This is a genomic window from Enterobacter cloacae complex sp. 6730903 (genome assembly GCF_048283985.1).
Taxonomy (GTDB): domain Bacteria; phylum Pseudomonadota; class Gammaproteobacteria; order Enterobacterales; family Enterobacteriaceae; genus Enterobacter; species Enterobacter hormaechei_C.
Window position 1 is genome coordinate 1 of record NZ_JBLVXX010000029.1, and the last position, 56,250, is coordinate 56,250.

The 56,250-nt window shown below is 56.3% G+C and carries 55 protein-coding genes, 1 tRNA gene and 1 pseudogene (1 of these 57 only partly in view); 25 read left to right on the forward strand and 32 right to left on the reverse strand.

Annotated elements, in window-relative coordinates; genetic code table 11:
- Positions 1–157: 157 nt before the first annotated feature.
- The gene (locus ACNQ0W_RS15480; protein ID WP_000140246.1) at positions 158–487 is read left to right on the forward strand and encodes a hypothetical protein; all 330 of its coding nucleotides are present in this window, start codon (positions 158–160) and stop codon (positions 485–487) included.
- A 114-nt stretch (positions 488–601) separates the two neighbouring features.
- Positions 602–1,612 (forward strand): annotated as a pseudogene (locus ACNQ0W_RS15485) (radical SAM protein); the annotation flags it as partial.
- A gap of 86 nt (positions 1,613–1,698) precedes the next feature.
- Here the strand turns inward: ACNQ0W_RS15485 and dkgA are convergent.
- On the reverse strand, positions 1,699–2,526 hold the full coding sequence (gene dkgA / locus ACNQ0W_RS15490) for a 2,5-didehydrogluconate reductase DkgA (RefSeq protein WP_003862493.1): 828 nt from the start codon (positions 2,524–2,526) through the stop codon (positions 1,699–1,701).
- Positions 2,527–2,631: 105 nt separating this feature from the next.
- Entirely contained in the window at positions 2,632–3,795 is a 1,164-nt protein-coding gene (gene yqhD / locus ACNQ0W_RS15495; protein WP_003862492.1) for an alcohol dehydrogenase, read from the reverse strand.
- Between the two features lie 195 nt (positions 3,796–3,990).
- On the opposite strand from yqhD, the gene ACNQ0W_RS15500 reads away from it, so the two are divergent.
- Positions 3,991–4,890, forward strand: a complete 900-nt coding sequence (locus tag ACNQ0W_RS15500; protein WP_062933243.1) for an AraC family transcriptional regulator — start codon at positions 3,991–3,993, stop codon at positions 4,888–4,890.
- 45 nt (positions 4,891–4,935) lie between these two features.
- Here the strand turns inward: ACNQ0W_RS15500 and yghB are convergent, their stop codons facing one another.
- Together yghB and metC are read right to left on the reverse strand one after the other, a co-directional pair.
- Entirely contained in the window at positions 4,936–5,595 is a 660-nt protein-coding gene (gene yghB, locus ACNQ0W_RS15505; RefSeq protein ID WP_006811961.1) for a DedA family general envelope maintenance protein YghB, read from the reverse strand.
- Between the two features lie 142 nt (positions 5,596–5,737).
- Positions 5,738–6,925, reverse strand: a complete 1,188-nt coding sequence (metC, locus tag ACNQ0W_RS15510; RefSeq protein ID WP_003862484.1) for a cystathionine beta-lyase — start codon at positions 6,923–6,925, stop codon at positions 5,738–5,740.
- Positions 6,926–7,176: 251 nt separating this feature from the next.
- Here metC and exbB point away from each other — a divergent pair, with 251 nt between their 5' ends.
- Positions 7,177–7,908 carry a tol-pal system-associated acyl-CoA thioesterase gene (gene exbB, locus ACNQ0W_RS15515; RefSeq protein ID WP_003862482.1) on the forward strand — a complete coding sequence of 244 codons (732 nt, stop codon included), beginning with the start codon at positions 7,177–7,179 and terminating at the stop codon, positions 7,906–7,908.
- A gap of 4 nt (positions 7,909–7,912) precedes the next feature.
- Positions 7,913–8,338, forward strand: a complete 426-nt coding sequence (gene exbD / locus ACNQ0W_RS15520) for a TonB system transport protein ExbD (RefSeq protein ID WP_001251472.1) — start codon at positions 7,913–7,915, stop codon at positions 8,336–8,338.
- An 80-nt stretch (positions 8,339–8,418) separates the two neighbouring features.
- On the opposite strand, the gene ACNQ0W_RS15525 is transcribed toward exbD, so the two are convergent.
- Both ACNQ0W_RS15525 and ACNQ0W_RS15530 read right to left on the reverse strand, forming a co-directional pair.
- Positions 8,419–8,844, reverse strand: coding sequence for a hypothetical protein (locus ACNQ0W_RS15525; RefSeq protein ID WP_017382748.1), 426 nt, complete (start codon positions 8,842–8,844; stop codon positions 8,419–8,421).
- 1 nt (position 8,845) lies between these two features.
- Positions 8,846–9,250 (reverse strand): hypothetical protein, encoded by a 405-nt coding sequence (locus tag ACNQ0W_RS15530; protein WP_045340560.1) that lies wholly within the window; start codon positions 9,248–9,250, stop codon positions 8,846–8,848.
- Between the two features lie 102 nt (positions 9,251–9,352).
- Here ACNQ0W_RS15530 and ACNQ0W_RS15535 point away from each other — a divergent pair, with 102 nt between their 5' ends.
- Both ACNQ0W_RS15535 and ACNQ0W_RS15540 read left to right on the forward strand, forming a co-directional pair.
- Positions 9,353–9,856 (forward strand): ESA_00282 family adhesion-associated protein, encoded by a 504-nt coding sequence (locus ACNQ0W_RS15535; protein ID WP_001084353.1) that lies wholly within the window; start codon positions 9,353–9,355, stop codon positions 9,854–9,856.
- A 43-nt stretch (positions 9,857–9,899) separates the two neighbouring features.
- Positions 9,900–10,388, forward strand: coding sequence for a TIGR00645 family protein (locus tag ACNQ0W_RS15540; RefSeq protein WP_040118109.1), 489 nt, complete (start codon positions 9,900–9,902; stop codon positions 10,386–10,388).
- A 72-nt stretch (positions 10,389–10,460) separates the two neighbouring features.
- Here the strand turns inward: ACNQ0W_RS15540 and ACNQ0W_RS15545 are convergent, their stop codons facing one another.
- A complete protein-coding gene (locus ACNQ0W_RS15545) occupies positions 10,461–11,501 on the reverse strand; it encodes an aldo/keto reductase (RefSeq protein ID WP_017382745.1) in 1,041 nt (346 codons plus the stop codon).
- A gap of 151 nt (positions 11,502–11,652) precedes the next feature.
- Here ACNQ0W_RS15545 and ACNQ0W_RS15550 point away from each other — a divergent pair, with 151 nt between their 5' ends.
- On the forward strand, positions 11,653–13,200 hold the full coding sequence (locus ACNQ0W_RS15550; RefSeq protein ID WP_062933242.1) for a methyl-accepting chemotaxis protein: 1,548 nt from the start codon (positions 11,653–11,655) through the stop codon (positions 13,198–13,200).
- 2 nt (positions 13,201–13,202) lie between these two features.
- Here the strand turns inward: ACNQ0W_RS15550 and fucR are convergent, their stop codons facing one another.
- Complete coding sequence (gene fucR, locus ACNQ0W_RS15555; RefSeq protein ID WP_047726765.1) at positions 13,203–13,952, reverse strand: L-fucose operon activator; 750 nt, start codon at positions 13,950–13,952, stop codon at positions 13,203–13,205.
- Positions 13,953–14,028: 76 nt separating this feature from the next.
- The gene (gene yghU, locus ACNQ0W_RS15560) at positions 14,029–14,895 is read right to left on the reverse strand and encodes a glutathione-dependent disulfide-bond oxidoreductase (RefSeq protein WP_062933241.1); all 867 of its coding nucleotides are present in this window, start codon (positions 14,893–14,895) and stop codon (positions 14,029–14,031) included.
- Between the two features lie 183 nt (positions 14,896–15,078).
- Between yghU and gss the strand changes: the two genes are divergently transcribed.
- Complete coding sequence (gene gss / locus ACNQ0W_RS15565; RefSeq protein ID WP_023295427.1) at positions 15,079–16,941, forward strand: bifunctional glutathionylspermidine amidase/synthase; 1,863 nt, start codon at positions 15,079–15,081, stop codon at positions 16,939–16,941.
- A 52-nt stretch (positions 16,942–16,993) separates the two neighbouring features.
- Here the strand turns inward: gss and pgaD are convergent, their stop codons facing one another.
- Genes pgaD through pgaA form a run of 4 tightly spaced genes read right to left on the reverse strand, consistent with a single transcriptional unit; the run spans position 16,994 to position 23,133 of the window.
- Positions 16,994–17,428: a poly-beta-1,6-N-acetyl-D-glucosamine biosynthesis protein PgaD gene (gene pgaD / locus ACNQ0W_RS15570; protein ID WP_015571861.1), complete on the reverse strand. Its 435-nt coding sequence runs from the start codon at positions 17,426–17,428 to the stop codon at positions 16,994–16,996.
- Positions 17,425–18,756: a poly-beta-1,6-N-acetyl-D-glucosamine synthase gene (gene pgaC, locus ACNQ0W_RS15575; RefSeq protein WP_023314840.1), complete on the reverse strand. Its 1,332-nt coding sequence runs from the start codon at positions 18,754–18,756 to the stop codon at positions 17,425–17,427. The genes pgaD and pgaC overlap by 4 nt, the downstream gene beginning before the upstream one ends.
- Positions 18,749–20,686: a poly-beta-1,6-N-acetyl-D-glucosamine N-deacetylase PgaB gene (gene pgaB, locus ACNQ0W_RS15580; RefSeq protein WP_062933240.1), complete on the reverse strand. Its 1,938-nt coding sequence runs from the start codon at positions 20,684–20,686 to the stop codon at positions 18,749–18,751. The genes pgaC and pgaB overlap by 8 nt, the downstream gene beginning before the upstream one ends.
- Before the next feature lie 8 nt (positions 20,687–20,694).
- Complete coding sequence (gene pgaA / locus ACNQ0W_RS15585) at positions 20,695–23,133, reverse strand: poly-beta-1,6 N-acetyl-D-glucosamine export porin PgaA (protein WP_062933239.1); 2,439 nt, start codon at positions 23,131–23,133, stop codon at positions 20,695–20,697.
- Positions 23,134–23,801: 668 nt separating this feature from the next.
- Here pgaA and ACNQ0W_RS15590 point away from each other — a divergent pair.
- Positions 23,802–24,329, forward strand: coding sequence for a helix-turn-helix transcriptional regulator (locus ACNQ0W_RS15590; protein ID WP_003862459.1), 528 nt, complete (start codon positions 23,802–23,804; stop codon positions 24,327–24,329).
- 61 nt (positions 24,330–24,390) lie between these two features.
- On the opposite strand, the gene ACNQ0W_RS15595 is transcribed toward ACNQ0W_RS15590, so the two are convergent.
- Positions 24,391–27,453 carry an autotransporter outer membrane beta-barrel domain-containing protein gene (locus ACNQ0W_RS15595; RefSeq protein ID WP_062933238.1) on the reverse strand — a complete coding sequence of 1,021 codons (3,063 nt, stop codon included), beginning with the start codon at positions 27,451–27,453 and terminating at the stop codon, positions 24,391–24,393.
- A gap of 116 nt (positions 27,454–27,569) precedes the next feature.
- Positions 27,570–27,884 (reverse strand): lipoprotein, encoded by a 315-nt coding sequence (locus tag ACNQ0W_RS15600; RefSeq protein ID WP_017382737.1) that lies wholly within the window; start codon positions 27,882–27,884, stop codon positions 27,570–27,572.
- Positions 27,885–28,059: 175 nt separating this feature from the next.
- On the opposite strand from ACNQ0W_RS15600, the gene ACNQ0W_RS15605 reads away from it, so the two are divergent.
- Together ACNQ0W_RS15605 and ACNQ0W_RS15610 are read left to right on the forward strand one after the other, a co-directional pair.
- Positions 28,060–28,692: a LuxR C-terminal-related transcriptional regulator gene (locus tag ACNQ0W_RS15605; protein WP_062933237.1), complete on the forward strand. Its 633-nt coding sequence runs from the start codon at positions 28,060–28,062 to the stop codon at positions 28,690–28,692.
- Entirely contained in the window at positions 28,689–30,473 is a 1,785-nt protein-coding gene (locus ACNQ0W_RS15610) for a hybrid sensor histidine kinase/response regulator (RefSeq protein WP_062933236.1), read from the forward strand. Before ACNQ0W_RS15605 ends, ACNQ0W_RS15610 begins: the two co-directional genes overlap by 4 nt.
- 74 nt (positions 30,474–30,547) lie before the next feature.
- On the opposite strand, the gene ACNQ0W_RS15615 is transcribed toward ACNQ0W_RS15610, so the two are convergent.
- Positions 30,548–30,623: transfer RNA gene (locus tag ACNQ0W_RS15615), tRNA-Phe, on the reverse strand.
- A gap of 95 nt (positions 30,624–30,718) precedes the next feature.
- Positions 30,719–31,432, reverse strand: coding sequence for a DUF554 domain-containing protein (locus ACNQ0W_RS15620; RefSeq protein ID WP_003862452.1), 714 nt, complete (start codon positions 31,430–31,432; stop codon positions 30,719–30,721).
- A 181-nt stretch (positions 31,433–31,613) separates the two neighbouring features.
- Here ACNQ0W_RS15620 and ACNQ0W_RS15625 point away from each other — a divergent pair, with 181 nt between their 5' ends.
- On the forward strand, positions 31,614–33,752 hold the full coding sequence (locus ACNQ0W_RS15625) for an ornithine decarboxylase (protein WP_062933247.1): 2,139 nt from the start codon (positions 31,614–31,616) through the stop codon (positions 33,750–33,752).
- A gap of 76 nt (positions 33,753–33,828) precedes the next feature.
- Here ACNQ0W_RS15625 and ACNQ0W_RS15630 read toward each other — a convergent pair whose 3' ends face one another.
- Together ACNQ0W_RS15630 and ACNQ0W_RS15635 are read right to left on the reverse strand one after the other, a co-directional pair.
- Positions 33,829–34,521, reverse strand: a complete 693-nt coding sequence (locus ACNQ0W_RS15630) for a response regulator (protein WP_062933235.1) — start codon at positions 34,519–34,521, stop codon at positions 33,829–33,831.
- Complete coding sequence (locus tag ACNQ0W_RS15635) at positions 34,511–36,148, reverse strand: ATP-binding protein (RefSeq protein ID WP_062933234.1); 1,638 nt, start codon at positions 36,146–36,148, stop codon at positions 34,511–34,513. The genes ACNQ0W_RS15630 and ACNQ0W_RS15635 overlap by 11 nt, the downstream gene beginning before the upstream one ends.
- Positions 36,149–36,493: 345 nt before the next feature.
- Between ACNQ0W_RS15635 and ACNQ0W_RS15640 the strand changes: the two genes are divergently transcribed.
- From ACNQ0W_RS15640 to citG, 8 genes are read left to right on the forward strand one after another with little or no spacing between them, the layout of a single operon-like run.
- Positions 36,494–37,855, forward strand: a complete 1,362-nt coding sequence (locus ACNQ0W_RS15640; protein ID WP_015571852.1) for a 2-hydroxycarboxylate transporter family protein — start codon at positions 36,494–36,496, stop codon at positions 37,853–37,855.
- 17 nt (positions 37,856–37,872) lie between these two features.
- A complete protein-coding gene (locus tag ACNQ0W_RS15645) occupies positions 37,873–38,736 on the forward strand; it encodes a fumarylacetoacetate hydrolase family protein (protein ID WP_417933213.1) in 864 nt (287 codons plus the stop codon).
- 13 nt (positions 38,737–38,749) lie between these two features.
- Positions 38,750–39,772, forward strand: coding sequence for a [citrate (pro-3S)-lyase] ligase (citC, locus tag ACNQ0W_RS15650; RefSeq protein WP_062933233.1), 1,023 nt, complete (start codon positions 38,750–38,752; stop codon positions 39,770–39,772).
- A 16-nt stretch (positions 39,773–39,788) separates the two neighbouring features.
- Entirely contained in the window at positions 39,789–40,082 is a 294-nt protein-coding gene (gene citD, locus ACNQ0W_RS15655; RefSeq protein WP_017382935.1) for a citrate lyase acyl carrier protein, read from the forward strand.
- Positions 40,079–40,954 (forward strand): citrate (pro-3S)-lyase subunit beta, encoded by an 876-nt coding sequence (citE, locus tag ACNQ0W_RS15660; RefSeq protein ID WP_062933232.1) that lies wholly within the window; start codon positions 40,079–40,081, stop codon positions 40,952–40,954. Before citD ends, citE begins: the two co-directional genes overlap by 4 nt.
- 10 nt (positions 40,955–40,964) lie before the next feature.
- Complete coding sequence (citF, locus tag ACNQ0W_RS15665; RefSeq protein ID WP_062933231.1) at positions 40,965–42,488, forward strand: citrate lyase subunit alpha; 1,524 nt, start codon at positions 40,965–40,967, stop codon at positions 42,486–42,488.
- The gene (gene citX, locus ACNQ0W_RS15670; protein WP_062933230.1) at positions 42,485–43,024 is read left to right on the forward strand and encodes a citrate lyase holo-[acyl-carrier protein] synthase; all 540 of its coding nucleotides are present in this window, start codon (positions 42,485–42,487) and stop codon (positions 43,022–43,024) included. Before citF ends, citX begins: the two co-directional genes overlap by 4 nt.
- On the forward strand, positions 43,002–43,805 hold the full coding sequence (gene citG, locus ACNQ0W_RS15675) for a triphosphoribosyl-dephospho-CoA synthase CitG (RefSeq protein WP_062933229.1): 804 nt from the start codon (positions 43,002–43,004) through the stop codon (positions 43,803–43,805). Before citX ends, citG begins: the two co-directional genes overlap by 23 nt.
- Positions 43,806–43,884: 79 nt before the next feature.
- Here the strand turns inward: citG and ACNQ0W_RS15680 are convergent, their stop codons facing one another.
- The 4 genes from ACNQ0W_RS15680 to mutY all read right to left on the reverse strand — a co-directional run bounded on the left by ACNQ0W_RS15680 (position 43,885) and on the right by mutY (position 47,951).
- A complete protein-coding gene (locus tag ACNQ0W_RS15680; RefSeq protein WP_015571846.1) occupies positions 43,885–45,141 on the reverse strand; it encodes a nucleoside permease in 1,257 nt (418 codons plus the stop codon).
- A 257-nt stretch (positions 45,142–45,398) separates the two neighbouring features.
- Positions 45,399–46,475 (reverse strand): membrane-bound lytic murein transglycosylase MltC, encoded by a 1,077-nt coding sequence (gene mltC, locus ACNQ0W_RS15685; protein ID WP_003862427.1) that lies wholly within the window; start codon positions 46,473–46,475, stop codon positions 45,399–45,401.
- Positions 46,476–46,599: 124 nt separating this feature from the next.
- Positions 46,600–46,872 (reverse strand): oxidative damage protection protein, encoded by a 273-nt coding sequence (locus ACNQ0W_RS15690; protein ID WP_003862425.1) that lies wholly within the window; start codon positions 46,870–46,872, stop codon positions 46,600–46,602.
- A 26-nt stretch (positions 46,873–46,898) separates the two neighbouring features.
- Positions 46,899–47,951, reverse strand: a complete 1,053-nt coding sequence (mutY, locus tag ACNQ0W_RS15695) for an A/G-specific adenine glycosylase (RefSeq protein ID WP_169802593.1) — start codon at positions 47,949–47,951, stop codon at positions 46,899–46,901.
- Between the two features lie 144 nt (positions 47,952–48,095).
- On the opposite strand from mutY, the gene trmB reads away from it, so the two are divergent.
- Genes trmB through ACNQ0W_RS15710 form a run of 3 tightly spaced genes read left to right on the forward strand, consistent with a single transcriptional unit; the run spans position 48,096 to position 49,915 of the window.
- Entirely contained in the window at positions 48,096–48,815 is a 720-nt protein-coding gene (trmB, locus tag ACNQ0W_RS15700) for a tRNA (guanosine(46)-N7)-methyltransferase TrmB (protein ID WP_015571843.1), read from the forward strand.
- Complete coding sequence (locus ACNQ0W_RS15705; RefSeq protein ID WP_003862421.1) at positions 48,815–49,141, forward strand: YggL family protein; 327 nt, start codon at positions 48,815–48,817, stop codon at positions 49,139–49,141. The genes trmB and ACNQ0W_RS15705 overlap by 1 nt, the downstream gene beginning before the upstream one ends.
- Before the next feature lie 57 nt (positions 49,142–49,198).
- Positions 49,199–49,915, forward strand: a complete 717-nt coding sequence (locus tag ACNQ0W_RS15710; protein WP_003862419.1) for a DUF2884 domain-containing protein — start codon at positions 49,199–49,201, stop codon at positions 49,913–49,915.
- A 205-nt stretch (positions 49,916–50,120) separates the two neighbouring features.
- Here ACNQ0W_RS15710 and ACNQ0W_RS15715 read toward each other — a convergent pair whose 3' ends face one another.
- The 6 genes from ACNQ0W_RS15715 to ACNQ0W_RS15740 are packed head-to-tail and all read right to left on the reverse strand — an operon-like array spanning position 50,121 to position 53,860.
- Positions 50,121–50,483, reverse strand: coding sequence for an endonuclease domain-containing protein (locus ACNQ0W_RS15715; RefSeq protein ID WP_074135713.1), 363 nt, complete (start codon positions 50,481–50,483; stop codon positions 50,121–50,123).
- 56 nt (positions 50,484–50,539) lie between these two features.
- On the reverse strand, positions 50,540–51,688 hold the full coding sequence (hemW, locus tag ACNQ0W_RS15720; RefSeq protein WP_062933227.1) for a radical SAM family heme chaperone HemW: 1,149 nt from the start codon (positions 51,686–51,688) through the stop codon (positions 50,540–50,542).
- Positions 51,681–52,274, reverse strand: coding sequence for an XTP/dITP diphosphatase (locus tag ACNQ0W_RS15725; RefSeq protein ID WP_015571839.1), 594 nt, complete (start codon positions 52,272–52,274; stop codon positions 51,681–51,683). The genes hemW and ACNQ0W_RS15725 overlap by 8 nt, the downstream gene beginning before the upstream one ends.
- Positions 52,275–52,277: 3 nt before the next feature.
- Entirely contained in the window at positions 52,278–52,574 is a 297-nt protein-coding gene (yggU, locus tag ACNQ0W_RS15730; RefSeq protein WP_062933226.1) for a DUF167 family protein YggU, read from the reverse strand.
- Entirely contained in the window at positions 52,571–53,137 is a 567-nt protein-coding gene (locus ACNQ0W_RS15735) for a YggT family protein (RefSeq protein ID WP_015571838.1), read from the reverse strand. The genes yggU and ACNQ0W_RS15735 overlap by 4 nt, the downstream gene beginning before the upstream one ends.
- Positions 53,138–53,158: 21 nt before the next feature.
- A complete protein-coding gene (locus ACNQ0W_RS15740; RefSeq protein WP_062933225.1) occupies positions 53,159–53,860 on the reverse strand; it encodes a YggS family pyridoxal phosphate-dependent enzyme in 702 nt (233 codons plus the stop codon).
- Positions 53,861–53,877: 17 nt separating this feature from the next.
- Here ACNQ0W_RS15740 and ACNQ0W_RS15745 point away from each other — a divergent pair, with 17 nt between their 5' ends.
- Entirely contained in the window at positions 53,878–54,858 is a 981-nt protein-coding gene (locus tag ACNQ0W_RS15745; protein WP_017382924.1) for a type IV pilus twitching motility protein PilT, read from the forward strand.
- A gap of 10 nt (positions 54,859–54,868) precedes the next feature.
- On the opposite strand, the gene ruvX is transcribed toward ACNQ0W_RS15745, so the two are convergent.
- From ruvX to gshB, 3 genes are all read right to left on the reverse strand, one after another.
- A complete protein-coding gene (ruvX, locus tag ACNQ0W_RS15750) occupies positions 54,869–55,285 on the reverse strand; it encodes a Holliday junction resolvase RuvX (RefSeq protein WP_006811925.1) in 417 nt (138 codons plus the stop codon).
- Positions 55,285–55,845 (reverse strand): YqgE/AlgH family protein, encoded by a 561-nt coding sequence (locus tag ACNQ0W_RS15755; RefSeq protein ID WP_006811924.1) that lies wholly within the window; start codon positions 55,843–55,845, stop codon positions 55,285–55,287. Before ACNQ0W_RS15755 ends, ruvX begins: the two co-directional genes overlap by 1 nt.
- Positions 55,846–55,919: 74 nt before the next feature.
- Positions 55,920–56,250 carry the end of a glutathione synthase gene (gene gshB, locus ACNQ0W_RS15760; protein ID WP_023295410.1) on the reverse strand. Its footprint extends 617 nt past the window's final position, so only the last 331 of its 948 coding nucleotides appear in the window; the start codon falls outside the window, past its right edge — the gene reads right to left on this strand; it ends in the stop codon at positions 55,920–55,922.

The window sequence follows — 56,250 nt, forward strand, 5'->3', positions numbered from 1 at the left end:
TGACGAAAGCAGGTATGCCTGAAAGCGTGCGTATTGCCTGAAAACACAACCCGCTACGGGGGAGACTTACCCGAAATCTGATTTATTCAACAAAGCCTCTTTTCTTTTAAAAATAAATTATTCAGATTTATTTTCTATTGATTTAATGAGGTAGGGAATGACAGAAAGTGCTTTGCTTTTGCGAGAGGCATTTAATGAATCGGTTAACTATATGACATGGTCTTTTTATTCACTGATAACTGCTTACGTTTCGATGGCTTTTTATGATAGAGTTGAGGTTAAGACCCGAATAAATAATTATCTGAATAAGTTACTTTTCGTGATTGCTATGTCCGTTTTTATCCCAAATATGTACTTTGTTTCAATGGTGTTCAGTCAGAAGTTAGGCACCGCAGCTGGCGTTGCGTCATTCATTATTGGGCTACTTTTCATGATGTTAAACTCGGCGCCTGTAATTACTGGTATCGTACAGCAGCGCAAAGATTGAGTTTTATGAGTATAGTCAGTTGGGTTTTCATCTGTTTTATCAGACTTAGAAAAATGAAATCTTTCAATTCATTGATTTTAAACGCAAAAAAATTTCTAAATGATCAGAATTATAGGGTGCTCGCTCTGTTCGATCACCGAACACGAAGGCCGTATTATTCAGAGCCGTTCCGAAGAGTCGATTGTTAACGAGATCGAAGCGATTCGCGACACGGTGCCGGGCTTTACCGGCGTGATCTCCGATCTGGGTGGTCCAACGGCCAACATGTATATGCTGCGCTGTAAATCGCCGCGCGCCGAGCAGACCTGCCGTCGTCTCTCCTGCGTCTATCCGAGCATTTGCGAGCATATGGACACCAACCACGAGCCGACGATCAACCTTTACCGTCGCGCCCGTGATCTGAAAGGCATCAAGAAGATCCTGATCGCCTCCGGCGTGCGTTACGACATTGCGGTGGAAGATCCGCGCTACATCAAAGAGCTGGCGACGCACCACGTTGGCGGTTATCTGAAGATCGCCCCGGAGCACACCGAAGAAGGCCCGCTGTCCAAAATGATGAAGCCGGGCATGGGCAGCTATGACCGCTTTAAACAGCTGTTTGATACCTATTCAAAACAGGCGGGGAAAGAGCAGTATCTGATCCCATACTTCATCTCCGCACACCCCGGCACCCGTGATGAAGACATGGTGAACCTGGCGCTGTGGCTGAAGCAGCGTCGATTCCGTCTGGATCAGGTGCAGAACTTCTACCCGTCGCCGCTCGCCAACTCGACGACCATGTATTACACCGGCAAAAACCCGCTGAGTAAGATTGGTTATAAGAGCGAAGACGTGGTGGTGCCGAAAGGGGATAAACAGCGCCGTCTGCATAAAGCGCTGCTGCGCTATCACGATCCGAAAAACTGGCCGCTGATCCGTCAGGCGCTGGAAGAGATGGGGAAAAAGCACCTGATCGGCTCGCGTCGTGATTGCCTGGTGCCTGCGCCAACGCTGGAAGAGATGCGCGAAGCGCGCCGCCAGAACCGCAACACGCGCCCGGCACTGACCAAGCACACGCCGATTGCGCATCAGCGTTCGAACGGTGGTACGGGAACGAAGAAGAACGTAAAACGTAAGACCGGTTAAACCTGTAACAATGCCCGGTGGCGCTGCGCTTACCGGGCCTACAGGTCTAACCCTCTCCCCTCCGGGGAGAGGGCAGGGTGAGGGGATCACCCGCCAAACTGATCCGGGTCCGGCCCAAGCCGTTTGCCCTGATCCAGCTTCGCAATTTCACCCAGCTCGTCTTTATCCAGGCGGAAATCCCAGACGTCGAAGTTCTCGGCGATACGCGATGGCGTGACCGATTTCGGGATCACCACCAGACCGCTATCCAGATGCCAGCGAATGACGATCTGCGCCGGGGTTTTACCGTACTTATCCGCCAGTTCACGGATGATTTTCTGGTCAAACACCCCTTCGCCGCCCTGGGCCAACGGGCTCCAGGATTCGGTCTGGATCTTGTGCGTGGCGTTCCATGAATGAAGCTGGCGCTGCTGCATCAGCGGATGCAGCTCAATCTGGTTAATCACCGGCGCGACGCCCGTTTCATCAATCAGGCGTTGCAGATGATGAACCTGGAAATTACAGACGCCGATGCTTTTTATCAGCCCCTCTTTTTGCAGTTCAATCATCCCTTTCCAGGCATCAACGTAATGGTCGATAGCCGGTACCGGCCAGTGCATGAGATAAAGATCGACGAAATCGAGCTGGAGTTTCTCCAGACTCTCCTGCAACGCTTCGCGGGGACGCTTTTGATCGTCGTTCCACAGCTTGGTGGTGATGAACAGCTCATCCCGGGGAACGCCAGCGCTGGCAAGCGCTTTTCCCACGCCGTCCTCGTTTTTATAGGCGGCGGCGGTATCGATGGACCGATAGCCGACTTCCAGGGCTTTATGAATGGCGGAGACGACCTCGTCGTTACCGGCTTTCCATACACCTAGCCCCAGCTGGGGCATCACGTTGCCGTCCTGTAGCTTGATTACGGTTTGGTTTGCCATTTTTCCTCCTTCAGGTGCTCATCGCCGGAGGGAACCTCCGACGATGTGATGTGCATTAAGTCTGGACGAAATGTCAAAAAACGAAAGTCAGGAACCTAAAAACGCTTAACGTGCCGCTTCGTAAATACGACGGCTGACGTCCAGGGTGATGTCGCCATGCTCGCCGATCTGCGTCATGCCGTGTGCTTCCAGTTTCGCCAGCAGGGCAGGGATGGAGCTGCCGTCCAGGCCGTAGCCAGAGAGACGCGTTGGCACGCCCAGGCTTTCAAAGAAGTGACGGGTGGCTTCAATCGCGGCATCGATACGCGCATCGTCGGAACCGTCGGTGATGTTCCACACGCGTTCGGCGTACTGGAGCAGTTTGGCGCGTTTAGCGTCACGTTTTTCGTTCCACAGCGCAGGCAGAACCACCGCCAGCGTCTGGGCGTGATCCAGTCCGTGCATCGCCGTCAGCTCATGGCCGAGCATGTGGGTAGCCCAGTCCTGCGGCACGCCTGCGCCGATCAGGCCGTTCAGCGCCTGGGTGGCAGCCCACATCACGTTGGCACGCACGTCGTAGTTTTCAGGCTCTTTCAGCGCTTTCGGACCTTCTTCAATCAGCGTCAGCAGAATGCCTTCCGCGAAACGATCCTGAATTTTGGCGTTCACCGGGTAAGTGACGTACTGCTCAACGGTGTGAACAAAGGCGTCGACCACGCCGTTCGCCACCTGACGCGCAGGCAGGGTATAGGTGTAAACCGGATCGAGGATCGCGAACACGGGCTGAACGTGTTCGTTCATAAAGGCCTGCTTGTCACCGGTGGTTTTACGGGAGATGACCGCGCCTTTGTTGGACTCAGAACCGGTGGCCGGCAGCGTCAGCACGGAGCCCATCGGGATCGCACTGCTGATGTCGCTGCCGCCCGTTTCCAGAATATGCCACGGGTCGATGCCGTCAGCGTAATGCGCCGCCGCCGCGATGAATTTGGTGCCGTCCAGCACGGAACCGCCGCCCACCGCCAGCAGGAAGGTGATTTGCTCCTCACGGGCGATTTTTACCGCGTTCATCAGCGTTTCATAAGACGGGTTAGGCTCGATACCGCCGAACTCGCGCACGTCCAGGCCTTCCAGAGCGCTGTACACCTGATCCAGTACGCCGGTTTTTTTCACGCTGCCGCCGCCGTAGGTAATCAGGACGCGTGCGTCCGTCGGGATTTGCGCGCGCAGGTCAGCGATAGCGTTTTTACCAAATAGAATGCGGGTTGGGGTGTGAAGATTAAAGTTGTTCATGGCTTGTTCCCTGTAGTGGGTAAAAAATCGTGGTGGCGCAGAAGGCAACCTGATGCTGCTCATTGTGGCGGGCAGGCGCTATCCTCTCAATGCACATTCCTGCCGATGTCTTGCCCATTTCTACAGCGCGCTGGAGAAACGGTAAGAAAATGCGCACACTGTCAGCGTCGGAAACCGTACCCGGAGTAACTGAAAATGAACCGTGAAGCCATCTGCCGCCAGCTAACGTCGCAGATTAAAAGACTGATAGATAACGGAAATGATTCGGCTGAGCTGCTGCCGGATATCCGATTGCTCTACGGTACTCAGCCCGGAACGCGCACCCCGGTGATGTATCAGCCCGGCATCGTGTTTCTCTTTTCTGGCCATAAGATTGGCTATATCAATGAGCGCGTGTTCCGTTACGACACCAATGAATATCTGCTTCTGACAGTACCTTTACCCTTCGAATGTGAAACTTTCGCGACAGAGGAGGTACCGCTGGCCGGGATCCGCGTCAACGTCGACATCCTCCAGTTGCAGGAGCTGCTGATGGAGATTGGGGAGGACGAGCTTTTCCGGCCGTCGATGGCGGCAAGCGGTATCAACTCCGCGACCCTGTCGGAGGAAATTCTCTGCGCGATTGAACGCCTGTTAGACGTGATGGAAAGGCCGCTGGATGCACGTATTCTCGGAAAACAGATTATCCGCGAAATTCTTTACCATGTGCTGCTGGGACCGGGCGGCGGGGCGCTGCTGGCGCTGGTAAGCCGACAAACGCACTTCAGCCTGATTAGCCGCGTGCTGAAGCGCATCGAGAGCCAGTACACGGAAAACCTCAGCGTTGACCAGCTGGCAGCGGAAGCCAATATGAGCGTCTCGGCGTTTCACCATAACTTTAAATCCGTCACCAGCACGTCGCCGTTGCAGTACCTCAAAACCTACCGTCTGCATAAGGCACGGATGCTGATGATCCACGATGGCATGAAGGCCAGCGCCGCGGCGATGCGGGTCGGGTATGAAAGCGCGTCGCAGTTTAGTCGGGAGTTTAAGCGTTACTTCGGCGTCACGCCGGGGGAAGATGCGTCACGTATAAGAACCATGCAGGGAGCCTGAGGGGAAACGGAGGCCGGGTAAGCGGTAGCGCCACCCGGCTTTTGTTTATGCGCTGCAATACTTTTTCTTAATCACCACCGCAATGGTACCCACCAGCCCTGCAACCAGCAGGAAAATCGGCAGGATCATCAGGAAAGTCATCACCTGGTCTTCATGGTGCTTAACAAAGGGGATCATATTCAGCGCGTAGCCGAGCGTGGTGACCACGCCCACCCAGAGCAGGGCGCTCAACCAGTTGAAGAACTGGAAGCGGCGGTTAGAGAGGCCTGAAATACCCGCCATGGTAGGCAACAGGGTGCGAACAAACGCCAGAAAACGCCCGGCAAGTAACGCCAGCAGGCCGTGGCGGTCAAACATGCAGGTTGCACGCTGATGATATTTATGCGGCAGCTGCGCCAGCCAGCCTTTCACCACGCGGGTGTTTCCAAGCCAGCGCCCTTGCAGGTAGCTCAGCCAACAGCCGAGACTGGCCGCAGAGGTGAGGATCACCATTGTCGGTGCGAAGTCCATCACGCCCTTGCCGATTAACGCCCCCGCGAGCAGGAGCAGGCTGTCACCGGGTAAAAATGAGGCTGGCAGTAATCCATTTTCCAGAAACAGCGTCGCGAACATCACGAAATAGACAATCCCGACGACATGCGGGTCCGCCAGCGCGGCAAAATCGTGTTGCCAGAGCGCCGTGATGATATTTTGAATAACAGCCATGGACTTTCCTGTGGAACAGCAGATATAACGCTATTGTACTCCCAATTTTGCCTGTCGGGGTTGATCGCAGGCGCATCTCATACAGACTTTTCTGCTTGCGGTGTTCAGAATTGCGTCCGGGGAGTACATTTCAGCCAGCACTTTACACGATGCGCTCAAATCCTGCCGATAAATCCGCAATTAAATCGTCCACATTTTCCAGCCCGATATGCAGGCGGATTAAGGTCCCCTCGAAGTCCACCTCGCCGCCCGGGCGCAGGGCCGCAATCTGCTCCGGCTGATTGGGCAGGATCAGCGATTCAAACCCACCCCATGAATAGGCCATGCTGAAGAGGGTAAAGTTATCCAGATAGCTTGCCAGTTCGGCGTCATTCAGGCGCTTTTTAAGAACGAATGAGAACAACCCGCTGCTGCCCGTAAAGTCACGTTGCCAGTATTCGTGGCCCTTGCTGCCCGGCAGCGCCGGATGGTTAACGCGCTCCACCTGCGGATGCAGCGCCAGCCACTGTGCAATTTGCAGGCTGCTTTCGTGATGCTGACGCAGACGCACGCCGAGTGTACGGATGCCCCGGCTGGTCATGTAGGCGGTATCGGCATCCACCATCTGGCCCATCAGGTAGGCGTTTTCACGCAATTGATCCCAGCAGCGGGCGTTAGATACCGCCGTACCGATCATGCCGTCGGAATGGCCAATCAGGTATTTGGTCGCCGCCTGAATGGAGATATCGATGTCAAATTCCAGGGCTTTAAATAGCACACCTGCCGCCCAGGTGTTGTCGATCATGATGATCGCTTCCGGCGCTATGCTGCGCACCGCCTTCACGATGGCCGGGACGTCATGCACTTCCATGGTGATGGAGCCGGGAGATTCCAGGAACACAACGCGCGTGTTGGGCTGAATAAGCCCGGCAATACCTGCCCCAATCAGCGGATCGAACCAGCTGGTGGTGACGCCGAGCTTGCTGAGTATTTTGGTGCAGAAGTCCTGGCTTGGCTCGTAAGCGGTATTGGTCATCAGGACGTGGTCACCCTGTTCCACAAACGCCAGAATGGTATTGGCGACCGCCGCCGCGCCGCACGGGAACAGCGCGCAGCCCGCGCCGCCCTCCAGTTCGCACATGGCTTCCTGCAACGAGAAATGGGTTAACGTGCCACGACGACCGTAAAACAGCCCGCCCTTCGCGCGATTACGCGTAGCGATTTTTTTATCTTCAACGGTATCAAACACCAGCGAGGAGGCGCGCTGGATCACGCTGTTGACCGAGCCCTGCGTGTATTTTTTACTGCGTCCTGCCTGCACCAGCGTGGTCTCAAGCTGCTTTTTAGTCATGTTCGCTAACCCTATTTTTATACGTCTGGACGTCCAGACTACCACGATTGTCAGAATGTGCATCCGGATGCTTATCGAATAAGCAGAAAATATTATCAAAAATTCGCATAAGAAATTTTTACTGCGTAAGCGCAAGGAAAGTGAGCGAAAATTACGGCACTATGTAAATACTAATGAGAACTACTATCAATTCGACGACGTTTTGATATTATTACGTTCAGATTTTGTGATTTGCGTCCTGGAGATACAGAGTGGGTAATAATTTGATGCAGACGGATCTCTCCGTTTGGGGCATGTATCAACATGCTGACATCGTAGTTAAGATTGTGATGATCGGCCTGATTCTGGCGTCCGTGATCACCTGGGCTATCTTCTTCAGCAAGAGCGCCGAACTTCTTTCACAAAAACGCCGCCTCAAGCGTGAGCAGAAGCAGCTGGCGGAAGCCCGCTCTCTGGATCAGGCTTCTGATATCACCTCATCCTTCCATGCGAAAAGCCTGACTACTCTGTTAGTAAACGAAGCGCAGAACGAGCTGGAACTCTCCGCAGGCAGTGAAGATAACGAAGGCATTAAAGAGCGTACCGGCTTCCGTCTGGAGCGTCGCGTTGCGGCCGTGGGTCGTCATATGGGCCGCGGTAACGGCTACCTGGCGACTATCGGCGCCATCTCCCCGTTCGTCGGCCTGTTCGGTACCGTCTGGGGCATCATGAACAGCTTTATCGGTATCGCCCAGACGCAGACCACTAACCTTGCGGTCGTCGCGCCGGGTATCGCAGAAGCGCTGCTGGCCACGGCTATCGGTCTGGTTGCCGCTATCCCGGCGGTTGTTATCTATAACATCTTCGCGCGCATGATTGGCAGTTACAAAGCCACACTGGGTGACGTTGCCGCGCAGGTTCTGCTGCTGCAAAGCCGCGATCTGGATCTGAACGCCAGCGCCGTTAAACCGGTTCATGCGGCGTCCAAACTGCGCGTAGGTTGATTGTATGGCAATGCGTCTTAATGAAAATCTGGACGATAACGGTGAAATGCATGAGATCAACGTGACGCCGTTTATCGACGTCATGCTGGTTCTGCTGATTATCTTTATGGTTGCCGCACCGCTGGCGACGGTGGACGTGAAGGTGAATCTGCCTGCGTCCTCCAGCCAGCCGCAGCCGCGTCCGGAAAAACCTATCTACCTGTCCGTGAAGGCCGATAAGTCCATGTTCCTGGGCAACGATCCGGTAACGGATGCCTCGGTTATTCCGGCGCTGGACCAGCTGACCGGCGGCAAGAAAGACACCACCGTCTTCTTCCGCGCGGATAAAACCGTCGATTATGAAACCATGATGAAGGTAATGGACACGCTGCATCAGGCGGGATACCTGAAGATTGGTCTGGTCGGCGAAGAGAAAGCGGCCGCGAAGTAAAACGAAGGCTTTTGCCGCCTTCCCTGCCGGGTGGCGGCGTCGCCTTACCCGGCCTGCATTCCGCAACAATCATTGTTGACTCACACTGAAGGCGCCGTCGGCGCCTCTTCATCAAGCGCTACACAGGTCACATTTGAAGTACGGTAATGACCTTCCGAGAGTTTCCGGGTCAGGCGCAGGGTGGCTGTCTCGCGTGCCAGCAGGTACTGATAGTTGGCCTCCAGTCGCCCGAGGATCTTCTCTTTAAGCTCAGGGCGCTGCTCAATAATGGCGTTCATCACCGCGCCGTAAATCTCCTCCTTGGCCTGCAAGGCGTAAATCTCCCGACGGTTCTGCCATTTCAGGCGCACCAGCGTGGCCGGAATCGAAACCAAATCCTGCGTAATTCGCGTCATCTCGTCATTTTTTATCTTTTTCAGGGCGTCGAGATTCTGCTTTAAGATAAATTCATCGCTTTTCTTATCATCTAAAGTCAAATAAACGTTATTACCGCTATCATCATTCACGTTAATCTTCCCCCAGGTTATAAAAAATGGGATTGTTTTTTTCACGCGTAATTAAATTAAGCCAAATTTCATTGCCAGCTTCATTTATTTGCTGCGTTTTCTCGGCCATTATTTGACTTAGCGTCTGGGCGTCTATTTCCCCTTCGGCCTGTAAATCATTCAGCAGATGAACTAAGGCTTCAATCTTGATGGCGCGAAATAAACGCTCTTTTAAATGGCGATCGTGCTCTTCCAGCACCATATTACGGGATTTGCCGGTGCGCGAAACACCAATTAATATATCGGCTTCATAGTCGGAGAGTTTTCTTTTTCCTTGAGTGAAATTCGCCTCTTTATCTGCTTCCGTCGAAGGCTGTTCCACAGGCGTAATGTGGTACTTTGCCGGGACAATATTGTCGGGCAGCATTTTAATTTCCTTTAATTTCAAAAGGGTGGGGTTGGAAAAAGGGTGAGATTCGTTGACAATATCATGAGGCAATTTTAAAATCAAAAAAAATGGAGCCTACCCATGAACAGCATTTTCTTCACGGTCATAACGTTACTATTACTGACCGCTGGCGTGCTTTTATTGATGCAAGAGTTCAATAAAACGAAAGTGTCAAAAGACGCCAGTGAACCGCCGCAGCCTGAATTGATGTCGAAAGAGGAGGGGGAAGATCATTTCTCCGTATTGATGAACGCCGTGACGCCGGTCTGGTACTGGCGAGTGAATCACGAATATATCGATTTTCTCCATGCGACAATTAAGCGAATGAAAATGGCCGAAATTAATGATACGCCCGGCCTGTTTGACGCGCAGCGCCGTTGTAGCGACCTTAATTCGGCGGTCTATAAATATTACGACAATATCAAAAAGCGCTGTCTGAATGGCGAGAAGGTGTCGTACTCCGATTTAGACGTATTAAATCTGCGCCAGTGTTTTCGCGAGTTTAGCCTGGAAGCCTACCCGGAACTGGTCGCGCTGGTCTGGCCGGAGTATGCGCGTCCGGATGTGGATCCCAACGAGGTATAGTTGAGATATACTCAGCGCTGGTTTCGTTTGCAGACAGGATTTTATGGAACGCTTCTTTGAAAACGCAATGTATGCCTCTCGCTGGCTGCTCGCACCCGTCTATTTTGGTCTCTCCCTGGCGCTGATCGCCCTGACGATCAAGTTCTTCCAGGAGATATTCCACGTCCTGCCAAACATTTTCTCCGTGGCAGAAGCCGATTTGATTCTGGTTCTGCTGTCGCTGGTGGATATGACGCTGGTGGGAGGATTACTGGTGATGGTGATGTTCTCCGGTTATGAGAATTTCGTCTCTCAGCTTGATATCGCCGAGCACAAAGAAAAGCTCAACTGGCTGGGGAAAATGGATGCTTCATCGCTGAAGAATAAAGTCGCGGCGTCGATTGTGGCAATTTCGTCTATTCACCTGTTACGCGTCTTTATGGACGCGAAAAACGTCCCGGATAATAAGCTGATGTGGTATGTGATTATCCACCTGACGTTTGTGCTGTCGGCGTTTGTGATGGGGTATCTGGATAAGATCAGTAAGAAATAAATTCACCATGCCCCTCACCCTAACCCTCTCCCTGTGGGAGAGGGCCGGGGTGAGGGCAGCAGGCCGCACTATTTATTTATCCGACGAGGCCTGCCACAAATTCAGCTCACCATCCGCAACGTGCTGGTCAATCCGCGTCAGTTCATCTTCGCTAAAGCGCAGGTTATTCAGCGCCTGAACGTTCTCTTCCAGCTGCTCCGGGCGGCTCGCGCCAATCAGCACCGACGTTACACGCTCATCTTTCAACAGCCAGCTTAGCGCCATCTGCGCCATCGTCTGCCCGCGCGCGTGCGCCATCTCGTTCAGCAGACGAAGGCTGCTCAGGTTGGCTTCCGTTAGCATTTTCTCCGTCAGGCCGCGCACTTTTTTCCCTTCGCGCTGCATACGTGAACCGTCCGGAATACCGTTCAGGTATTTTCCGGTGAGCAGGCCCTGTGCCAGCGGGGTAAAGGCGATACAGCCCGTTCCGTTTTTCTCCAGCGCGTCCAGCAGGCCGGTCTTGTCGACCCAGCGGTTAAGCAGGTTGTAAGACGGCTGGTGGATCAAAAGCGGGATCTTCCATTCGCGCAGCAATTCGGCCATTACCGCCGTGCGTTCCGTGGAGTAGGACGAAATGCCGACGTACAGCGCTTTTCCGCTCTGCACCGCGTGTGCCAGCGCGGCGGCGGTCTCTTCCATCGGCGTGTTTTCGTCTACGCGGTGAGAATAGAAAATATCCACATACTCCACACCCATGCGTTTCAGGCTCTGGTCGAGGCTGGCGAGCAGGTATTTACGTGAACCGCCCGAACCATACGGTCCTGGCCACATGTCGTAGCCCGCTTTGGTGGAGATGATCAGCTCGTCACGATACCCGGCAAAATCCTCCCGCAGCAGGCGGCCAAAATTCTCTTCAGCGCTGCCCGGAGGGGGGCCGTAGTTGTTGGCAAGGTCAAAGTGGGTAATGCCGAGATCGAAGGCCTTACGCAATAGCGCGCGCTGGGAATCGAGCGGCTGAACGTGACCGAAGCTGTGCCACAGGCCCAGCGACAGTGCCGGTAAGCGCAGGCCGCTTTTGCCGCAGTATCGGTACTGCATGTTTTCGTATCGGCCGGTGTAAGGGTGCCAGGACATGATGTCTCCTTTCTTGTCGGTGAATTTTCGAAACAACGTTTTCATTCTATGCCGACTCGATAACAAAAAAGTATATTTTCTGCGGTATCTGCCGATAACGAGGGAAGTACTCGCCTCTGGGCGAATTCACCCTCACGGCAAGGAATACTCAATGAAGATGCTTCGTAATTTCACCATCCGTTTCGTCATGCTGACGATACTGGGGATCTTTTGTGTCATGTGGGCAGGCGTGGGGCTTTACAGCACCTGGTCTCTGTCTCGTGTTTCTGATGGTAATGACGTTGACCGCCAGCTGGTCCGGCAAATGACGGTGCTGAGCCAGGGCAACGATCAGTATTTCCGTTTCGTCACCCGCCTGAGCCGGGCGATGGAAGTTAAAGCGGCGGGCGGCACGCCGGACCTGGCTCCTGCTCAGCAGGCGCTGGATAACATGAGTAAAAAGCTGGCAGAGATGAAAGCTATCTCCCCCGGCCCGATGGATGAAAAGGTATCTGCACAGGTGATTTCCACCTGGCAGGCGCTGCTCGATCGGGGCGTGACGCCGCAGATGGCGCAGGCGAAGCAGGCGACGCTCGAAGGCTATCGTCAGCATGCCAACAACGTCACGCCGCCGCTAAGCCGTGCATTCGGGTCAGCGGCTGAGAACTTTAACAACACCGCGGCGAAGGCGCTCGACAGCACGCGCGTGGTGGTCGACGGCCTCACCAGCATGACCCGGACGGTGATTATCACCGCCACGATCGTGGGTCTGTTGATCCTGCTGTTCACCGACCGCTACCTGGTGGCGATACTGGTAAAACCGCTGGATCGTATCCGTCAGCAGTTCCGCCAGATTGCGCAGGGCGATCTCAGCCAGCCGATTGAATCCTTTGGCCGCAACTGCGTGGGGCAACTGGTGCCGCTGCTGAGCGCCATGCAGGACAGCCTGCGGGAAGCGGTCAGCACGATTCGTTCCGGCAGCGAGAATATCTGGCGCGGGGCAACGGAGATCTCCAGCGGGAATAACGATCTCTCCTCGCGTACCGAAGAGCAGGCCGCCGCGCTGGAAGAGACCGCGGCCAGCATGGAGCAGCTAACCGCAACGGTGAAGCTGAACGCTGAAAGCGCGCGTCAGGCCAGCCAGCTTGCGGATGTCGCCTCCAGTACGGCCAGCCGCGGCGGGTCGCTGGTGGAAGATGTGGTTACGACCATGAGCGGCATTTCGGACAGCTCGAAAAAAATCGCTGAAATCACTACCGTCATCAACAGCATCGCCTTCCAGACCAATATTCTGGCGCTGAACGCCGCGGTGGAAGCGGCCCGGGCCGGGGAGCAAGGGCGTGGCTTTGCGGTCGTGGCGGGTGAGGTGCGTAATCTGGCCAGCCGCAGCGCGAATGCGGCCAAAGAGATCGAAGGGCTGATTGCAGATTCCGTTGCCCGCGTGGAGCAGGGGGCGCAGCTGGTGAACGATACCGGCACCACGATGGAAGCGATCCTGCGCGACGTGACGGAAGTGACCGTCATTATGAAGCAGATCGCCACCGCGTCAGAGGAGCAGAGCAAAGGAATTTCTCAGGTTGGCGTTGCCATCACGCAGATGGACGGCGTGACCCAGCAGAACGCCTCGCTGGTGGAGCAGGTTTCCGCCGCCGCCGCCGCACTGGAACGGCAGACCGAAGAACTCCAGCGCTCAGTGCAGAAATTCCGTCTCTCCGCGTAACCTCATCGTGTCAGGCCGTCTCTGGCGGCCTGACGTTTATCGCTCTGAATAATCTGTGTCACCTGCGACAGCTGACCAATTTTCACTTCGCTTGCCCGCATAAATTTACTTTTGTCGATCAGCAGCAGCGACTGGCTGGCGCGGTTTAACAGCAGCGCCTTAAAGCCCGCGTTGTGCTCGGACGGATCCCAGAGGACGCCATGCTCATCGACCCCTTCACACGAGAAGATGAACAGATCGATCTCCAGCCCTTTTAGCTGCGTCACCAGCGCCGGATTAACATAGCAGCGATACTTACGCTCAAGCGTTCCGCCGGAGCAGATAAGCGTGATCCGCTCGCGCTTTGCCATCTCGTGGCAGATAGGCAGGCTGTTGGTAAATACGGTGAGGTCGATGTCCGGCAACTGGCGCGCCAGATGAAAGCAGGTTGAGCTGGCGTCGAGGGCGATGGTCATCCCTTCGCTGATCCAGCCCAGCGCGTGGCGGGCAATATCGGCTTTGTCGGCATAATGGCTTTTCAGGCGTGCGCCAAAGGGTTCACCGCTGTCGCGGCTGTCCGGGTGAATCAGACGCGCGCGCCCGTGCTGGCGCAGAAGCTTCCCCTGCTGCTGTAACGACTTCAGATCCCGGCGGATCGTCTCTTTGCTGACGGAGAGCTTTTCAGCCAGCACCTCGGTAGTCAGCCAGTCGCTTTGACTCAGCAGGGTGATAAGGCTCTGCTGTCGGGTCGCTTTTAGCGTCTGGTCTGACATACGAGGCTCCTTGCGCACGCGTGCTGACGCATTTTTCTCATCGCGGAAGAAGGGCGGCGAACCGCCCGGTCATTGATCAGGCCTGACGTTTATCTTCCGTCTGGGTATCGAAGTCGCTTCCAGAATGGCGCTCATGCAACTGCTCGTTCAGCTCGCCGTTGGTACGGTTAACAATGCGCCCGCGTTTAACAGCCGGACGATTCGCCACATCTTTTGCCCAGCGCTGCACGTTGGTGTACTTCCCGGCATCCAGGAACTCGGCGGCGTTATACACGCTGCCCAGCGCCACGCAGCCAAACCATGGCCAGACTGCCATATCCGCAATGGTATATTCCTCACCCGCTACGTAACGACCGCGCGCCAGCTGTTTGTCCAGCACGTCGAACAGGCGTTTAGCTTCCATGGTGAAGCGATCGATAGCGTACTCAATCTTCACTGGTGCGTAGTTATAGAAGTGGCCAAAACCGCCGCCGAGGAACGGGGCCGCGCCCTGTAACCAGAACAGCCAGTTCAGGGTTTCCGTTCGTCCTGCCGGATCTTTTGGCAGGAAGTGACCAAATTTCTCGGCCAGATAGAGCAGGATATTGCCGGATTCGAAGACGCGCGTCGGCGGGGTGGTAGAGTGGTCACGCAGCGCCGGGATCTTCGAGTTCGGGTTCACGTCGACAAAACCGCTGGAGAACTGATCGCCCTCACCAATGCGGATTAACCATGCGTCGTATTCCGCGCCCGTCACGCCCAGCGCCAGCAGCTCTTCCAGCATGATGGTCACTTTCTGTCCATTCGGCGTACCGAGAGAGTACAGCTGGAGCGGGTGCGCGCCCACAGGTAGCTCTTTCTCGTGCGTCGCGCCCGAGACGGGACGGTTGATATTGGCGAACGCGCCGCCGTTATTCTGTTTCCATTCCCACACTTTCGGTGGCTGATAGGTGTTATCTGACATGTTGGCCTGCCTTTTTGGTGTTGTGTTGAGGCAGTGTAGCAGGAGATGCAGGAACCGTTTAACGATGCGAGCGTAATGGGCAGGGCGGGTGTATGATAACGCCACCTCTGTCAGTTAATTACAACGTGCAGACGACGACAACCCCACAAAAAAATTGCCGCCTGCCTGTTTTAGGTTGGACACATGCGTAAAGGAACGTTAAGCAGTGACGCACCCTTCGGGACGTTATTAGGTTATGCGCCGGGTGGCGTGGCGATTTACTCTTCAAATTACGGCAGTCTCGATCCGCGTCGCTACCCGGAAGACGCGGAATTCCGCAGCTATATCGGCAACGAATACATGGGCCATAAATGGCAGTGCGTTGAATTTGCGCGCCGTTTCCTGTTTCTCAATCACGGATTTGTCTTTACCGACGTCGGGATGGCGTGGGAGATCTTCTCCCTGCGTTTTTTGCGCCAGGTGGTAAACGACAATATTTTGCCGCTACAGGCCTTTGCCAATGGCTCAAAACGCGCGCCGCAGGCCGGTGCGCTGCTCATCTGGCAAAAGGGCGGTGAGTTTCATGAGACCGGCCACGTCGCCGTCATTACCCAGCTGCTGGATGACAGAGTGCGCATTGCCGAGCAGAACGTTATTCACTCCCCGCTGCCGATGGGGCAGCAGTGGACCCGCGAGCTGCGTCTGAGCGTGGAGGACGGTTGCTATACGCTTCATGACACGTTCAACGATACCGAGATCCTCGGCTGGATGATCCAGACGGAGGAGACGGAACACAGTATTCCTCAGCCGGAGATCGACGGTGAACTGCTGAAAATCAGCGGCGCGCGATTGAAGAACAACCGTCAGTTCGACGGAAAATGGCTCAATGAAAACGACGCCCTGCAACAGGCGTACGTTCGCGCCAACGGCCACGTTATCAACAACGATCCCTGCCAGTACTTCACCATTACCGAAAGCGCCGAGCAGGAGCTGATCAAAGCCACCAACGAACTGCATCTGATGTACCTTCATGCCACCGACAAGGTGCTGAAAGACGACAGCTTACTCGCGCTTTTCGACATCCCGAAAATTCTCTGGCCGCGTCTGCGCCTTTCCTGGCAGTGGCGTCGTCACCATATGATCACCGGTCGTATGGATTTCTGCATGGATGAACGCGGCATCAAGGTTTACGAGTACAACGCGGATTCCGCCTCCTGCCATACCGAGGGCGGGCTCATTCTTGAAGAGTGGGTGAAAAACGGCTATCGCGGCACCGGCCACAATCCGGCGGAAGGCTTGCTGGAGGAGCTGACCGGCGCATGGAAGCACAGCCACGCGCGGCCGTTCGTCCATATCATGCAGGACAACGATATCGAAGAGGATTACCACGCGCTCTTTATTCAGCGCTCGCTGATCCAGGCCGGGTTTGAAACCAAAATCCTGCATGGACTGGGGGCGCTGAGCTGGGATGCCGCCGGGCAACTGATTGATGATGAAGGCCGTCACGTCAACTGCGTATGGAAAACCTGGGCGTGGGAAACGGCGATTGAGCAGATCCGCGAGGTGAGCGAAACCGAGTACGCCGCCGTGCCTATCCGTACCGGTCACCCGCAAGGTGAAGTGCGCCTGATTGACGTCCTGCTGCGCCCGGAAGTGCTGGTCTTTGAACCGCTGTGGACGGTGATCCCAGGTAACAAGGCGATCCTGCCGGTGCTGTGGCAGCTGTTCCCGAACCACCGTTACCTGCTGGATACCGATTTTGAGGTTAACGATCTGCTCAAACGGACCGGTTATGCCGTTAAACCGATCGCCGGACGCTGCGGGAGCAATATCGATCTGATCGGCGCCCAGGATGAACTGCTGGACCAGTCCAGCGGCAAGTTTGTTGACCGCAAAAATATCTACCAGCAGCTATGGTGCCTGCCGAAGGTTGACGGCAGATACATTCAGGTCTGCACCTTTACCGTGGGCGGGAACTATGGCGGAACCTGTCTGCGCGGGGATGATTCGCTGGTGGTGAAGAAAGAGAGCGATATTGAACCGCTGATTGTGGTGAAAGATAAATAACGTCTCCCTGTTATAAAAACACCCCCGCAGGGCATGTTGCGGGGGCGTTTCACTACTGCTCTTCCTCTTCCTGCTGCTCGCTGATCTTCAAATCAATGATCCGGCCAATCTGGTCATGGTAAACCGTCAGCAGGTTGTACTGGCTCATCTCGGACATAATTTGCGGCGTGACGTTAAAACTTTGGGCAAGCTCGTCATGGCGCAACATTTCCGGATGACGCCGCCTCACATGTGCGCGGCGGCGATTGTACTGATACCACAGGATCAGCAGCCAGCCGTTGAACGCGGCAATCAGCAGATAGACCAGCACCGTATTAAAGGAGGCGATAATCACGCTCCAGCGGTGATCGCCCTCCTCGGTTAACTGCATCCACAGCCTGGCGTACAGGAAAAACAGGAATCCTCCCCAGGCTATCAGCGTTAATGCAGCATCGAAAAGACGCGGCGCCAGCCGATGTTCAGTCAAAATTAACGTATTCTCGTTCATTGGATGCTCCCTTTACCCCGGTCCGGACTGATCCAGCGCGCGCGGGCGCGTTTACGTTTAAGCATGACTTTCGGAAATGCCACGAGGGTGGTAAACAGGCCAATCATCCAGTACACCATCGGGAACCAGATTACCCAGAACAGCGAGCCTGCCACTTTCCGCTCGTAGCGCCGCTCGATATACAAACTGACGAGGAATTGCAGCAGGCACATCACGCCCAGCAGCAGCCCGGTAAACGCCGGGGGAAACAGGCTCGCAACGGCCAGGTTCGCGGGAAGAGGGATAATATGGCTGAGAATGAACAACACCACGGTCGCCCCATAGGCAAACGCCCACAGCGTTGATAGCGCGTACTCAAGAAACAGGGGCCACATGCGATGATGCTCCCAGCGGGCCATCTTGCGCAGGTTAACCAGAAACACCTCTGCACCCCCCTGCGCCCAGCGCAAACGCTGTTTCCACAGCCCCTTTAGCGTCTCCGGCATCAGGATCCAGCACAGTGCCCGCGGCTCGAAAAAGATATCCCAGTGGCGAAGCTGAAGCTTCCAGCTTATGTCGATATCCTCTGTGATCATGTCCGGGCTCCAGTACCCGACATCCGCCAGCGCCTGTCGGCGAAAGGCGGCGATGACGCCGGAGACGGTAAAGACCCGGCCATAGATCCGCTGCGTTCGCTTGATGAGGCCAATAATTGAAGAAAACTCACCCACCTGAATACGCCCAATCAGCGTTGAGCGCGTGCGAATACGCGGATTTCCGGTGACGGCCCCTACGTGGGGATACTGAATCAGCGGTGCCACCAGATACGCCGCGGTGTCGCGGTCGAGCAGGGCGTCGCCGTCAATGCAGACCAGCAGATCGCCCCGGGCCGCCGCAGCGCCGGCCTTGAGCGCCACGGCTTTCCCCTGGTTCTCCGCGAGATTAATCACCCGCAGGCGCGGCTGCTCCCGCGCCAGCTGTTGCAGTACCTCCGCCGTGTTATCAGAAGAACCGTCGTTGATGGCGATAACTTCTACATTCCAGTACCGCTGATCCAGCGCGGCGCTAATGGTCTCCCGTGCGTTGCGTTCCTCATTGAAGCAGGGAATAAGAATCGAGATTAACGGCTCACCGGCTAAGGCGGGGGCGGGTGTTGCGTTATCCCACGACCAGTGCCGTTCAAGCTGAAACCAGAAATAGAGGCCGCCGGTTACCCAGAGCACGGACATAAACAGCGGCCAGAAAAAGACAAAGTCCAGAATCAGTTCGCCGGTAAACAGCGCGGCTACGCCTAACGGCAACCCGAATACCAGACACAAAATAGAGAAGGCGATAATGCGATCAGTCATTGTCAGGATACCAGTACGAAGAAAATTCAGGCCTGATACGCGAAATATCAGGTTGGTTGTTGAGGAAGTCGTCGGGGTAATAACCGTAATTTTTGATGCCGTTCAGCTGGAGCACCCGCATCCACTCCACCAGACGTTCATCGGCTACGGCACGCTGCGGTTTCTGCGCCCAGTCCCTGGCCTGTAGCTCAAAAATCGTTTTATTCAGCGCGCCGGGGCGTGCGGCGACGGCTTTGACTAAACGCGTCAGCCAGGCATTGCTCTCTTCTGCCGGGACGGACTCCATCAGCGGCATTGCCATCGGCACCGTCCAGTCGTAGGCCGCCAGAAAATCATCGAGATTTTGCGCAAACCATGCCTCGCTTTCCGGCTCGAGAATGGGCAACGCGAACATGTTCCGCGCGGTTTTGATCTGCGGGCCACGGATGTTTTTCACCGCCTGGCTCAGGGTGCGGGTAAAGCCGATAAGTCGCTGACTCTTCTGTCGGGTCGTGTCCTGTCCGGCATCGTCAACGTCCGTCAGCACCGCGTCGTCATGAAATAAGATCCCATTGAAGCTGGCATAGCGGGCCAGATCTTCATAGATCTCCGTCACCTGCTGGCGAACCTGCGGACTCCTAGGGGAGAGCCTGATATAGGGCTCGGCGGCCACGGTCAACTCTCCCGTTTGACGATCCCGGCGCTGCACGCGCGGCAAGGCTGGACTGAGATCGAAAGAGAGAACCGGCATCCACGCGAAGACTTTCACTCCCGCGCGGGTTTGTAGCTGCCAGGCGACAAAATTAAAGAGATCGGCCCGGACCGGGAGCCGACGGTTGGGGAAATAGAGCGCATCGATCCTGCCGTCGCCCCGCGGATCCGAAAACGCCTGGAGAAACACATGGCTGATTTTCATGTCGTAGACCCGCTGGACGAGTTTGTTGATGTTTTTCGTCTGCTGGGCCGGATCGGGATCGTAGACGTAATCGAGATCGACATGCATGACGCGCACCGGGTCAAACTCCTGAACGCGGCTAACCGTGTTGGCAAAGGTTTTTATCGACGGATTTCCGGCGATCAGCAGGCGCGGGATGTTGCCGAGGTCGCGCACGTTTCCCAGCCCGTCCTCCAGGGTAAAGGCCAGCTGATAGCCCTGTTTCTGGGCGATAGCGAGCGACGTTCCGTTGGCAGCCCCATAGGGCCACACCCAGGCACGCGGCGCTTTTCCCGTCACCTGGGTGATTTTATCGGTGACTTTGCGTACGTCTGCGGCGATCCGCTGGTTGAAGTGTTCATCGGTTTCGTAATGCCCCGTCGCGTTATCATAAAAACGGCTGGCGATGGCGGGTTCACGGCTTCCCTGCGGGTTGGCCGGAATGCCGTAATGCGAGGCCCAGGTATGCGAGCCAATCTCAACCAGCGGGGACTGGCTGAGCTCGCGTACCATATCCCAGGTGGCAAAGCGATCGCGGGGCGTCATCAGACCGCCGAAGTTAACTTTTTGATTTGCCGGCGTATCCACCCAGCTGCCCACCGGCGCCCACAGCGCAGGAACGTTCCAGGCCTGAAGCAGGGGCCAGACCCGGGTGTAAAAGCTGCTGTAGCCGTCATCAAAGCTGAGCAAAACGGCTTTCGGCGGCAGCGCTTTTTTCCCTTCATGCGCATCCAGAATGTCCTGCACGCTGATGGCGTGATAGCCGTTGTGCAAAAGCCAGCTTATCTGCTCGTTTAACGCGCTGGTGCGAACGGAGAGGTAGCGCTGATCGGCGGCATCATCTTCGACGTCGTGGTAGGCCAGAACCAGAAACTGATTCTCCGGCCAGGGTTTGCTGGCCTCCAGCTGCGGCCTCTCTTCAGGGACCATAAAGGAGAGCGGCTGCGCGCAGAGGCTCGCGCTGAGGCAGAGCCAGCCGATGACGATCAGGCTTACAGAAAAACGTGTGTTCAGCATATTCATCCTTAAAAGCGTAAAGTCGCATCTAACGTGACGGAGAGATTGCTCTCGCGTTTGCCGTCGTAAGGGCGCTTATCCCAGTTCAGCATCACGCCAGTATCGACAACGTTGTTCCACTGGATGCGTTGCCCGTAACCCATCAGGGTAATGGCGCCAGGTGACTGATTTTTCTGCCAGTAGCTGCCGCCGCCTGCCACGAACTGCTGGCTCCAGAGGGTGTCGTAGTGGCGGTACATCTCATGGTCAACGGACAGGGCAGCCGTCACGGACAGATCCTGTGCCGGGTTGTAATAGAGCGTATTCCGCAGGCTGTTTTTACTGGCGGCGATCCCCGGTTCGAGATCCAGCGTCAGGGTCGGGGTCTGCCAGAGACGCTCTTTCCCAGAGAGGGTGTATTCCTGACGGCGGTTGTGGTCTGAGAAGCGGCTGACGGCGGCGTTGAACTGGTATTCACGTCGCTCGTTTTGATACCAGCGCACCCCCCCTTCACCCCGGTTGGCGCTGATCCCATTGCGTAATGCCCGTAAGGGTGTCGCGCGTGACAAGCGTTCGAGGTTACCGCTGACCTGCCAGTTATCACTCAGGCTGTAGGTTGTTGAGAGCCGTGCGCCCGGCCTGTTTGTGCCGTGATAGCGGTTGCTGGAGAGCTCGGCTTCGAGCGTGAGGTCACGGGGGCGCCACTCAACGCCGCCCAGCAGGTGGCGGCTGATGCCTTTACCTTCGTCGAAATTCCCCTGGGCATAGCGGGTGCCAGCAAACAGCCGCCAGTTATCCGCCACGGGCGGGCCATAGAGCGTGGCGTCCCAGCTCATGTCGTGGCTACCGCTGACGGGGTTATCTGAGTGCAATCCTTTACCCGCGTTCAGACGCAGCTCAGACATATGGTGGACCGCTCTGAGCCTGTCCAGGCGACGGGCGCTGCGATCGGCGGGGGCGCGAGCAATTACGTCATCAGACAGTAAATCCATCTGGCGCCACTCCTGAAGGTCCATTGCGACGTAAGCCTGCTGTTTTTCAAGCTCCAGATTCGCGGGTTCAAGCGCCTCTGCTCGTTTAAGCTTTTGCTCGGCCGCGCGCGGCAGGCCTCTGGCCTGAAGCAGGGCGGCATAATCAATCTGTAACCCCTGATTTCCCGGCGCCGTTGACGCCAGACGATACGACAGCTTTTCGGCCTCCGGCAGGGCGTTGGTCGCCAGCAAATAGTTAAGTTTGAGTGACTGTCCGGTGAGCCACCGATCGTTCGGCTGAGCGGTCGGGGACCCGAAATCGTAGCGGGTCCAGGGAACGCTGCGGGTCTCGCGTTCAACGTAGCGGCGGGCGGTCTGATACTGCCCCGTATCCAGCCAGGCGTAGAAAAGCGCATGCTCCTCATCCTGCGGATCGGAGGCGTAGTGTGGATAGCGTTGCACAAGCGAGAAGGCGGCGACGGCATTTTTCTCCTGCAAATATGCAGAGATCACCCAGCCGATAACCCAGTCCGGCACCGGATGCTGTGCGGCCGTCAGCGACTCGTATTCGCTAATGACCTGCCGGTAATCACCCTTCGCATACAGGGCGCCAAGCCGATCGATACGGGCAAGGATGACGTCTTCAGCCGCCTGCGGTTCGTTTTGCCAGCGGGAAAGCAGGGCGTGATAGCGATCTAATGCGTTTTGTGCCAGCCGCAGGCGCTCTTTCTCCGTTCTGCCAGGCACATCCGCCAGGCGTACCCTTTCAGCCGCGGCGTTACGCTCAAGGCGGCGACGCTCCGCGGGAGACATCGCCGCGCTTTGCGACAGCCAGAGTGCGGGCGTGCTTACCCGGTTCTCCGTTAACGCCTCGATCGTCTCGCGAAGAAGGGCATTATTCCCGGGTGCGGCGTTAAGCGCGCGCATGTCCGCCAGCAGCCGGTCCCCGTTTTTTCCCTGGCGCATCCAGACATAGGAGAGCGTCTCAAGGTGCGCAGGAGAAGGATCGTCCTTAACCAGCCGCCGGGCTTCCGAAAGTGCGAGGCGATCTCTGCGGGCATCGGCCAGAGTCTTAACATAGCCGATGCGGTAATCGTCGTTATCCGGCGCAAGGCTGAGCGCCTCTTCCCACAGCGATAAGGCGGATGGCCAGGCTTTTTGGTTTCTTCTGGACTGGGCGACAGCAGCGATGGCGCGAGCGGGCAGCGGCATATAAATACCATAACGCTGCCAGACCCGAATAACCTCGTCATCGCGTCCTGCCCAGGAGGCTACCTGTAACCAGTCCGCGACCTGTCCGGGTGTTAAAGCATGTTGTTGCTCATAGCGCTGTAGGTAATCAAGAAACAGCGCGTAATTACCGTTACGTGCCTGTTGTATCTGATGCTCATAAACGGATTCATCAGCCTGAACCAGAACAGGAAAGAGTAAAAGCAGGAACAATAATATTGTGGTGCGATAAAAGAATAACGTAGTGAAGCTAAGCGATCTTTCCATATCTATTTGCCATTTGTTTATCGTGAATCCATTGCATAACACGGCCGCCTTTTAACTCTGCGTTAAAGGGCATAAAGAAGAACATTAAATCTGAATGATGCTACGTTATGGGGTACTTACTTAAAGGTAATTATGAGCCCTCATCTCAGTGGTCTGATTGGGCTTAATGTACACCCGATGTGTTGGGGGATAAATAAGTTGAAAAGCGGCTGAGAGGTTTTGAGATAATTCTGGAAGAAGTAAGTTTTTTAGATAATTCAGTGCAGGGTTGTTGTTTTTAATTAATTGATATTAAATGATTTTTCATTCTCTGCTTACTGTTTTGTTATATTCGAAATGAAGTTCTGCTGAGTTAATTAAAGTACTTTCTGGTGCATGTTTGGGAAGTTTCATGACAAAAATTCTTAATGTTCAGAGAAGTGACTTTTCTGAAATTCTTTTTTATTTATAATTAACGACAGACATTGAGTGATAGTCTGCAAAAAGTCTAGCTCACCAATGTCATATTGAGGGATGATCAAAGCCAGAAAACATTTGCCGTAAATGTAAAACGCTATAAACGAAAGCGTTCTTGTTTCTTAAGAGGCGGGCTTGCTTTAATCTAAAAGGGATGGTTAGTGGCGACTTCAATAGTGTTAGTGACTCAGGATTGTTTCCTTGTCAGGGGGATGCGGCTATTTTTCCCGGATATAATTTGCCTCAGTTCGATAGACAGAAACATATTTGATACCGACGCAAATGAATATACTGTACTGATTGATAGCCGTACGCCGCTCCGTTTATATGATTACCTGATACGCCATCCGGCCAGAACGAGAAAAACGATCTGCTGCGTTATGCTGGATATGCGTCCTCGAGAGGAGGATCTTCTCAGTATGAAGCTGTTTATGAACACGTCGCTTACGGCTCCGGATATGGCGTCGTTATTCAATCTGGTGCTCGATATGAAAGGCAGGCGTCTGACCACCAAATGGCTGCTTAACTTACGGCTGAGTCGACACGAAGCGATAATGATCCGGTTGCTGAAGGCAGGGAGGTCAATGGAAGAGATTGCAGATAAGCTGAATATGTCGGTTAAAAGCCTCTATCGCAAGCGAACAGTGCTGTCGGAGCGGTTAGGGGCAGGGAACTTCAACGAGGCGTGTTTGTTTATCTTTAAAAACAAACTGCTGGACGCGGTTGGGAACGATCCCTAGCTTCGTCAGAAGCCAAAAGCAGAAACCCGCCACGAGGGCGGGTTCTTTTAATGGAAATAATTCAGAACGACCAGCGCAGATTGGCGTTAACCGAGTTGACGCGGGTATCCGCACCATATTGTCCCTGGTAACCCACATCCAGCGTCGCAGCACGCGACAGCTGTACGCTCACACCGATATCACCGACCATCACATCCTCATCCACGGCCTGTCCCTGAGTAATGAACGCGTCGCCGCCCGCAAACGCCATGCGCGAAGAGGTATTCTTATCGCCATAGGCGTGCTGCCAGCCCAATGAACCGTAGAGGTTAACGTACTTCGGCAGCTCGGTCACACCGCGCAACCCGAGTGTCGTGTAGAAGGTGTTCATCGTTTCGTTACCGACGCTCAGCGCAGCGGCACCGCCGTCTTCCCTGAAGCTGTCGGTATGCAGCCGGATGTACGATAAATTGACGAACGGCTCAATATTCCTGTCTGGCTGGCCGAAACGGTAGCCCGCTTCGGTGAACGCCAGCAGCGAGTTAGCGTCGTAATCTGACTTCAGCCGATCCGAGAAATCGCTGAAATCAACATTGCGCTCGCCTTCGATCTTGTGCCAGGTGTATCCCAGCGCGCCGCGAAGGGAGAACGCATCTTGTTGACCCGCCGCATACAGGCCAAGGTGATAGTTGTCGGTATCCGTTGAGGAGCGACGGCTGTCGACGTCGTAATCACCCCGGCTGTAGCCGAAGTAGCCGCCGACACGCACGTTATGGTCCGCCAGCTTGCGATCTGCCCCCAGCAGGAAGCCGGTGGTGTTGCCGTCCAGCTTGCCCACGTTACCGTCGCCGCTGTTTCGGCTCCAGGAGCTGAAGGTCTGGCCCCAGACGCCATTGTTTTGCGGCTCTGGCTGCTGCACCAGCGACATGGCTAACGGTGGTATCGGCAGGCTGTCGTTATCAAACGCGCGCTGCATCCGCTGGTTTAACACGTTAAACACCTGCGTGCTGCCAGCGATCAGGTTGGACTGCATTGACGGATAAACTTCCCCAGAAAGCTGGTTGAACGCCTCGCGCGCTTCCGGTGCGCTCAGCAGAAGCAGAGAGTTATACAGCGCCAGCGACGGGCCGCTTTGCGTCAGCGTGGAAAGCGCGCCAGCGGTATTCCACTGGTTGCTGCTTTGGGCCACGGTCTGGAAAATGCCCGGCTTGCCGCTGCCCGGGTTTTCACCGCCAGGATTCTCACCGCCCGGGTTTTCACCTCCGGGGTTTTCACCACCAGGATTCTCACCGCCCGGGTTTTCACCTCCGGGATTTTCACCACCAGGATTCTCACCGCCAGGGTTTTCGCCTCCGGGATTTTCACCACCAGGATTCTCGCCACCGGTCTCTTTCTGCGCGATGGTCAGATCGACGGCGTTGGTGCTTTGCTTAAGCGCCACGTCGAGGAAGGCGGATTTGGAGATCGCTCCGGCGAACTCACCGTCGATTCCCCCGTCGGAGGTCAAAATGCGGTAGCTTTGGCCCGTTTTATAGCTGGTTTGCGGATCCAGCGCGGTGACCTGTACCTTAGCCTGATTGCTGATGGTGGTTTTGCCCGATACCAGTAGCTGGTCGCTGCGGCCATCTCCTGCGATATCGACGTCATAGAAGGATTCGCCGATAAAGTTCAGATAGCGTTTCAGCGTCAACGTACCGATATTGCCGTCGCCGGGCGAGATGTGTCCGCCGGACAGGATCTCGGTCTGGCCCAGCGTCCCGTTGCCGCCCAGCGTGCCGCCGGACTTGATTGACGCGGCGCTGCTGTAACCCACCCCGTTGCTGACGTCTGAACCCGCCGTCGCATTGAGGATCAGCGTGCCGCCGTTCTCCGCGCTAAGGGTCTGGACGTCAAAGATATCGTCTTCTGGCTGAGTATTAATATTGCTGGCAATAATGACTTTACCGCCCCGCGCGGTTACGTTTGCCTTGAGTGCGGAAAGATCGCCGTTCAGCGTCGTCTGCCCGGAGGTGTTGATCACATCACCTTCACCGCTCATCGTGTTGCTGAAGAGGTAATTTCCGTCGGTATGGTTGAAGTAGACATAGCTGCCGAACAGTCCGCCACGCAGGCTGATTGCCGTCTTCGCATCGAGGGTACCTGCGCCGCCCGCCGTGCCCAGCGTTGGCTCAGTTAAACCCGTGCCGGTGTCCATATTGCCGCGGCTGCCGATAATGAGCGCACCTCGGTTCGAGCCGGAACCCGATGTCCCCACGATCAGCGCATTGCTGCCTGCGGAAAATGAACCGCCGTCAATCACAGACAGCACGCCATTGCCATAATCGCCCACGCTCACGCTGCTGCCGCTGGTAAAGCGCGAGTCCTTGCCTGCAATAACCAGCTCGGCGGTTTTCCCTGCGCCGGAGACGCCCGCCACCTGCACGCCGCCAACGTTAACCACCCCGCCGTTCAGCACGTCCAGGTCGCCATAAAGCGTCAACGTACGGCCAACGTTCCACTGTGAGCCGCTCCCCGTGACGGTGGCTTTCGGGCTCAGCGTGTCGGTTTCACCCGGTCCGGTACCGTTGCCGATGCGCGCATCGTAGGCGGTATTGAGCGCCGCGCCGTCTTCAATCGCAAGCGTAGAGCGTGCGCCCAGATCGGTGCCTACGCTGAGAAAATTACTGGTCACACGAGAGCCGGCACCCGTGGCGATTAGGTGGCTGTCGTAGCCGCGGGTGGTGCCGACAACGATCTCCTTCGCGCTCGCCAGCGCGCCCTCTTCGACTCGCAGGGTGCCGAGGCCAAGATTCAGGTCGCCGCGCAGGACGTACCGATCGTTCACCGCGTTAAGCTCAGCGTCTGGCCCACGGACCGTGACCACGCTTTCATAAATTTTGCCGTCGAACAGCCGACCGATATTGATGTTATAGGCGGTGATTTTGCCATTATCGATCAGCAGGTTTCCGCGTTGGTTACGTCCAACATAAACATCTCCGGTGTAACCCAGCGTTTCGGTAATACGCGACTCGCCATCAAAAAAGGCATCGGCTGCACGCGCGACATCGGCAGGTAAAAACAGTAACAGCGGCGCGGAAAATAGAGCGAGGTAAAGTCTGGAAAGCGGCGTCTTAACCGCTAAAGAATGCGATGTAGAGTTATTCACGGGCTATCTCCGTACTCATTAGCATGATGTCAGGAACATCGTTTTTATATGAAAACTCAGATACGTCAGATAATGTAAAAGGCGTTATTTATGTACGCCTTTTAATGTGGTGCTAATTATTTATGTGTGACAACTGGTGTACAGGTTGGCGCGCTCAGCGTCGGTGCAGATCCTAAAATTCCCGGCATCATCATCGATGAACAATCGAAAATACGCCCTTTTTCTGTCGTGGCGCGATAAGAGAGTTTTTGTCCTCCCAGTGCGTCCGGCTGGGCGCCATTAACGTTGGATACGGTTATTTCATCCGATGAGCCCAGTCCCAGCATTTTAGCGGTCTCCGCCTGTAGGAGTGGAATAGCCTGATCGGTTTTCAACGTGGAACAACCGGCCAGCATCAACGTAACGGTTAAAACGATGAGTGGTTTTTTCATAAATTATCCTTGATATCCAACCAGTTAATTTCACTGATTGTATTTATGTTTTCTTTTACCCAAATCAGCGAATAATATATTTCTCTTTCCTAATCGAAAAAACCCTCCTAAAGTAGGGTGGGTAGATAATAATTCATCTGTACTCTAAGATATGCGAAGGTAAAAGGAGGCTCCTTTGGGACAGAATTATGCGTTAGTCGTTGATGACCATCCATTGGTAGCAAGCGGCATCGCCAATTTTCTGATTACACATTGCCAGTTTAAGCAGGCGTGTGTGGTGACGAATGAGGATGATTGCTACCGCCAAATTAGGGATCATGGCCCGCCACGTTTGCTGGTAATCGATTTTTGGCTCTCTTCCGGAACGGCCCTGAAATTACTCAAAGAAGTAAAGCAACTTTACCCACAGGTACGACTCCTGGTGGTCAGCGGGGATGACAATAATGATCTTTGGCGCAAAGTTAATGCCGCCGGGGGACACGGTTTTGTATTGAAAAGCGAGCCACCTGAGATGTTCTCGCGGGCCGTTTTTGCACTCACTGATAATCAGACCTGGTTTCCTGAGGGAAACGAAATTTCCGTTAAGACGAATAATGAGAAGTTAAGTAAATTTAACTTAACGCCGCGACAAATAGACGTGTTAAATATGATTATGCGCGGCCTGCCAAATAAACGCATCGCCGCCCAGCTTTCAATTTCTGAGCCCACGGTCAAAGAACACATCAGCAATATATTGAAAAAGATAGGCGTTAACAGCCGGGTCGAAGCCATCACGCTTCTGCATGGCAAGCAGGAACCATCGGAATGAGATTTTTCCAGAGCTTACAAAATGATGGTATCTCTGCTCCGGCGCAGATCCGTTTGCTAAACAACACCTTTCTGCGGCTGGTATTTAGCTTTAGCGCGGTGCCCTTTGTTGGTATTCCTTTCGCCATCTGGATTTATATGCTTGGGGACGAACTCGGCCCAACGATTATCTGGATAATTATTTATCTGCTATGTGCCGTGGCGATACGACTATTGCACCGACGCTATCAGCGTGAAGCGAAAGAAAACGGTGAAAGGGACGTTCTGCGACGCTGGCTTCCGCGTATTAATAATATCGCCTTTATTCACGGGCTGGGAATTTCATCACTCTATTTAATTACGCCACAGACGCAGAATTTTGACTTTTTCCTGTTACTTAATATCAGTATCGCCGCCATCGTCGCCGCCAATGCGACGCATCTGACGCCTGTCATCAGTACCTTTACGCGTTTTTTCTTCGCCTCCTGGGGGGTGCTGAACCTCGGTATTATCTGGCGGCTGGATGAGTTGATGTTCATCGTGCTCATGCTGAATCTGCTTTACGGCTTCGCGATTTACCGCCATGCGTTAACTTCCCATGCGTTCTTTATTCAGCAAGCGCTGCTTGAGGAAAAAAGCTCACGCCTTGCGGAACAGTTTCGTCAGGCCAAAGAGGACGCGGAGCAGGCACTGCTGGATAAAAATCAGTTTCTGACAACCGCCAGCCACGATCTGCGCCAGCCCGTACACGCAATGGGCTTTCTGATCGAAGCCATCCTCCACCGAAACCGGGACGACAGCCTGACGCCGCAACTCCTTGACCTTCAGCAGAGCGTTCGCTCGGTGCATTTAATGCTCAATTCTCTGCTCGATCTCAGCAAAATAGAATCCGGGAATGTCCTCTCTGCCCCGACCAAAGTGGATATCGGTGCTCTGCTCGACTCGGTCATCACGCTGTTTCGCGAAGAGGCCAACAGCCGCGCGCTTAGGCTGGGCATCCGGCGGCCTAAACGCCATATCTACGTGATGGGCGATCCGCTGCTGGTGCAACAGTCTCTGATTAACCTGATTCAAAACGCCCTTCGCTACACGCTCCTGGGTGGGGTGCTGGTCGCCATCCGACCGCGCGGTGACGAGTGTATGGTGGAGGTGTGGGACACGGGAGTCGGTATCGCCGATGAAGAGAAGGGCAAAATCTTCTCACCTTACTACCGCCCCGAGCTGGCATGGAAGATCGACAGCGCCGGACACGGGCTGGGACTGGCCGTCGTTGCCCGTTGTGCCAAGCTGATGAAGGTGAAATACGGGATGCAATCCATTGAAGGGAAAGGCTCACGCTTCTGGATGCGCTTTACCCAATATGCTGGCGAAGATAGCGCGCTGGACACCCCACCTGCCGCTGATAACACCGCCACGCCGGTACGCTATGCGCCGCTGCACGGTTCCTGCCTGGTCGTCGATGACGACCCGCTGGTGACGTCTGCCTGGGAGAGCCTGATGAGCGTCTGGGGAATTGATGTACGCTGTGCGGCCTCCGCTGAAGAAGCGTTTGCCATCATCGACGACGGCTTTACGCCGTTCGCCGTGCTGTGCGACCAGCGCCTGCGATCGGGCGAAAGCGGCTTCGACATCCTGAAAGCGCTTTTTGAACGTCTGCCGGATATGAGCGGCGCGATAGTCAGCGGCGAATTTAATTCACCGGTTCTGCTGGAGGCGGAGCAGGAGGGGTACCTGGTGCTCCGCAAGCCTCTGGAGCCGGCTAAACTGCATGCGCTGCTGACGCAGTGGTCGGGGTGTCGTTAAGGGAATGCAGAAGTAGTGGTTCTGGCGGGCTTAGAATGCAAAAACCCCCGCCAAAGGCGAGGGTTCGAAATAAGTGGTGCCCGGACTCGGAATCGAACCAAGGACACGGGGATTTTCAATCCCCTGCTCTACCGACTGAGCTATCCGGGCAACGGGGCGCATTAAACCCGATCCTCCTTCCGGCGTCAACGAAATTTGTTGCTTTCGGTGCAGACTGCACACTCTCTCACCATTTCGTCGCAAACTTAAGCGAAAAAGTGCGTCCAGAGCGCGGAAAGCGGCATCGCGAGCAGCAGGGCAGGGAGCATGTTCACCACTGCAAACATCTTAATGCCACAGATGCGCAGCCCTGTCGCCAGCAGCAACAGGCCGCCGACGGCGGTAAAGTCTGCCATCATCGCTGGCGTTGTCAGCGGCAGGATCAGCGTGGCGCAGGTGGCCAGCGCCAGCTGAATAAGCAACATCGGCACACAAATCGCGGCGACGGCGATGCCGAGGGTGGTGGCAAAAATGGTGGCAGTAAAGAAATCCAGAAACGCTTTCGCAATCAATATGCTGGGATCGCCGGTCATCCCTTCCTGCATCGAACCGAATATCCCCGTGCCGCTGGCGCAGAACAGAATAATGATCGCAACGTAGTTCTGAATAAACGACTCGTGCGTGCCGTGCTTCGCCTTGCCCGGTCGGGCAATCAGATTTTTGGCTTTGCCTACCGCGTGATTAATGCCTTTTTCCAGATAGCAAAACTCGCCGATCAGCGCGCCGAGCAGCGTCGCCAGTACCATCACCGGCAGGTTGGCGCATTTCACCACTAAAAGGATACCAATCCCTAACGACGCCAGGCCAAAAATAGAAGGCATGGAGACGCGAATACGCTCCGGCAGGCGCTGACTTAATACTGCCCCAAGTACGCCGCCCAGCAATACGGCTCCCGCATTGATAAAGGGTCCAATTACCACGTTTAACTCCTGTTATTTAAGCACTGGCATTGCATGATTATGACACGTCCGCCCCTGATTATGCTTAGCTTTGGGAGGCGTAACGCATACTGATTCCTTCTTGCACCTGAAAATAAAAGGTGACATGATTGCGCGAATTTTCTCCTTCCTGTCTCACCGTTCGGTGAGGGTATTTGCGCCTATGAAAACCATGAAAATTGCCGTCAGCCGTGAGCTGGTATCCAAAGTTTCTACACATCGCGAAAAAGTTATGCTGGATAACACCGATTTCACCGATGTGGCGGCAGTCGTCATTACGGTTGTTGAAAGCTACAGCGGCATTCTTGCGTTGCTGAAGCGTACGGGCTTTCAGCTACCGGTATTTATGTTCTCAACAGAGCCAGGAGAGGTGCCAGAGGGTGTCACGGCGATCATCTCGGGTAAAGCACAGGAATTGCTGGAACTGGAATCTGCCGCCTGCCGGTATGAAGAGAACCTGCTGCCACCCTTTTTTGACACCCTGAGCCAGTATGTGGCGATGGGAAACAGCACCTTTGCCTGTCCGGGTCACCAGCACGGTGCCTTTTTCAAAAAACACCCCGCGGGGCGGCAGTTCTATGATTTCTTCGGTGAGAACGTTTTTCGCGCCGATATGTGCAATGCCGACGTGAAGCTCGGTGATTTGCTGATCCACGAAGGCTCCGCCAAGCACGCGCAAAAGTTCGCGGCGAAAGTGTTCAACGCGGATAAAACCTACTTCGTGCTGAACGGCACGTCGGCGGCCAATAAAGTGGTGACCAATGCGCTGCTGACCCGTGGCGATCTGGTGCTGTTCGATCGTAACAACCATAAGTCCAACCATCATGGGGCGCTGATCCAGGCCGGGGCAACGCCTGTCTATCTTGAGGCAGCCCGTAATCCGTTTGGTTTTATCGGCGGGATTGATGAACACTGCTTTGATGAGGCCTGGCTGCGGGAACTGATCCGTGACGTCGCGCCGCAGGAAGCCGCCGAGGCGCGCCCGTTCCGTCTGGCGATCATTCAGCTCGGCACCTACGATGGCACGATCTACAACGCCCGTCAGGTGATCGACAAGATCGGTCACCTTTGCGACTACATCCTCTTTGACTCCGCCTGGGTCGGCTACGAGCAATTTATCCCGATGATGGCGGAAACGTCTCCGCTTCTGCTGGAACTGAACGAGAACGATCCGGGAATTTTCGTGACCCAGTCGGTGCACAAACAGCAGGCCGGGTTCTCGCAAACCTCGCAGATCCATAAAAAGGATAACCATATTCGCGGTCAGTCGCGCTTCTGCCCGCACAAGCGGCTGAACAACGCGTTTATGCTGCACGCCTCCACCAGCCCGTTTTACCCGCTGTTTGCGGCGCTGGACGTGAACGCCAAAATTCACGAGGGCGAGAGCGGGCGCAGGCTGTGGGCGGAGTGCGTCGAGCTGGGCATTGAGGCGCGCAAGGCCATCATCGCCAACTGCCATATGATCAAACCGTTTATCCCGCCGGTGGTGGCGGGGCGGCCATGGCAGGATCACCCCACGCAGGCCATCGCCAGCGAGCGTCGCTTCTTTAGTTTTGAACCGGGTGCAAAATGGCACGGTTTTGAAGGCTATGCACGCGAGCAGTATTTCGTCGATCCGTGCAAGCTGCTGCTGACCACGCCGGGCATTGATGCTGAAACAGGGCACTATACCGATTTCGGCATTCCGGCGACCATTCTCGCCCACTACCTGCGCGAAAACGGCATTGTGCCGGAGAAGTGCGATCTCAACTCCATCCTGTTCCTGCTGACGCCAGCCGAGAGCGCGGAGAAGCTGATGCAGCTGGTGGCGATGCTGGGGCAGTTTGAGCAGCATATTGAAGACGACACGCCGCTCGCGGATGTGCTTCCGACTATCTATCAGAAATACCCGGTGCGTTACCGCGACTATACGATCCGTCAGCTGTGCCAGGAGATGCACGATCTCTACGTCAGCTTTAACGTGAAGGATTTACAGAAGGCGATGTTCCGTCAGGAGAGCCTGCCCGCCGTGGTGATGAACCCGCAGGATGCCAACCAGGAGTACGTTCGCGGGAACGTCGAACTGGTGCGTATTCGTGACGCCGAAGGACGCATTGCCGCCGAAGGTGCGCTGCCATACCCGCCGGGCGTGCTGTGTGTGGTGCCGGGGGAAGTCTGGGGTGGAGCAGTACAGCGCTACTTCCTGGCGCTGGAAGAGGGCATTAATATGCTGCCGGGTTTCTCGCCAGAGTTGCAGGGCGTTTACAGCGAGAAAGATGCGGACGGGATTAAGCGGCTGTATGGATACGTATTGAATGTCTGAACGTAAGCCGGGTAAGCGTTAGCGCCACCCGGCGAGTTGCCCGGCGGCGCAAGCTTACCGGGCCTACAATACTGCGTCAGGCTTCTGCGCGGCGGTACATCCTTCTCGGATGCCCGATCTTTCCGTACAGCATCTCCACTGTCAGAAAACCCACCTCCACGCAGTGTTCCAGATAGCGCCGGGTGGTGGTTTTACTCAGGCCCGTCTCGCTCACCACCTCATCCACCGTAAAACAGTGCGCCGCCTTGTTGTTAAACAGCGTTTGCACCCGCGCCAGCGTATTCTCCTCTATCCCTTTGCTGCCGTTGTCCAGGCGATAGTTTTTCGCCTGCAACTGATAGAGTGAATCGACGTTCTGCTGGTCGACAATCTTCCAGACGCGCTGCTGTTCGGCAAACTGCACAAAACGTTCCAGCGACTGGCTCAGGCGCTTCCAGGAAACCGGCTTGAGGATGTAGTCGAACGCGCCGTTACGAATGGCCTGGCTACAGGTGTCCATATCGCTGGCGGCGGTGATGAAAATCACCGAGCAGTTGGCGCGGGTGAGCATCGGGTTGCTGATAAGGGTGATGCCTTTGCCGTCCGGCAGGTAGTTATCCAGCAGCATCAGCTTCGGCTGTTTGCTCTCCAGTTGTACCTGCGCGTCGGCGAGCGACGCGGCAATCCCCACCAGCCTCAGACGCGGATGTTTACCGATAAGCTCCGCGTGCAGTTGCGCCAGTTCGTTCTCGTCTTCAACAATCAGTACGTCGATAAGTTCATGTTGCATAGTCGGTATCTTCCAGTTCCTGTACGGGGTGCCGGACCGTTCCCGTGGCGGGAATAAACAGTGAGAAAATGGCACCGCGTGGGGTGTTATCGGCAACTTCAATTGCACCGCCAGCCTGTGTGACATAGCTTTCAATCAGATACAGGCCAATACCATGATCGCCGCGCGTTTTGGTGGTGATGCCGCGCTCAAAGATCCGGTCGCGGATCTCCGGTGTGATGCCGACGCCCTGGTCGGCGACTTCAATAATCAGTTCCTGCTCGTTCAGCTTTATCAGCACGTCCACCGGGGCATGCGGGAGCGGTGCACGCTGGGTCGCTTCAATGGCGTTATCCAGCAAGTTCCCGATGATCGAGATAAGTTCCGATTCGAGCAGCGGCAGGAACGGTTTATCCACCCGGCAGGCCGGATCGAAACTCAGCTCAACGCCTTTTTCACGCGCGCGGGCGGCCTTTCCAAGGAGCAAACCACACAGCGTCGGAGAGCTAAAGCGGGACGAGATAAAGTCCAGCAGCTCCTGAGCGTGTTCCGACTGCGCCTGTATGTAGCGAATTGCCTCGTCATAACGGCCCATATGCAGCAGGCCGGACAGCGTGGTCATGCGGTTCAGCTGTTCATGGCGCATGATGCGCAGGTTATCAACGTAGCGCTTCACCTGGCTGAGCTGGGCGCTGAGCGAGTCGATCTCGTTGCGATCGCGAAAGGTGATCACCCATCCCTGCAACGCATCTTCCAGCATGATCCGCACCCGGCTGGCAATGACCGTGAGATCGTTAAAGCGACAGATCTCATCGTGGGTGTCTTTCGCAAGCATGGTTTGCGCATTGAAGAACGGGACGGGCGCGATCACCTGGCTGATGAGTTGACCCCGCAGTTCGCGGGCGGGCTGGCGTAAGCCTAATAATTTACGCGCCGCCTGGTTGATCACCTCAATGCGAAGATCGTCGTCGATGGCAATCACCCCTTCGTAAATGGATTCCATCATCGCCTTTTGCTGGCGCACCAGCAGGCCGATTTCGCGCGGCTCCAGAGAGAATATCTGCTTCTTGATGCTGCGGGTGAAGAACCAGGAGAAAATAAACAGGGCGATAAGCAGCAGCACGGCGGCAATCAGGATATTAACCACCTTGCTGACGGTGATGGTGTCCAGATAGCTCGTGAGATAGCCTACCGAAACAATCCCCACCACCTGCCCGGCATCATTAAAAATGGGCGCTTTGCTGCGCAGCGAAATGCCTAACCCGCCCTTGCGGATGGTGATGGTGCTTTTGCCGTGTAATACCTCGTCGTTATCTCCGCCAACCAGCGTTTTGCCTACCCGGTCGGCAAACACGGAGTGGAAAAGATGCAGCCCTTTATTGTCACCAATCACAATAAAACTGGCGTCGCTGTGGGCGGCTATTTTCTGCATGAAATCATGGATGCCCTGGATATCCTTTTGTTCGACTTCTTTTCGCAGGGTAGGAATAAGCGCAATTTCTTCGGCCTGTATTTTTGCGCGCGCGCTCATTTCCTGATAAAGCTGCCTGCCGACATCGACATAATAATATCCGCCCAGTAATGCGAACAGCACTGAGAAAAAGGCGACCAGCGAAATAAACAGCTTGATCTGAAACGATACTTTCATAACTATCACGCAAGATATCAACAGGTCGGCTGAATATATCATCTTTTAAGGCAAGGATGCCCGCTTTGCCGAAAACTTGTGATCCCTTGCACAGCGCAGCCTGTAAAAGATTTTTCCGAAAGTCTCATCCTCTTAAGGTTAAATGAATAAATGTTATTTCTTTGTTCAGTTAAGAAAAGAAACCATAAAAACCATGGCTATAAATAAGGCATAAATCACATTAAATAAAAGAAACCATTAAAACCATAGCGGCCATTAAAACTTCGCTTTTAATATGCCTTCCCTCACATAAAGTAAGCCTTTGTGACTCTAAGCTGAACGCACAAAATAACTAAGGGGCTTATTATGAGCACAACTGACGATTCATTCTCTGTTACCCACGACCCGATTGATATTCAGCGGCCATCGCTCAAAGAGCGCTGGTGGCATATTATGGATACCTGGAAAATCGGCATTATTCCTCTGCCGCTGTTCGTTCTGGCGGGCGCGCTGATTGCTATTGATTGCCTGGGCGGAAAACTGCCGAGCGACATTGTGGTTATGGTGGCCACGCTGGCCTTCTTCGGCTTTGCCTGCGGTGAGTTTGGCAAACGCCTGCCGATTGTCGGCAAGCTCGGCGCGGCGGCGATTTGCGCCACCTTTATCCCTTCCGCGCTGGTCTATTACGGCCTGCTGCCGGACGTGGTGGTTGAGTCCACGACCAAATTCTATAAATCCACCAATATTCTCTACCTCTATATCTGCTGCATTATCGTCGGCAGCATCATGAGTATGAACCGCACCGTGCTGATCCAGGGCTTCCTGCGCATCTTCTTCCCGATGCTGTGCGGTGAAATCGTCGGCATGATTGTCGGCATGGGTGTTGGGCTGGCGCTGGGCCTCGAGCCGTTCCAGATCTTCTTCTTTATCATCCTGCCGATCATGGCGGGCGGCGTCGGGGAAGGGGCGATCCCGCTCTCTATCGGCTATGCCACCCTGCTGCATATGGATCAGGGCGTGGCGCTCGGCCGCGTGTTGCCGATGGTGATGCTCGGCGGCCTGACGGCGATCATTATCTCCGGCTGCCTCAACCAGCTCGGGAAACGCTACCCGCACTTGACCGGTGAAGGCCAGCTGATGCCGAATCGCGCCAACGCCGATGCCACTGTTTCCCAACCTGCGTTCTCCGGCAAAGCGGACGTGACGACCATCGCCTCGGGCGCGCTGCTGGCGGTGCTGCTGTACATGCTGGGCATGCTCGGTCACAAGCTGATTGGTCTGCCAGCGCCAGTGGGCATGTTGTTTATGGCGGTGCTGGTGAAGCTCTGCAACGGCGCCTCTCCGCGTCTGCTGGAGGGTTCCCAGGTGGTGTACAAATTCTTCCAGACCTCCGTGACCTACCCAATCCTCTTCGCTGTCGGCGTGGCGATTACCCCATGGCATGAACTGGTGGCGGCGTTCACCGTCAGCAACCTGCTGGTGATTGTCAGCACCGTTTCCGCGCTGGTGGCGACCGGATTCTTCGTTGGCAAAAAGATTGGTATGCACCCGATTGATGTCGCCATCGTCTCCTGCTGTCAGAGCGGGCAGGGCGGCACCGGTGACGTGGCGATCCTGACCGCAGGCAACCGCATGAGCCTGATGCCATTCGCCCAGATTGCTACCCGTATCGGCGGCGCGATTAACGTCTCTGTCTCACTGCTGATTCTGGGCAACTTCCTCGTTTAAGTTTTCAGGAAAGAACAATGAAACTCGCAAGCTTTTTATACCAGGGAAAACGCAGCTACGGCATCGTACAGGCCGAAGGCGTGATTGATTTGGGCCGCCGCCTGGGCGACCGCTATGGCGACCTTAAAGCGCTGTTGCAGGGAAACGGGCTGGCGCAGGCCACCCGTTTTCTGAACGACGCGGTGGATGTACCGCTGAACGCCATCACCTTCTTACCGGTGATTGTCCAGCCGGAAAAAATCCTCTGCGTGGGCATGAACTATGCCGACAAGCGCAAGGAGTTTGATCAGCATAACCCGGCCCCGACGCTGTTTGTCCGCTTCCCGGATTCACAGACCGGCCACAACGAGCCGGTGCTGAAGCCGCGCTACTCCAGCGAGTTCGACTACGAAGGCGAGCTGGCGGTGATCATCGGCAAAGGCGGGGAGAACATCAGCCGCGACGACGCCCTGCGCCACGTGGCGGGCTACAGCTGCTACATGGACGGCTCCGCCCGCGACTGGCAGCACACCTGGTTCACCGCCGGGAAAAACTGGCGGCAGACCGGGGCGTTCGGCCCGTGGATGGCGACGGCGGATGAGATCCCGGACCCGCACAGCCTGGCGATCCGCACCTGGCTGAACGGCCGCATGGTGCAGGAGGACAACACCAGCAGCATGATCCACAAGGTGGCGGAGCTGATCGAGTACATCAGCACCTTCACCCGCCTCAGCCCGGGCGATGTGATCATCACCGGCTCGCCTGGCGGCGTGGGTAAAAAGCGCAACCCGCCGCTGTTTATGAAGGAGGGGGATCGCATTGAGGTGGAGATCGAGCATATCGGTCATCTGAGCAACGTGATCGTGGAAGCGCCAGCCGTCGGGCTCGCGGCAGCGCACTGAGTAAGGCGGCAGCATGCAATCGCAACCCATTGATTTTTGCCACACCGTTGTGGCGAAACACCCGGAACGCTTAAGCCAGATCCGCTACCTGCTGGCAGACAGCGGCCTTGGCCTGGACAACGACATCACGCTGTTTGTCGAAGCCTGGTCCGGCGCGCAGTTGGTGGGTTGCGCCGGGCTGGCTGCCAACGTCATCAAATGCGTGGCGGTCAACGAGCAGCTTCGTGGGGAAAACCTCAGCGCGCGTCTGCTGGCAGAGGTGGAAAACGCGGCGCTGGAGCGCGGCCATTTTCACCTCTTCCTCTGCACGCGACCGTGCAATAAGGAGCGCTTTGGCCGCAGCGGTTTCTGGCCGATTGCCCAGAGCGGGAACAACGCGGTGTTAATGGAGAACACCCCGCAGGGGATCGCGCGCTACTGCCGTACCTTAAGCCGGATGCGAAAGGGCGGGGAGAAAACTGGCGCGATAGTGATGAACGCCAATCCGTTCACCCTCGGCCACCGTCATCTGGTGGAGCAGGCGGCGGCGCAGTGCGATGCCCTGCATCTGTTTGTGGTGCGTGAAGACGCGTCGTTCTTCCCGTTCAGCGCGCGCCTTGAGATGGTGCGTGCGGGCGTGGCGCATCTGCCGAACGTGGTGGTGCATGAAGGCTCGCAGTACATCATCTCCCGCGCCACCTTCCCGGCCTACTTCCTGAAGGAGACCGGCAAAGTGCAGCAGGCGTGGAGCGAGATCGACGTGCTGATCTTCCGGGACTATATCGCCCCGGCGCTGGGCATCACGCACCGCTTCATCGGCTCGGAGCCGTTCTGCGACATCACCCGCCAGTACAACCAGACGCTGCACGACCTGCTGGCCTCGCATATTGAGGTGGTGGAGATGCCGCGCATCAAGGCCACCGGCAACGCCATTTCGGCCTCGGAAGTGCGCCGTTTACTCAAGACACAGCAGTTTTCCCGGATCCGGGAGATTGTCCCGGACTCCACCTTCGCGCATCTCGAAGCACATTATCGAGCGAGTGCGGAAGTCGCATAACTATCAGGAATTTATCATGAATATTGTAAGGGAGGCGCTGGCCGGAACGCAGGAGTCCAGCGACCTGATGGTGAAAATCGCCCCCGCTCACGGTGAGCTGGAGATTGTCATCCACAGTGAAGTGATTAAGCAGTTTGGCGAGCAGATACGCCAGGTGGTCAACGACACATTGCGCGCCATGAACGTGCACCAGGGACTCATCATTATTGAAGACAAAGGGGCGCTGGACTGTGTGATCCGCGCCCGCCTGCAAAGCGCGCTTCTGCGTGCTGCCGATGAACAGGCCATCAACTGGGGGGCGCTGAAATGAGCAAACTCCGCCGCAGTATGCTGTTCCTGCCGGGCGCCAATGCCGCCATGCTCTCTACCGCCTTTATTTACCGCCCCGACTCCATCATGTTTGACCTTGAGGACGCCGTGGCCCTGCGTGAGAAGGACACCGCGCGCATGCTGGTGTTCCACGCGTTGCAGCACCCGATGTATCAGGATATCGAAACCGTGGTGCGTATTAACCCGCTGAGCACGCCGTTTGGCCTGCTGGATCTGGAGGCCGCCGTGCGCGCGGGCGTGGACGTGATCCGCCTGCCAAAAACCGACACCCCGGACGATATCTACGAGCTGGAAGGCCACCTCGAGCGCATTGAGCAGGAGTGCGGGCGCGAAGTGGGTTCCACCCGCGTGATGGCGGCGATTGAATCGGCCGTTGGCGTTATCAACGCCGTGGCGATTGCCCGCAGCTCCCCGCGCCTGATCGGCATCGCGCTGGCCGCCTTTGACTACGTAATGGACATGCAGACCGAGCGCGGCGACGGCACCGAGCTGTTCTACGCCCGCTGCGCCGTGCTGCACGCCGCCCGCGCCGCCGGTATCGACGCCTTCGACGTGGTGTGGTCAGACGTTAACGACGAAGCCGGGTTCCTGCGCGAGGTCGACCTGATCCGCAAGATGGGCTTTAACGGCAAATCGCTGATTAACCCGCGCCAGATAGACCTGCTGCACAACGCCTACGCCCCGACTCAGGAAGAGGTGGATCACGCCAGAAGGGTGATTGAAGCGGCAGAAGAGGGCGAGCGTAACGGCCTGGGCGTGGTGTCGCTCAACGGCAAAATGGTGGATGCACCGATTATTAACCACGCGCAGGTGGTGCTGGAGCGCGCGGCGGCCTCCGGCGTGCGTCGGTAAGGATGACATAATGAATCAGACAGAACTTCTCCATGTAAATTTCCCCCATCTGCGGGATCTGAAACCCTTTGGTACCGCCCACAGCGCGACGCCGTGGCTGGCGGACAGCGAGGCGAAGCACAGCCGCAAGCTCTGCGCCTCTATTGAAGAGGCGGTTAAGCGTAGCGGCTTGCAGGACGGGATGACCATCTCCTTCCACCATGCCTTTCGCGAAGGCGACCGGGTGATCAACACCGTCGTGGCGCTGCTGGCGCGGATGGGCTTCAAAAATCTGACCCTGGCCTCCAGCTCGCTGATGACCTGCAATGACGCGCTGATCGAGCATATCGAAAGCGGCGTCATCACCCGGATTTACACCTCCGGCATGCGCGGCAGGCTGGCGGATGCCATCTCCCACGGGCTGATGGACGAGCCGGTACAAATTCACTCCCACGGCGGGCGCGTGAAGCTGCTCCAGGACGGCGAACTGAACATCGACGTGGCGTTTCTTGGCGTGCCGTGCAGCGATGAGTTTGGCAACGCCAACGGCACGCACGGCAAATCGTGCTGCGGTTCGCTGGGCTACGCCATGGTGGACGCGCACTTTGCCCGTAAGGTGGTGCTGCTGACCGAAGCGCTGGTGCCATTCCCGAATATGCCCGCCAGCCTGGTGCAGGATCAGGTGGACTACATCGTGCAGGTGGAGAGCGTGGGCGACCCGGCGAAAATCAGCGTCGGCGCGGCGCGCGTCACCAGCAACCCGCGCGAGCTGATGATCGCCCGCTATGCGGCGGACGTGATTGAACACTCTGGCTATTTCAAACCAGGCTTCTCGATGCAGACCGGCTCCGGCGCGGCGGCTACCGCCTGCACCCGTTTTATGGAAGAGAAGATGGAGCGCAGCGGCGTGAAGGCGCGCTTCGCCCTTGGCGGCATCACCGGCAGCCTGGTGGATCTGCACGAGAAGGGACTCATCGAAACGCTGCTCGACACCCAGTGCTTTGACGGCCAGGCAGCGGCCTCGCTGGCGCGCAACCCGAACCACGTGGAGATCTCCACCAACGTCTACGCCAACCCCGGCAGCAAGGCGGCAAGCTGCGACCAGCTCGACGTGGTGATCCTCAGCGCCCTGGAAATCGACGTCGACTTTAACGTCAATGTCATCACCGGCTCCGATGGCGTGATGCGCGGCGCATCCGGCGGACACTGCGACGTGGCGGCGGCAGCCAACCTGACCATTGTGGTCGCGCCGCTGCTGCGAAGCCGCATCCCGACCGTCGTGAAGCGCGTTACCACCCGCCTCACGCCGGGGGAGAGCATTGACGTGCTGGTTACCGATCACGGCATCGCGGTCAACCCGGCGCGCCCGGAGATCCGCGAGCGACTCATGGAAGCAGGGCTGAAGGTTGTAGATATCAACGCGCTGTATGAGCGAGCGATTTCGTTGACAGGCGTACCGAAACCGATTGAGTTCACCGACAAAATCGTCGGGGTGATCCGCTACCGCGACGGCAGCGTGATCGACACCGTACGACAGGTAAAGGAGGAAGTGTGACGATTGCGACACCCGTGCGGACGGGTGTCAGCCTGGACGAACTGCTGGCGGCGAAAGAGCGCCGCGCAGCGCGCCAGGCTGACATGCTTGCGCACTATCAACAACCGGTGATCTCCCTCACGCTGGTTACGCCCGGGGAAATCAAAGACAGCCTGCGCTATCGCAACACCATGGGCGTGGCGCTGCAAATGTGCGACCAGCTGCTGTGGGAAAACCGCTGGCAGGTGCTGGACCGTAAGGTGCTCTGGCTACCCACCGGACCTGAAGCCCTGTGGTGCGTCGCGCATCCGGCGGCGGAAATTAAGGCGCACTGTGCACAACTGGAGCAGACGCACCCGCTCGGCAGGCTGTGGGATCTGGATGTGATCTGCCCTCAGCACGGCCACGTCGGGCGTCAGTCGCTGGGTGCGAATCTCAGACGCTGCCTGATCTGTGACGAGCCCGCTCATGCCTGTTCCCGTTCGCGGCACCATCCCGTTGAGCAGGTGGTTTCCCGCGTGGAGAAGATGATCGATGACTGGTTTGCTCGCGACTAAACCGCGCCCGGTTGACGTGCCTGCGCTTGCCGCAGAGGCGCTGTGGCAGGAGCTGGAGCTGACGCCTAAACCGGGGCTGGTGGACCGGCTCAATAACGGCTCCCATCGCGATATGGACCATGCCTTGTTTGTCCGCAGCATTATGGCGATTACGCCGTGGTTTGCCCGGTTTGCGGAACTGGGTGAAGCACATGCGGCCAAACCTGCCGATCGGCAGTTGCGGATTCTCCGCCCAATGGGAATGGCCTGCGAGCAGGCAATGTACGCCGCCACGGGTGGGGTAAATACCCACAAGGGCGGGGTTTTTGCCCTCGGTTTGCTCTGCTTCGCCGCCGGGCGTGTGAAAAATATCTCTGCGGATAGCCTCTGTTGTGAGGTAAGTAACATCTGTCGTGGGCTGGTGGCGCGGGAGCTGGCCGGGCGCAGCGGGCAGGCAACGGCGGGGGAGCGGCAGTTTCAGCTGTACGGTTTAACCGGCGCGCGCGGCGAGGCGGAAAGCGGCTTTGCCACGGTGCGTAAGGCTTTGGATGCGTGGAACGGTCAGTCGCTTCACGGCCTGCTGTTGCGCCTGATGGCGGTTAATCAGGACAGTAATCTCGTGTCGCGCGGCGGCATTGAGGGGCTGCGCTACGTTCAGGGCTACGCGCGGGAATTACTGGCTAACGGCTGGGATCGCGAGGCGTTGCTGAAGATGGATAAGGCATTGATTGAACGCAACCTGAGCCCGGGCGGCAGCGCGGATTTGCTGTCGGTGGGGTGGGTGCTGTCTGCAATAAAATAGCCGGGTGGCGGCTACGCCTTACCCGGCCTACGATCTGGTTTTCCAGGCCCGGTAAGCGCAGCGCCACCGGGCACAACAATCAATGCGCAATCGGCTGCGCACCGTGCGGTTCGCGCACGTGCTTGTACTTGAACAGCGCGATGAACGCGAAGAACAGCACCAGCGAGTACCCGGCGAAGATCAGCCATACTGGCTGCCAGTTGGTGATGCCGTTGGTGGTATACATCTCAACCACTTTACCGCTCACCACGCCGCCCAGAATACAGCCGAATCCGTTGGTCATCATCAGGAACATGCCCTGCGCACTGGCGCGGATTTCAGGCTTCACCTCTTTTTCCACAAACACCGAGCCGGAGATGTTGAAGAAGTCGAAGGCACAGCCGTAAACAATCATCGACAGAACCAGCAGCACGGTGCCGAACGCGCTTGGGTCGCCATAGGCGAACAGACCGAAGCGTAACATCCAGGCGGCGATACTGATCAGCATGACGTTCTTGATACCGTAGCGGCTCAGGAAGAACGGGATGGTCAGGATGAACAGCGTCTCGGAGATCTGCGAGATGGACATCATCACCGACGCGTGCTCGACGATAAAGCTCCCGGCAAACAGCGGATCGTTATCGAAGCTGTGCAGGAAGGTATTACCGAACATGTTGGTGATTTGCAGTTCCGCGCCCAGCAGCATGGAGAAGATAAAGAAGATCGCCATGCGCTTGTTTTTGAACAGCGCGAAGGCGTCCAGGCCAAGCATGGTGCTCCAGCTCTGGTTTTTCTGCTGGTTAGAAACCGGAATGGTGGGCAGCGTCAGGGTGAACAGCGCCAGCAGCACGGAGAGCGCTGCGCCGATGTAGAGCTGCATATGGCTCAGCTCGAAGCCCGCGAAGCTCACACCCCACATCGCCATGATAAAGCCGATGGTGCCCCAGATACGGATAGGCGGGAAGTCGGTGACGATATCCAGACCGGCAGATTTCAGGCGGTAGTAGGAGATGGTGTTGATCAGGCCAAGCGTTGGCATATAGGCCAGCGAGTTAAGCAGGATCACCATGAACATCGCCCCCGGCGTGGTCACTTCGGCCGCCATAAACAGCGTCCCCGCACCCACCAGATGGCAAAGCATGTACAGCCATTTCGCGCTTAGCCATTTATCCGCCACGATACCGAGCAGCGTTGGCATGAAGACAGCCGCAATACCCAGCGAGCTGTAAACGGCACCGATCGACGCACCATCGAACTTGAGCGTCACAAACATATAGGAGCCGAGTGTAGTCAGCCAGCTACCCCACAGGCAGAACTGCAGAAACGACAAGATTTTAAGCTGCAGCTTAAGGTTCATGTTACTTTCCTCACAAGTGAGCGGGAGATATGTTGTTATAGGAACATTCAGGGTTGTTATTTGATGCAATTCTATCAGTTGGCAACGTTATGTTTTGTTACCTCCCGCAAAAAAATGCAATCCACATTAATTTGCAGTCTGGATTGTGATGCAAATAGCATTTTCGTATGGGTGGGATGAGATGGGTGCGGTCTGATGTCCCCTCACCCTCACCCTGCCCTCTCCCTCTGGGAGAGGGCAGGGTGAGGGGTAGTTTTCTAGCGGCGACGGTAGTTCTTCTGCGCCGTATTCACCTTATACAGATAGCGGCGGGATTCCGCAGACGGGTGGCGGGTGGTGAGGGTAGCGTACACATCCCCCGGCGCCATGCTGTTGATGATGTTCGCGGCCTGCACCTTGTCATTTGAGAAGACGCGCAGCACGCTGCCCGCCCCGCCGTTGTAGGCGGTAATGACTGCATAGCGACGTGAGGTTGGGTTATCGATCCCGCCGAGATAGACATTGTTCAGCATCGCCAGATAGGCCGTACCGGTATCAATGTTGCTTTGCGGATCGAAGAGGTAGCTGCGGCTCGGCGTGCCGGATTTCCCCTGCGCGCGGAACACGTCTTTACCGGCGCTGTGCTGTACAACCTGCATCAGCCCCAGCGCGTCGGAACGGCTTACCGCGTAGGGGTTGAACGAGGACTCGGTCTGCATAATCGCCAGAATCAGCGACTCATCCACGCCATACTTACGCGACGCCTGACGCACCATGCCCAGATACTTATGCGCACGCTTGTCGAGGTGGTTCGGCACCAGGTTGATCGTGACGCTATAGATCACCTTCAGGCCGTTGGTGCGGCTTTTCAGGCGCGTTTGCAGCAGGTAGTCGGCGAATTTCGTGGCGCGGCCTTCCCAGCGGATCGGCTGACCGGTCTGGTCAACGACCTGGCCATACAGGAATGGCTCTTTGGAGATGGTGATGTCATCGGCATCAGAGTAGAGGTCGATAGACCCCGGATCGTCGCCCATCAGCAGGGTTTTGATGATGGCCTGACGTAAATGCGCCGCAGGTTCAGTCCCCGCGATGGTTTCAACCGTAATCGTACCGTCATCGAAGTTGATGTGGCTACGGGTCTGATAGGCGTCGGTGTACTTAACGTAGTCCTTCGGTCCGGCAATAAGAACTTCGTTAAATCCCCATATGTTCTCGATGTTGTGGGCAAACTGCCCCATCAAAATGTCAAAACCGTTGGTGTCCTTGACCCAGGCTTCGTTGTATTCATCGCCTTTTTTGGAAGAACAAGACACAAGCAACGGCGCAACAAGGGCTAGCGCTAAAAGTTTTTTCATCATTCCGGGAGTGCGTGTTGTGTTTGCTTTGGGGTTGCTGTTGCCGGGTGGCGCTGCGCTTACCCGACCTACAAAACCGTAGGCCCGTGCAAGCGCAGCTCCGCCAGGCAGCAGCTGCGCGTTATTATTTTTCCGGTGGCGTATAGCCTTCGATGTGGACGTCTTTACCTTCGAACAGGAAGTTCACCATCTCCTGCTCCAGCAGTTTGCGGTGTTCCGGGTTCATCATGCTGAGCTTTTTCTCGTTGATCAGCATGGTCTGCTTCTTCTGCCACTGTCCCCAGGCTTCTTTGGAGATCTCGTTATAGATGCGCTTACCCAGATCGCCCGGGTAGAGCTGGAAATCCTGGCCTTCAGCGTCGCGCTGTAGGAAAGTACAAAAAATGGTTCTGGCCATACTCATTCCTCTTTGTCTTGCCGATGCTAAACCATTGCACCGACACGTAATTGCTGTAACAGGCGCTCCACGGGAGCCGCCAGCCCGACTGATGGCGGTTGCGCTAAGTTATACCAGAGAGCGGTGCCTTCATCCATGCACGACGTGAATGAGGACACGGGAAGCCACATCGGCACAATGTCCAGATGGAAATGGCTGAAGGTATGACGGAACGCGTTGAGTTGTGTCAGGGTATCGGCCGCAATGCCGTGCTGTTCAAGCCATGCCCGAAGCGAGGCTTCATCCTCAAACTGTGGGAAGCAGTATAGACCACCCCACAGGCCACTCGGCGGACGTTGGGCGAGAAACACCTCGTCGCCATGTTGCATCAGCAGCATGTACCCGGTGCGTTCAGGCAGCGTCTGCTTCGGTTTTTTCCCCGGATACTGCGCCCAGGAGTGGTTCGCATACGCCACGCAGAGGTTGTTTACCGGGCAAAGTTCGCACTTCGGTTTTGAACGGGTGCAGACCATCGCGCCCAGATCCATCATCGCCTGGTTAAAACGCTCCACCCCTTTCGCCGGAGTGACCGCTTCACTGATCTCCCACAGGCGTTTCTCAACCTCTTTCTTGCCCGGCCAGCCATCTACGGCGTAGCAGCGTGCCAGCACGCGCTTGACGTTGCCGTCGAGGATCGGGAAATGTTTGCCTAAAGAGAGGGAGAGAATGGCGCCTGCGGTTGAACGCCCGACGCCGGGCAAATCCGCCACCTCGTCAAAGGTCTCCGGGAATTTACCGTTGTGGCGGGTGGAGACCTGCTGTGCGGCTTTGTGCAGGTTGCGCGCACGGGCGTAATAGCCGAGGCCTGTCCACAGGTGCAGTACCTCGTCCAGCGGCGCGTTGGCCAGATCGGTGATTGTCGGGAAGCGCGCCATAAAACGCTCGAAGTAAGGAATGACCGTCGCGACCTGCGTTTGTTGCAACATCACCTCGGAGAGCCATACTTTGTAAGGCGTTTTTTCAATTTGCCAGGGCAGGGTTTTACGCCCGTATTTGTCGTACCAGTCCAGCACCTGGGCTGAAAATTGAGAGGCTTGCATGGTCATCGATTCGCTTAATCAGGGACGCAGATTGCAGCACAGCGTCAATCTGCTGTAAACCGGATCTTTCCCATGCTTGCATAGAAGCCTTAACTTTGGATAATGCCCGTTTCCCGAACATTCTCACAAGCAGACAACTCTTTTATGAAAAACGACGTCATTTCACCGGAATTTGATGAAAACGGTCGCCCGCTGCGCCGTATTCGCAGCTTTGTCCGCCGTCAGGGCCGCCTGACAAAAGGGCAGCAACACGCGCTGGACAACTACTGGCCGGTGATGGGCGTTGAGTTCAGCGAGCAGCCGCTCGACTTCACCGACCTGTTTGGCCGAGACGCGCCAGTGACGCTGGAGATTGGTTTTGGCATGGGCACCTCGCTGGTGACCATGGCGAAAGCGCGCCCGGAGCAGAACTTCCTCGGCATTGAAGTACACTCGCCGGGCGTCGGCGCGTGCCTGGCAACGGCCCACGAAGAGGGCGTTGAGAACCTGCGCGTCATGTGTCACGACGCGGTGGAAGTGCTGCACAAAATGATTCCTGACAATTCTTTGAACATGGTTCAGCTCTTTTTCCCTGACCCATGGCACAAAGCGCGTCATAATAAACGCCGTATCGTTCAGGCACCGTTTGCCGAGCTGGTGAAAAGCAAGCTTAAGCTGGGCGGCGTCTTCCACATGGCGACCGACTGGGAACCTTATGCGGAACATATGCTGGAAGTGATGTCGTCCCTGGACGGGTATAAAAATCAGTCTGAAAGCAACGACTACGTACCGCGTCCGGATTCACGTCCGGTGACAAAATTTGAACAGCGTGGCCATCGTCTTGGTCACGGCGTATGGGACTTAATGTTCGAGAGGGTGAAATAATGGCAAAGAATCGTAGCCGTCGTCTGCGTAAAAAGATGCACATCGAAGAATTCCAGGAAGTGGGTTTCTCTGTTGCCTGGCGTTTCCCGGAAGGCACCAGTGTGGAGCAGATCGATCAGGACGTTGATGCGTTTATCAACGAGGTGATCGAGCCAAACAAGCTGGCCTTCGACGGTAGCGGCTATCTGGCGTGGGAAGGTCTGATTTGCACCCAGGAAGTGGGGAAATGCACCGAAGAGCATCAGGCGCTGGTACGCAAATGGCTTGAAGACCACAAACTGGAAGATGTCCGCGTTAGCGAACTTTTCGACGTTTGGTGGGACTAATAAAGCAAGAACGGGGCCAGCATTAGCTGGCCCATTTTGTCTGAGGGAGTGTTTAAGATGCGCAAAACGTTGCTGGCTGTTGCTTTACTGGCAATCGGATCCACCGCCCATGCGGAGTATAAATGTAGCGTCACCCCGCGTGATGACGTGGTGCTGAGTCCGCAAACCGTGCAGGTTAAGGGCGAGAATGGCAATCTGGTGATTACGCCGGATGGCAACGTGACCTTTAACGGCAAACCGCAAAACCTGACGGCCGCCCAGCGCGAGCAGGCGATGGACTACCAGGCCGAGTTGCGTACCGCGCTGCCCTGGATCAACGATGGCGCGCTGACCCGCGTCGAGAAAAGCCGCGTGGCGCTGGATAAAATCATCACCAAAGAGGTGGGGGAGAGCAGCAATATGCGCACCCGCCTGACGAAGCTGGATAAACAGCTGAAAGAGCAGATGAACCGTATTATCGAGACGCGCTCTGATGGCCTGACATTCCACTATAAGGCGATCGATCAGGTGCGTGCCGACGGTCAGCAACTGGTGAACCAGGCGATGGGCGGCATTCTCCAGGACAGCATCAACGAGATGGGCGCCAAAGCGGTGCTGAAGGGCGGCGGTAATCCGTTGCAGGGTGTACTGGGTAGCCTGGGCGGACTGCAAACCTCGATTCAGAACGAGTGGAAGAATCAGGAAGCCGATTTCCAGCAGTTCGGTAAAGACGTGTGTAAACGCGTGGTGTCTCTGGAAGACAGCCGGAAGGCGCTGGTGGGGACGTTGAAGTAATGCACTTCGCCCCTCACCCTAACCCTCTCCCCAAAGGGGCGAGGGAATAGTTTGCTCCCTCACTTTAACCCTTTCCCTCAGGGGCGAGGGAATGGTTTGCCCCCTCACTTTCACCCTTTCCCCAACGGGGCGAGGGAATAGTTTGCGCCCTCACATTAACCCTTTTCCTAAAGGGGCGAGGGGGGTGGTTTGCCCCCTCTCCCTTTCAGGGAGAGGGCCGGGGTGAGGGTTGCAGCGCTTGCAGCGTTTCAAGGATCCTTTCTAACACCGCCTCTTCGTTATTCCAGAGTTCGTTGTTCCAGAATCGAATAACGTGCCAGCCCTTATGGTTTAACCATAATGTCCTTTGTCGATCGTATTCCTGATTTTCATCATGTTGTCCGCCATCCAGCTCAACGGCCAGGCGAGCCGCGCAACAGGCGAAATCCAGAATGTAGTGACCTACCGGGTGCTGTCGGCGAAATTTATAATTTTCGAAACGGCGGCTGCGCAGTAAATACCAAAGCCGCCTTTCTTCCTGTGTCAGCTCGCGTCTGAGCTGCTTTGCGTATGAACGAATTGTTTCCATCCCCACACTCTGCCAGCCTTTCCCTCAGCCAGCAGAACGGGATGCAAAATCCTGAATCAGCCTTCAGGATTTTCAGCGAGGAACAGCTCAAGAAGGGAGTTTAAGAACAGCTTGCCGTGCTCGGTGATCTGCCAGGACTCATCACACTCGGTCAGATACCCCTGCGCCAGCGCCTCGTCAATCTGCGGACGAATCACCGACTCCGGCAGCCCGGTATAACGCGCAAACTCCGCGCGCGGGGCGGCTTCCAGCAGACGGAAGCGGTTCATAAAGAACTCAAACGGCTTATCCGCCGCCTCGACGTCGTGCTGACGCTCCAGGTAGCGGCCTTCCATATACCCGCGCGGGTGACGCGTTTTAGCGGTACGCAAAATGCGCCCGTCCGGGAAGGTCACTTTGCCGTGCGCGCCGCAGCCAATCCCGAGATAGTCGCCAAAACGCCAGTAGTTCAGATTGTGCTGACACTGATAGCCCGGCTTCGCATACGCCGACGTTTCATATTGCTGATACCCCGCCGCGGTCAAAAGCTGGTGGCCCTGCTCGAAGATATCCCACAGCGCGTCGTCGTCCGGCAGCACCGGCGGGCGCGAGCCAAACAGGGTGTTCGGCTCAATGGTCAGCTGATACCACGACAGATGCGGCGGGTTCAGTTCAATCGCCTGACGCAAATCGTCCAGCGCTTCTTCGAGCGACTGATCCGGCAGGCCGTGCATCAGGTCGAGGTTGAAACTGCGCAGCCCAAGCCTCGTTGCCAGGTTTGCCGCGCGCTTTGCCTCTTCCGGACCGTGGATACGCCCCAGACGCTTCAGCTTTGGCTCGCTAAAGCTCTGCACGCCGATAGAGATACGGTTCACGCCCGCACGCTGATACTCGACGAAACGATCGGCCTCAACGGTGCCGGGGTTGGCTTCCATCGTAATTTCAGCGTCCGCTGCCAGGTTCAGGCGTGCGCGCACGCCGTCCAGCAGCGTCTGCATCGCCGGGCCTGACAGCAGGCTCGGTGTACCGCCACCAATAAAAATGGTCTTCACTTCACGTCCCTGTGCGTACGGTACATCAGCATCCAGATCGGCCAGCAGATGCGCGACGTAATCATCGTGCGGCACTTCGCCCTTCAGCGCGTGCGAGTTGAAATCGCAGTACGGGCATTTCTGCACGCACCATGGGATGTGAATATAAAGACTCAGAGGCGGCAAATTAGCCATTACGCAGTGCTTCCAGTAACAGTTTCAGGGCGCGTCCACGGTGGGAGATCGCGCTTTTCTCTTCGCGGGTGAGTTCCGCAGCGGTTTTTCCCTCGGTCGGGACAAAGAAAATCGGGTCGTAACCAAAGCCGCCGTTGCCCGCCGCTTCACGGGTGATCACGCCCGGCCAGCTGCCGTGACAGACAATCGGCGTGGGATCTTCCGCGTGACGCATGTAGACCAGCACGCAGTGGAACTGCGCGGTACGCTGTTCGTCAGGGACGTCTTTCAGGGCCACAAGCAGCTTTTCCAGATTCTGCTGGTCGGTGGCGTCCACCCCGGAATAGCGGGCGGAGTAAATCCCCGGCGCACCGCCCAGAAAATCTACGGCCAGACCGGAGTCATCGGCTATCGCGGGCAGTCCGGTGATCTGCGCGGCGTGGCGCGCTTTCAGAATGGCGTTTTCGATAAACGTCAGGCCGGTCTCTTCGGCGGAGTCCACGCCCAGCTCGGTCTGAGCGACCACGTCCAGCCCAAAATCATTTAATAGCGAGGCCAGCTCGCGCACTTTACCGGCGTTACCGGTGGCGAGAACAACTTTCTGCATGGTTTAGTCCTGTTCTGTCAGAGCCGCGACTTCCGTCGGGATAGATTGCGGGTTAAGGATTTTTACCTGTTTATGCCGGCCAAGTTCACCTTTCTCAATGACGACCTGGCTTTTAGCGACGCGAAACTGTTTAGCCAGATATTTGGTCAGATGCGCATTCGCCTGGCCGTCAACCGGCGGGGCAGTGATGGCGACTTTTAGCTCGTCGCCATGCAGCCCAACAATACTGTCGCGGCTGGCTTTCGGCTGAATGTACAGCCGTAAAACCAGCCCGTCGGCGCAGGGGCTAACTGCACTCATAACGCCATCCACAGCCCCGGCAGCAGCATATTACCCGTCGCCTGTAACAGTTCCGCGATACCCATATTCAGCACGTACAGCAGCAGAACGAGAAGCATCGGGGAGAAGTCGATTCCGCCCATTGCAGGCAGCAGGCTACGAATCGGACGCAGTAACGGTTCAGTCAGCTGAATCAACGCGTACTCCACCGGGCTACGGCCCCGGCTTACCCAGCTCATGATCGCCATCACCAGCAGGACCCAGAAGATTAGCGAGCCGACGGTTTTAACCAGGATCAGAACGGCTGAAATCCAGATAATCGGCTGGAAAGTGATGACCATAAACAGCACGATCGCTTTGATAACGCTCAGAATAAACGCCATCAGCAGAGATGAACTGTCAATTGGCCCCATTGCCGGAATGACGCGGCGAAGCGGCCCCACAACGGGCTGCGTGATTTTCACGATAAATTGTGAGAATGGATTGTAAAAATCACAACGGGCCCACTGCATCCAGACGCGCAACAGCAGCGCCATCGTATACAGTTCAATGACCGTTGAAAGCAGGAAAGTCAACGTCTTCATGGCGTTCCTCAGGTTTCCTTATTATTGGGGGTAATCGCGCGCACCGAAAATTGCCGTGCCGATGCGCACCATGGTGCTGCCTGCCGCGATGGCGGCTTCCATATCATCCGACATGCCCAGAGAAAGCGTGTCTACCGTGTCATAGCGCGCCTTAAGCGCCTCAAATGCTACAGCCATTTGCTGTGCCACGGCAAACTGCCTTTCATAACTTGACTCTGGCGCCGGGATAGCCATCAGCCCGCGCAGGGTTAAACGCGGCAGCGCCGCCACGTCCGCCGCCAGCGCATCCAGTTCGCCCAGCGTAATGCCAGACTTGCTGTTTTCATCGCTGATGTTGATTTGAATCAGCACGTTAAGCGCTGGCATATCCATAGGGCGCTGGTCGCTCAGACGGGTAGCGATGCGCAGACGATCGATGGTATGGCACCAGTCAAAGTGCTCTGCTACCAGACGGCTTTTGTTCGACTGTAGCGGACCGATAAAGTGCCATTGCAGGTCTGTATTTCCCCGTTCCCGGAAAGCGCGAATTTTATCCACGCCTTCCTGCACATAGTTTTCACCAAAGGCACGATGACCGGCGGCTATCGCTTCTGCGATGGCGCTCGCAGGCTTAGTTTTGCTGACTGCAAGCAACGTAATTTCTTCTGGAGCACGGCCGCAACGCGTTGCCGCGGCTGAGATTTTGTCCCGGACCTGTGCCAGGTTATGCGCAATGTCGTTCATTTTCCGAGGAGTAGTCTATGGATGTGGAAGAAATTGTGGCCCTTAGTGTAAAGCATAACGTCTCCGATCTACACCTGTGCAGTGATTCGCCACCGCGCTGGCGCAGGTCAGGCCGTCTTGAACCTGCGCCGTTTCCGCCCCCGGATGTGGAGGCGTTATTAAAAGCGTGGCTCAACGATGAACAGCAGGGCGCATGGTGGGCAAACGGGCAGGTGGATTTTGCCGTTACCCTCGCAGACGGTCAGCGGCTGCGCGGCAGTGCGTTTAAGCATATGCACGGCGTTTCGATTGCGCTGCGGCTGTTGCCGCTGACGTGCCCGCAGCTCTCTGCGTTAGGTGTGCCGCGAGCGATCCCGGAACTGCTGTCTAATGACAATGGCCTGATTCTGGTCACCGGCGCCACCGGCAGCGGAAAATCGACCACCCTGGCCGCGATGGTCGATTTCCTCAATCATCAGACAGACGGGCATATTCTGACCCTGGAAGATCCGGTGGAGTTTATGTACCAGAGCGAACGTTGCCTGATCCAGCAGCGGGAGATAGGCCAGCACAGCCCGTCCTTTGCCGAGGCGCTACGCAGCGCGCTGCGTGAAGATCCGGATGTGATTCTGCTTGGTGAGCTGCGCGACAGCGAGACGATACGCCTGGCGCTGACGGCGGCGGAAACCGGCCATCTGGTGTTAGCCACGCTGCATACGCGCGGCGCGGCGCAGGCGATCGAGCGCCTGGTCGACACCTTTCCGGCGCAGGAGAAAGATCCGGTGCGTAATCAGCTGGCGGGAAGCCTGCGTGCGGTCCTGGCGCAGAAGCTGCGTCAGGATGTCCAGGGCGGGCGCGTGGCGCTGTATGAGCTGCTGGTGAATACGTCGGCGGCGGCCAACCTGATCCGCGAAGGCAAAACCTGGCAACTGCCGGGCATTATTCAAACGGGGCAGCAGGCGGGAATGCAGAACTTTGAGCAGAGTCTGGCGGAGCGACGGGCGCAGGGGCGGCTGTAGGCCCCGGCGCTCAGTAACCCTGTTCGAAATAGCTTTCGAGGATAATGACGGCTGAAGCTGAATCCACGCTGCCTTTGTTCAACGCCCGGAAGCCTCCGTGCTCGAACAGGCCAGCGCGTGCCTCGACGGTGCTTAAACGTTCATCGTGCAGCTTAACGGAGACGCCAAAGCGGCCATGGATTTTGTTCGCGAATTTGCGCGCGCGGGCGGTAAGCGGTTGCTCGGTGCCGTCCATGTTTAGCGGCAGGCCGACAATTACGTCGTCCGGCTGCCACTCTTTGAGCAAGCGCTCAATAAGGTTCCAGTCCGGCGTGCCGTCGTTAGCTTTCAGCGCCGTGAGCGGGCGGGCGGTGCCGGTGATCCGTTGACCCACAGCGACGCCGATGCTTTTGGTGCCGAAGTCGAAGGCGAGAAGGGTGCCGCTCATTACGCGTGCCCCGCAACGCCAGGCATAGTCAGAATATCAATGCCAATCAGTTTTGCCGCGTCACGCCAGCGATCGGCGATAGGGGTTTTAAACAGGATATTCATATCCGCAGGGGCTGTCAGCCAGGCGTTGTCCAGAATTTCTTGTTCCAGCTGCCCTTTTTCCCAGGAGGCGTAACCGAGCGCAACCAGCACCTCAGAAGGCTGACTGGCAGTGCCCAGCGTTTCAAGCACGTCGCGAGAGGTGGTGACGACGGTGTTATCGGAGATACGAATGCTGGACGAGAAAACCGGCGGGGTATGCAGGATAAAGCCACGATCTTCTGCAAGCGGGCCGCCGAGCATCACCGGTTTATCGAGACGGATTTCCGGCAGCCGCGCTTCCGCAGGGATTTTCAGCTTGTCCAGAATGCCTTCCACCTGGAGGTTTTCCAGCGGCTTATTGATGATAATCCCCATCGCGCCGTCTTCGTTGTATTCGCAGATATAGACCACGGAGCGGCGGAAAATCGGATCCTGGAGAGCAGGCATGGCAATAAGAAAGTGATGCTGTAAATTCATTGTCAGAGGTACTGTTTCCTGGTTTAAAAAGCGACAGCGCCCAGTATGGGGATAAACACAGGCGCTGTCACAGGTTATTTCTGTAAACGTTTTTCGATAGCGTCCATCAGCATTCCGGTGATCGAGATCGGGAATTCCGCTTCGATTTCACGAATGCAGGTCGGACTGGTGACGTTCACTTCGGTCAGGCGATCGCCGATGATATCGAGGCCGACGAAGATCAGGCCTTTGGCTTTCAGAGTAGGGCCGACGCGGCGGGCAATTTCCCAGTCGCTTTCGCTTAACGGACGCGGTTCGCCACGGCCGCCGGCCGCCAGGTTGCCACGGGTTTCCCCTCCCTGCGGGATACGCGCCAGGCAGTAAGGCACCGGCTCGCCGTCTACGACCAGCACACGCTTGTCGCCG

Coding starts and splice junctions, on each gene's coding strand:
- ACNQ0W_RS15480 (WP_000140246.1), top strand. CDS start 158: ATGACAGAAAGTGCTTTGCTTTTGCGAGAGGCATTTAATGAATCGGTT.
- dkgA (WP_003862493.1), bottom strand. CDS start 2,526: ATGGCAAACCAAACCGTAATCAAGCTACAGGACGGCAACGTGATGCCC.
- yqhD (WP_003862492.1), bottom strand. CDS start 3,795: ATGAACAACTTTAATCTTCACACCCCAACCCGCATTCTATTTGGTAAA.
- ACNQ0W_RS15500 (WP_062933243.1), top strand. CDS start 3,991: ATGAACCGTGAAGCCATCTGCCGCCAGCTAACGTCGCAGATTAAAAGA.
- yghB (WP_006811961.1), bottom strand. CDS start 5,595: ATGGCTGTTATTCAAAATATCATCACGGCGCTCTGGCAACACGATTTT.
- metC (WP_003862484.1), bottom strand. CDS start 6,925: ATGACTAAAAAGCAGCTTGAGACCACGCTGGTGCAGGCAGGACGCAGT.
- exbD (WP_001251472.1), top strand. CDS start 7,913: ATGGCAATGCGTCTTAATGAAAATCTGGACGATAACGGTGAAATGCAT.
- ACNQ0W_RS15530 (WP_045340560.1), bottom strand. CDS start 9,250: ATGCTGCCCGACAATATTGTCCCGGCAAAGTACCACATTACGCCTGTG.
- ACNQ0W_RS15535 (WP_001084353.1), top strand. CDS start 9,353: ATGAACAGCATTTTCTTCACGGTCATAACGTTACTATTACTGACCGCT.
- ACNQ0W_RS15540 (WP_040118109.1), top strand. CDS start 9,900: ATGGAACGCTTCTTTGAAAACGCAATGTATGCCTCTCGCTGGCTGCTC.
- ACNQ0W_RS15545 (WP_017382745.1), bottom strand. CDS start 11,501: ATGTCCTGGCACCCTTACACCGGCCGATACGAAAACATGCAGTACCGA.
- ACNQ0W_RS15550 (WP_062933242.1), top strand. CDS start 11,653: ATGAAGATGCTTCGTAATTTCACCATCCGTTTCGTCATGCTGACGATA.
- fucR (WP_047726765.1), bottom strand. CDS start 13,952: ATGTCAGACCAGACGCTAAAAGCGACCCGACAGCAGAGCCTTATCACC.
- yghU (WP_062933241.1), bottom strand. CDS start 14,895: ATGTCAGATAACACCTATCAGCCACCGAAAGTGTGGGAATGGAAACAG.
- gss (WP_023295427.1), top strand. CDS start 15,079: ATGCGTAAAGGAACGTTAAGCAGTGACGCACCCTTCGGGACGTTATTA.
- pgaD (WP_015571861.1), bottom strand. CDS start 17,428: ATGAACGAGAATACGTTAATTTTGACTGAACATCGGCTGGCGCCGCGT.
- pgaC (WP_023314840.1), bottom strand. CDS start 18,756: ATGACTGATCGCATTATCGCCTTCTCTATTTTGTGTCTGGTATTCGGG.
- pgaB (WP_062933240.1), bottom strand. CDS start 20,686: ATGCTGAACACACGTTTTTCTGTAAGCCTGATCGTCATCGGCTGGCTC.
- pgaA (WP_062933239.1), bottom strand. CDS start 23,133: ATGGAAAGATCGCTTAGCTTCACTACGTTATTCTTTTATCGCACCACA.
- ACNQ0W_RS15590 (WP_003862459.1), top strand. CDS start 23,802: ATGCGGCTATTTTTCCCGGATATAATTTGCCTCAGTTCGATAGACAGA.
- ACNQ0W_RS15600 (WP_017382737.1), bottom strand. CDS start 27,884: ATGAAAAAACCACTCATCGTTTTAACCGTTACGTTGATGCTGGCCGGT.
- ACNQ0W_RS15610 (WP_062933236.1), top strand. CDS start 28,689: ATGAGATTTTTCCAGAGCTTACAAAATGATGGTATCTCTGCTCCGGCG.
- ACNQ0W_RS15625 (WP_062933247.1), top strand. CDS start 31,614: ATGAAAACCATGAAAATTGCCGTCAGCCGTGAGCTGGTATCCAAAGTT.
- ACNQ0W_RS15630 (WP_062933235.1), bottom strand. CDS start 34,521: ATGCAACATGAACTTATCGACGTACTGATTGTTGAAGACGAGAACGAA.
- ACNQ0W_RS15635 (WP_062933234.1), bottom strand. CDS start 36,148: ATGAAAGTATCGTTTCAGATCAAGCTGTTTATTTCGCTGGTCGCCTTT.
- ACNQ0W_RS15640 (WP_015571852.1), top strand. CDS start 36,494: ATGAGCACAACTGACGATTCATTCTCTGTTACCCACGACCCGATTGAT.
- ACNQ0W_RS15645 (WP_417933213.1), top strand. CDS start 37,873: ATGAAACTCGCAAGCTTTTTATACCAGGGAAAACGCAGCTACGGCATC.
- citC (WP_062933233.1), top strand. CDS start 38,750: ATGCAATCGCAACCCATTGATTTTTGCCACACCGTTGTGGCGAAACAC.
- citD (WP_017382935.1), top strand. CDS start 39,789: ATGAATATTGTAAGGGAGGCGCTGGCCGGAACGCAGGAGTCCAGCGAC.
- citE (WP_062933232.1), top strand. CDS start 40,079: ATGAGCAAACTCCGCCGCAGTATGCTGTTCCTGCCGGGCGCCAATGCC.
- citF (WP_062933231.1), top strand. CDS start 40,965: ATGAATCAGACAGAACTTCTCCATGTAAATTTCCCCCATCTGCGGGAT.
- citG (WP_062933229.1), top strand. CDS start 43,002: ATGACTGGTTTGCTCGCGACTAAACCGCGCCCGGTTGACGTGCCTGCG.
- ACNQ0W_RS15680 (WP_015571846.1), bottom strand. CDS start 45,141: ATGAACCTTAAGCTGCAGCTTAAAATCTTGTCGTTTCTGCAGTTCTGC.
- mltC (WP_003862427.1), bottom strand. CDS start 46,475: ATGAAAAAACTTTTAGCGCTAGCCCTTGTTGCGCCGTTGCTTGTGTCT.
- ACNQ0W_RS15690 (WP_003862425.1), bottom strand. CDS start 46,872: ATGGCCAGAACCATTTTTTGTACTTTCCTACAGCGCGACGCTGAAGGC.
- mutY (WP_169802593.1), bottom strand. CDS start 47,951: ATGCAAGCCTCTCAATTTTCAGCCCAGGTGCTGGACTGGTACGACAAA.
- trmB (WP_015571843.1), top strand. CDS start 48,096: ATGAAAAACGACGTCATTTCACCGGAATTTGATGAAAACGGTCGCCCG.
- ACNQ0W_RS15705 (WP_003862421.1), top strand. CDS start 48,815: ATGGCAAAGAATCGTAGCCGTCGTCTGCGTAAAAAGATGCACATCGAA.
- ACNQ0W_RS15710 (WP_003862419.1), top strand. CDS start 49,199: ATGCGCAAAACGTTGCTGGCTGTTGCTTTACTGGCAATCGGATCCACC.
- ACNQ0W_RS15715 (WP_074135713.1), bottom strand. CDS start 50,483: ATGGAAACAATTCGTTCATACGCAAAGCAGCTCAGACGCGAGCTGACA.
- hemW (WP_062933227.1), bottom strand. CDS start 51,688: ATGGCTAATTTGCCGCCTCTGAGTCTTTATATTCACATCCCATGGTGC.
- ACNQ0W_RS15725 (WP_015571839.1), bottom strand. CDS start 52,274: ATGCAGAAAGTTGTTCTCGCCACCGGTAACGCCGGTAAAGTGCGCGAG.
- yggU (WP_062933226.1), bottom strand. CDS start 52,574: ATGAGTGCAGTTAGCCCCTGCGCCGACGGGCTGGTTTTACGGCTGTAC.
- ACNQ0W_RS15735 (WP_015571838.1), bottom strand. CDS start 53,137: ATGAAGACGTTGACTTTCCTGCTTTCAACGGTCATTGAACTGTATACG.
- ACNQ0W_RS15740 (WP_062933225.1), bottom strand. CDS start 53,860: ATGAACGACATTGCGCATAACCTGGCACAGGTCCGGGACAAAATCTCA.
- ACNQ0W_RS15745 (WP_017382924.1), top strand. CDS start 53,878: ATGGATGTGGAAGAAATTGTGGCCCTTAGTGTAAAGCATAACGTCTCC.
- ruvX (WP_006811925.1), bottom strand. CDS start 55,285: ATGAGCGGCACCCTTCTCGCCTTCGACTTCGGCACCAAAAGCATCGGC.
- ACNQ0W_RS15755 (WP_006811924.1), bottom strand. CDS start 55,845: ATGAATTTACAGCATCACTTTCTTATTGCCATGCCTGCTCTCCAGGAT.